This window comes from Cryobacterium sp. Y57 (assembly GCF_002929505.1).
GTDB lineage: Bacteria > Actinomycetota > Actinomycetes > Actinomycetales > Microbacteriaceae > Cryobacterium.
The window spans coordinates 1-57,671 of record NZ_PJJL01000059.1 but is presented as its reverse complement, the minus strand read 5'-3'; the positions used below and the strand labels follow the sequence as shown (position 1 = coordinate 57,671).

Annotated in this window: 43 protein-coding genes and 2 pseudogenes (1 of these 45 running past the window's edge); 26 read left to right on the top strand and 19 right to left on the bottom strand. The window is 61.1% G+C overall.

Features of this window, described 5'->3' with window-relative positions; translation table 11 throughout:
• Positions 1-1,981, bottom strand: partial view of a hypothetical protein gene (locus CXY72_RS05605; RefSeq protein ID WP_233197667.1) — the 5' portion only. Its footprint begins 56 nt before the window's first position; the window shows 1,981 of its 2,037 coding nt (coding positions 1-1,981); the start codon lies at positions 1,979-1,981; its stop codon lies beyond the left edge, outside the window.
• Positions 1,982-2,219: 238 nt separating this feature from the next.
• Between CXY72_RS05605 and CXY72_RS05600 the strand changes: the two genes are divergently transcribed.
• The 5 genes from CXY72_RS05600 to CXY72_RS05580 all read left to right on the top strand — a co-directional run bounded on the left by CXY72_RS05600 (position 2,220) and on the right by CXY72_RS05580 (position 13,576).
• On the top strand, positions 2,220-2,708 hold the full coding sequence (locus tag CXY72_RS05600; RefSeq protein WP_104126710.1) for a hypothetical protein: 489 nt from the start codon (positions 2,220-2,222) through the stop codon (positions 2,706-2,708).
• A gap of 50 nt (positions 2,709-2,758) precedes the next feature.
• Entirely contained in the window at positions 2,759-3,835 is a 1,077-nt protein-coding gene (locus CXY72_RS05595; RefSeq protein WP_104126709.1) for a TM2 domain-containing protein, read from the top strand.
• Between the two features lie 1,449 nt (positions 3,836-5,284).
• Complete coding sequence (locus CXY72_RS05590) at positions 5,285-7,645, top strand: hypothetical protein (protein WP_158252493.1); 2,361 nt, start codon at positions 5,285-5,287, stop codon at positions 7,643-7,645.
• A complete protein-coding gene (locus CXY72_RS05585) occupies positions 7,609-12,630 on the top strand; it encodes a DEAD/DEAH box helicase (protein WP_146071077.1) in 5,022 nt (1,673 codons plus the stop codon). The genes CXY72_RS05590 and CXY72_RS05585 overlap by 37 nt, the downstream gene beginning before the upstream one ends.
• Positions 12,631-12,847: 217 nt before the next feature.
• Positions 12,848-13,576, top strand: coding sequence for a hypothetical protein (locus CXY72_RS05580; RefSeq protein WP_146071076.1), 729 nt, complete (start codon positions 12,848-12,850; stop codon positions 13,574-13,576).
• A 413-nt stretch (positions 13,577-13,989) separates the two neighbouring features.
• Here CXY72_RS05580 and CXY72_RS05575 read toward each other — a convergent pair whose 3' ends face one another.
• From CXY72_RS05575 to CXY72_RS05555, 5 genes are all read right to left on the bottom strand, one after another.
• A complete protein-coding gene (locus CXY72_RS05575; RefSeq protein ID WP_104126705.1) occupies positions 13,990-15,291 on the bottom strand; it encodes an SAVED domain-containing protein in 1,302 nt (433 codons plus the stop codon).
• A gap of 131 nt (positions 15,292-15,422) precedes the next feature.
• Entirely contained in the window at positions 15,423-16,229 is an 807-nt protein-coding gene (locus CXY72_RS05570) for a DUF6602 domain-containing protein (RefSeq protein WP_104126704.1), read from the bottom strand.
• Positions 16,222-16,710 carry a Mov34/MPN/PAD-1 family protein gene (locus CXY72_RS05565; RefSeq protein WP_104126703.1) on the bottom strand — a complete coding sequence of 163 codons (489 nt, stop codon included), beginning with the start codon at positions 16,708-16,710 and terminating at the stop codon, positions 16,222-16,224. The genes CXY72_RS05570 and CXY72_RS05565 overlap by 8 nt, the downstream gene beginning before the upstream one ends.
• Positions 16,707-17,984, bottom strand: coding sequence for a ThiF family adenylyltransferase (locus CXY72_RS05560; RefSeq protein ID WP_158252492.1), 1,278 nt, complete (start codon positions 17,982-17,984; stop codon positions 16,707-16,709). Before CXY72_RS05560 ends, CXY72_RS05565 begins: the two co-directional genes overlap by 4 nt.
• Before the next feature lie 128 nt (positions 17,985-18,112).
• Positions 18,113-19,090: a nucleotidyltransferase gene (locus tag CXY72_RS05555; RefSeq protein ID WP_104126701.1), complete on the bottom strand. Its 978-nt coding sequence runs from the start codon at positions 19,088-19,090 to the stop codon at positions 18,113-18,115.
• 298 nt (positions 19,091-19,388) lie between these two features.
• On the opposite strand from CXY72_RS05555, the gene CXY72_RS05550 reads away from it, so the two are divergent.
• The 4 genes from CXY72_RS05550 to CXY72_RS05530 all read left to right on the top strand — a co-directional run bounded on the left by CXY72_RS05550 (position 19,389) and on the right by CXY72_RS05530 (position 25,206).
• Complete coding sequence (locus CXY72_RS05550) at positions 19,389-20,036, top strand: hypothetical protein (RefSeq protein WP_146071074.1); 648 nt, start codon at positions 19,389-19,391, stop codon at positions 20,034-20,036.
• Positions 20,037-20,329: 293 nt separating this feature from the next.
• The gene (locus CXY72_RS05545) at positions 20,330-21,226 is read left to right on the top strand and encodes a DUF4238 domain-containing protein (protein WP_146071073.1); all 897 of its coding nucleotides are present in this window, start codon (positions 20,330-20,332) and stop codon (positions 21,224-21,226) included.
• A gap of 1,404 nt (positions 21,227-22,630) precedes the next feature.
• A complete protein-coding gene (locus CXY72_RS05535) occupies positions 22,631-23,869 on the top strand; it encodes a hypothetical protein (RefSeq protein ID WP_158252491.1) in 1,239 nt (412 codons plus the stop codon).
• Positions 23,870-24,081: 212 nt separating this feature from the next.
• A complete protein-coding gene (locus CXY72_RS05530) occupies positions 24,082-25,206 on the top strand; it encodes a reverse transcriptase family protein (RefSeq protein WP_104126696.1) in 1,125 nt (374 codons plus the stop codon).
• 1,004 nt (positions 25,207-26,210) lie between these two features.
• Here the strand turns inward: CXY72_RS05530 and CXY72_RS05520 are convergent.
• The 8 genes and pseudogenes from CXY72_RS05520 to CXY72_RS05485 form a co-directional block, all read right to left on the bottom strand.
• Positions 26,211-27,731: a tripartite tricarboxylate transporter permease gene (locus CXY72_RS05520; RefSeq protein WP_104126694.1), complete on the bottom strand. Its 1,521-nt coding sequence runs from the start codon at positions 27,729-27,731 to the stop codon at positions 26,211-26,213.
• 1 nt (position 27,732) lies between these two features.
• On the bottom strand, positions 27,733-28,260 hold the full coding sequence (locus CXY72_RS05515; RefSeq protein WP_104126693.1) for a tripartite tricarboxylate transporter TctB family protein: 528 nt from the start codon (positions 28,258-28,260) through the stop codon (positions 27,733-27,735).
• Positions 28,257-29,249 (bottom strand): tripartite tricarboxylate transporter substrate binding protein, encoded by a 993-nt coding sequence (locus CXY72_RS05510; protein WP_199183965.1) that lies wholly within the window; start codon positions 29,247-29,249, stop codon positions 28,257-28,259. The genes CXY72_RS05515 and CXY72_RS05510 overlap by 4 nt, the downstream gene beginning before the upstream one ends.
• Before the next feature lie 156 nt (positions 29,250-29,405).
• A pseudogene (locus CXY72_RS05505) lies at positions 29,406-30,601 on the bottom strand (acetyl-CoA C-acyltransferase).
• On the bottom strand, positions 30,601-31,377 hold the full coding sequence (gene fabG / locus CXY72_RS05500) for a 3-oxoacyl-ACP reductase FabG (protein WP_104126692.1): 777 nt from the start codon (positions 31,375-31,377) through the stop codon (positions 30,601-30,603). The pseudogene CXY72_RS05505 and the gene fabG overlap by 1 nt, the downstream one beginning before the upstream one ends.
• Positions 31,378-31,424: 47 nt before the next feature.
• Positions 31,425-32,633: an acyl-CoA dehydrogenase family protein gene (locus CXY72_RS05495; protein ID WP_104126691.1), complete on the bottom strand. Its 1,209-nt coding sequence runs from the start codon at positions 32,631-32,633 to the stop codon at positions 31,425-31,427.
• A complete protein-coding gene (locus CXY72_RS05490) occupies positions 32,630-33,070 on the bottom strand; it encodes a thioesterase family protein (RefSeq protein WP_158252490.1) in 441 nt (146 codons plus the stop codon). The genes CXY72_RS05495 and CXY72_RS05490 overlap by 4 nt, the downstream gene beginning before the upstream one ends.
• Positions 33,063-34,271, bottom strand: coding sequence for a CaiB/BaiF CoA-transferase family protein (locus tag CXY72_RS05485; protein ID WP_104126689.1), 1,209 nt, complete (start codon positions 34,269-34,271; stop codon positions 33,063-33,065). Before CXY72_RS05485 ends, CXY72_RS05490 begins: the two co-directional genes overlap by 8 nt.
• 149 nt (positions 34,272-34,420) lie before the next feature.
• Between CXY72_RS05485 and CXY72_RS05480 the strand changes: the two genes are divergently transcribed.
• The 7 genes from CXY72_RS05480 (at position 34,421) to CXY72_RS05450 (ending at position 41,206) form a co-directional block, all read left to right on the top strand.
• Positions 34,421-35,347: a LysR substrate-binding domain-containing protein gene (locus CXY72_RS05480; RefSeq protein ID WP_104126688.1), complete on the top strand. Its 927-nt coding sequence runs from the start codon at positions 34,421-34,423 to the stop codon at positions 35,345-35,347.
• A gap of 107 nt (positions 35,348-35,454) precedes the next feature.
• Positions 35,455-36,621 (top strand): acyl-CoA dehydrogenase family protein, encoded by a 1,167-nt coding sequence (locus tag CXY72_RS05475; protein WP_104126728.1) that lies wholly within the window; start codon positions 35,455-35,457, stop codon positions 36,619-36,621.
• A gap of 9 nt (positions 36,622-36,630) precedes the next feature.
• Complete coding sequence (locus tag CXY72_RS05470) at positions 36,631-37,623, top strand: tripartite tricarboxylate transporter substrate binding protein (protein WP_158252489.1); 993 nt, start codon at positions 36,631-36,633, stop codon at positions 37,621-37,623.
• A 3-nt stretch (positions 37,624-37,626) separates the two neighbouring features.
• Positions 37,627-38,079 (top strand): MaoC family dehydratase, encoded by a 453-nt coding sequence (locus CXY72_RS05465; protein WP_104126686.1) that lies wholly within the window; start codon positions 37,627-37,629, stop codon positions 38,077-38,079.
• 175 nt (positions 38,080-38,254) lie between these two features.
• Positions 38,255-39,619: an MFS transporter gene (locus tag CXY72_RS05460; protein WP_158252488.1), complete on the top strand. Its 1,365-nt coding sequence runs from the start codon at positions 38,255-38,257 to the stop codon at positions 39,617-39,619.
• A 74-nt stretch (positions 39,620-39,693) separates the two neighbouring features.
• Complete coding sequence (locus CXY72_RS05455; protein ID WP_104126685.1) at positions 39,694-40,446, top strand: SDR family NAD(P)-dependent oxidoreductase; 753 nt, start codon at positions 39,694-39,696, stop codon at positions 40,444-40,446.
• Positions 40,436-41,206, top strand: coding sequence for an SDR family NAD(P)-dependent oxidoreductase (locus tag CXY72_RS05450; RefSeq protein ID WP_104126684.1), 771 nt, complete (start codon positions 40,436-40,438; stop codon positions 41,204-41,206). Before CXY72_RS05455 ends, CXY72_RS05450 begins: the two co-directional genes overlap by 11 nt.
• A 20-nt stretch (positions 41,207-41,226) precedes the next feature.
• On the opposite strand, the gene CXY72_RS05445 is transcribed toward CXY72_RS05450, so the two are convergent.
• Positions 41,227-43,098, bottom strand: coding sequence for a helix-turn-helix domain-containing protein (locus CXY72_RS05445; RefSeq protein WP_104126683.1), 1,872 nt, complete (start codon positions 43,096-43,098; stop codon positions 41,227-41,229).
• 194 nt (positions 43,099-43,292) lie between these two features.
• On the opposite strand from CXY72_RS05445, the gene CXY72_RS05440 reads away from it, so the two are divergent.
• The 4 genes from CXY72_RS05440 (at position 43,293) to CXY72_RS05420 (ending at position 48,685) form a co-directional block, all read left to right on the top strand.
• Entirely contained in the window at positions 43,293-44,486 is a 1,194-nt protein-coding gene (locus CXY72_RS05440; RefSeq protein WP_370446214.1) for an alcohol dehydrogenase catalytic domain-containing protein, read from the top strand.
• The gene (locus CXY72_RS05435) at positions 44,483-45,982 is read left to right on the top strand and encodes an NAD(P)/FAD-dependent oxidoreductase (RefSeq protein ID WP_104126682.1); all 1,500 of its coding nucleotides are present in this window, start codon (positions 44,483-44,485) and stop codon (positions 45,980-45,982) included. The genes CXY72_RS05440 and CXY72_RS05435 overlap by 4 nt, the downstream gene beginning before the upstream one ends.
• A complete protein-coding gene (locus CXY72_RS05430) occupies positions 45,979-46,968 on the top strand; it encodes an alpha/beta hydrolase (RefSeq protein ID WP_104126681.1) in 990 nt (329 codons plus the stop codon). The genes CXY72_RS05435 and CXY72_RS05430 overlap by 4 nt, the downstream gene beginning before the upstream one ends.
• A gap of 211 nt (positions 46,969-47,179) precedes the next feature.
• Positions 47,180-48,685, top strand: a complete 1,506-nt coding sequence (locus CXY72_RS05420) for an NAD-dependent succinate-semialdehyde dehydrogenase (protein ID WP_104126680.1) — start codon at positions 47,180-47,182, stop codon at positions 48,683-48,685.
• 231 nt (positions 48,686-48,916) lie between these two features.
• Here the strand turns inward: CXY72_RS05420 and CXY72_RS05415 are convergent, their stop codons facing one another.
• The 4 genes and pseudogenes from CXY72_RS05415 to CXY72_RS20595 form a co-directional block, all read right to left on the bottom strand.
• Positions 48,917-49,561, bottom strand: coding sequence for a TetR/AcrR family transcriptional regulator (locus CXY72_RS05415; protein ID WP_233197668.1), 645 nt, complete (start codon positions 49,559-49,561; stop codon positions 48,917-48,919).
• A 103-nt stretch (positions 49,562-49,664) separates the two neighbouring features.
• Positions 49,665-49,826: a hypothetical protein gene (locus tag CXY72_RS20605; protein WP_370446216.1), complete on the bottom strand. Its 162-nt coding sequence runs from the start codon at positions 49,824-49,826 to the stop codon at positions 49,665-49,667.
• Positions 49,757-50,170: a zinc-binding dehydrogenase gene (locus CXY72_RS20600; RefSeq protein ID WP_370446215.1), complete on the bottom strand. Its 414-nt coding sequence runs from the start codon at positions 50,168-50,170 to the stop codon at positions 49,757-49,759. The genes CXY72_RS20605 and CXY72_RS20600 overlap by 70 nt, the downstream gene beginning before the upstream one ends.
• Before the next feature lie 235 nt (positions 50,171-50,405).
• Positions 50,406-50,573: pseudogene (locus tag CXY72_RS20595) on the bottom strand (alcohol dehydrogenase catalytic domain-containing protein); the annotation flags it as partial.
• A gap of 215 nt (positions 50,574-50,788) precedes the next feature.
• On the opposite strand from CXY72_RS20595, the gene CXY72_RS05405 reads away from it, so the two are divergent.
• The 6 genes from CXY72_RS05405 to CXY72_RS19200 all read left to right on the top strand — a co-directional run bounded on the left by CXY72_RS05405 (position 50,789) and on the right by CXY72_RS19200 (position 57,595).
• Positions 50,789-51,631: an alpha/beta fold hydrolase gene (locus tag CXY72_RS05405; protein ID WP_158252486.1), complete on the top strand. Its 843-nt coding sequence runs from the start codon at positions 50,789-50,791 to the stop codon at positions 51,629-51,631.
• Between the two features lie 43 nt (positions 51,632-51,674).
• A complete protein-coding gene (locus tag CXY72_RS05400; RefSeq protein ID WP_199183964.1) occupies positions 51,675-53,204 on the top strand; it encodes an NAD(P)/FAD-dependent oxidoreductase in 1,530 nt (509 codons plus the stop codon).
• A 38-nt stretch (positions 53,205-53,242) separates the two neighbouring features.
• Positions 53,243-54,010 (top strand): SDR family NAD(P)-dependent oxidoreductase, encoded by a 768-nt coding sequence (locus CXY72_RS05395; protein WP_104126677.1) that lies wholly within the window; start codon positions 53,243-53,245, stop codon positions 54,008-54,010.
• Positions 54,007-54,900 (top strand): SDR family NAD(P)-dependent oxidoreductase, encoded by an 894-nt coding sequence (locus tag CXY72_RS05390; protein ID WP_104126676.1) that lies wholly within the window; start codon positions 54,007-54,009, stop codon positions 54,898-54,900. The genes CXY72_RS05395 and CXY72_RS05390 overlap by 4 nt, the downstream gene beginning before the upstream one ends.
• A 103-nt stretch (positions 54,901-55,003) precedes the next feature.
• Positions 55,004-55,978: a tripartite tricarboxylate transporter substrate binding protein gene (locus CXY72_RS05385; protein ID WP_158252485.1), complete on the top strand. Its 975-nt coding sequence runs from the start codon at positions 55,004-55,006 to the stop codon at positions 55,976-55,978.
• Positions 55,979-57,205: 1,227 nt separating this feature from the next.
• Positions 57,206-57,595 carry a hypothetical protein gene (locus CXY72_RS19200; protein WP_146071071.1) on the top strand — a complete coding sequence of 130 codons (390 nt, stop codon included), beginning with the start codon at positions 57,206-57,208 and terminating at the stop codon, positions 57,593-57,595.
• Positions 57,596-57,671 lie beyond the last annotated feature (76 nt).

The following is a 57,671-nucleotide window of genomic DNA, read 5'->3' as shown; positions in this document are numbered from 1 at the left end:
CACCGGCCATGAGCAAATCGGTGAGCTGATCGAGCTGCCCCAGCCGTTCGCGCGCACGCTTCTGTTCCCACCGTAGCGAGGTCAGAGCGTCGCCAAGCGCCACGAGTTGTTTCAGGGCGACCTGACGCACCGGCCAGGCCCGCCATCGGCGATGGCCTGGGGGCAACGCCGCAATGTCGGCGGCGAGCACCGCATCGAGCAGACCATTCGGGTCGGCCTGCTCGATACGCAAAATACGGGCCGGAAAGAGCACGACCGAGGTGCCCTCCGCGTCGACCATTGCGGCCGGCCGGGGCGAGGTACAGAACACCACGTCACCGGGCTCGGTCACCCGCCCGGCCAGGTATTTTGCGGCGAACCGAAGGCGATCAATGCGTCGGTGGCCGAGCTGGGCGGTCGCGGCCACTTCGGCCGGGCCGATCAAACGGATGCCGTCGGCATCCGTTACACCCGCGATCACGTCATCGATCACATCCTCTGCGGCGATGCGATTGCCCGGGATATAGCGCAGGTGCCCGGCGGAGAGCAGCTCGTGCACGGTCGAGGTCGTGGCCTGTTCGCTCGCGGCTTCGACTGCCAGGTCGGCATGGAGCAGTGCCGCGAGCCGGTCGATGGACACGGCGAGCGCCGCGGCGGGCTGATCGCGTGCCGGGATTACGGTGCTCACCCCCGCCACGAGTGAGCGGCGACTGGCGAGCAGGCTGCGGGTGAGCACGAGTCGGGCAAAGCGAAAGGCGTGGGCGCGCACCATGCGCTGGCTGCCGAGCGAGGCGGCGAGGTCGCTCACGAGTGCGTCGATGGCAGCCTCATTGAGAGGCGTCGCAACGAGGTCGGCCACCATGGCGTAGCGGTCGGCGAGGGCGACCGCGGTATGGGCGCCGCCGAGCACCCAGAGCGCCTGCAACTGTTGCGGTTTGCCGGTCAGCAGCCCGGCGGGCAGGCGCACGATGGCGCGCACTCGACCAGAGCGCAGTAAAGTGGAGCGCAGTTGCTCGGCGTCGCGGCTGATGCCGATGTCGCTGAGCACCGATGCAGGTGCCAGAACTACGGCCAGCTGTTCGTCGGTCATCTGCAGCACGCTTTGCTCGATATCGGAGAGAATCTGCTCCGGCGTCATCGTGGGCCGGGCGGCCGAGGGATACTGCGCCACGTGCACGGCGGCGCCGGTGACGCTGAAGGCGCCAGACGGCAGAACCTGCAGCTCGGTGCGCACGATACCGTGCACCATTAGGCGGCGGCGCTGCAGCCGGGCGGTGGGGCTGTCGACGTTCGCTGTCATCACCGGAACCTCGCCCTGGTGAATAGCAATGAGCAGGTCGCTCGCGCTGCCCGTGGGGTCGACGAGCACCGAATCAGCGGGCTGGGTGAGGCGCAGCGCGGCGACGGTCTCGGTCATGAGGTCAAGGGCTGCACGGCTAAGCGTGAGGTCACCCTCGCCGGCGAGGTTGCGCTTGAAACGGTCGGTGAGCATCCGTTCGAAGGCGGGCGCCGGGCCGAAGGCGGCCTCGACCAGGGAATCGACGTAAGCCACCAGGACGGGCAGTGTGTCGCCGAGGGCTTCGATCTCGCGGAGCAGCAGGTCGTCGTCGGGGTCATACTCGTCGGCCAGGTCGACCAGCTCGGCTGCGGTAAGTGTATTGAGAGCGTGATCGCTCGCGGCGCGCAGGGCCAGCAGGGCCGTGACGCCACGAAACGTCTGTTCGTCGAACTCGTCTAAACCGCGCGAAGGGTCGGGCACGGCGTAGGCGGCGGCATCCGCTGTGGCCTCGCGGTTGTTGCCGCGGCCCGTGCGTTCGAGCCAACTACCCACCTGGTCGGCGTCGAAGAGGTCGACACCGCGCTGGCGGCTGACCGGGGCCGGAAAGGGAGTATCGGTGCCGGCCGAGCGGCTGCGCCAGACCGAGACGACTGGACGCTGCACCTGGGCAAGGCCCGCGATGTCGGACATGGTCATCAGCAGGCTGGTGTCGGTGGTCATCATGCTGCGCTCCCCTCGTTGATGACCTCAGGCTACGGCCAACCCTCATTGTTGTGCAACATCCATTACTGATAACCCCCCTTATCAATTTCAGAGTCGTTTTGTTTGTAGCGAACCAATAGTTTGGTGTCGTGCCCGCCGCAGTCGGTCGGTACCGGCGGGTGAGGAACGGTCGTTGTCATTGGGGGGAATGACCGCCCCTCACCCGCTCACAGTGCAGACCAGCTAGAGGAGCCACGTCATGGAACCAGAATCCGCCGACATCACGGCCGAACAATTCGCACCGCCGCCGCCGCCACAGGGGCCCTCGTTCAACAAACGCGACCTGACGATCGGTCTCGTCAGCCTGGCCATTGGCCTCATCGTCGGCGTCGGCGGCACGCTAACCGCTGCGTCGTTGGGTGGAGGGACCGGCTCTTTCTTGGCGTCAACCGCCATCGGCGATTCCACCCAGACCTGCGACGTCGTCGACAACGTGTGGATCACCGTGGGTGACGAGGGCCAAAGCATCTCGATGCAGAGCGAAGGCGAAGAGTCTTCCGGTGCTGATTACATCGACGTGCTCTGCGTTCTCGACCAACTCGAGGTACCGGACAGCGTCAACACCCGCATCGGCAGCACGCGCGCACTCGACGGCCGGCAGACGGCGACCTGGGACGATTTCGACGCCTCCTGGGGCTATCACCCGGATAGCGGTCTCGACATCGTGGTCGAACTTTCCCAGCAGTAGCCCTGCCGGTCCACTTCACGCACCCACCACAACAAACAGAGGATAACAAAATGCCCACGACTAACCACAACGCGCCCCCGGCCGGAGTGCCGACATCCCAGCAGGAGCAGTTTTTGCAGCCAGCACCCGCCGCTGTACCGGCTACCGACGCGCGACTGATCGGCCCCGCGGTCTCACCGAAGTCCTTTGTGGCTACCTGGCTTTTCGCCTGGCTGCTCGGCATCTTCGGCGTGGACCGCTTCTACCTCGGCAAGGTCGGCTCAGGCATCGCGAAACTGGTGACGTTCGGCGGCTTAGGAATCTGGTGGCTGGTCGATCTCATCCTCGTTCTCGCCAAGGGCCGCGACAAGCAGGGACTTCGGCTTGCCGGGTACGACCAGTACAAGAAGATCGCCTGGATCATCACCGGCGCGGTAACCGTTCTGTCGATGATCGTCTCGGGAATCAACGCGAGCAATGCACCGAGTGATGCCCCAGCGGCCGTGGCTCCGGTCGCCGATTCGGCGGCCGAACCGGCCGTGGAGGAGCCCGCCGTTGAAGAGCCGGTCGTTGAAGCGGCACCGGTCGACACCGTGCAGACCTGGGCCGACGACGCCTTCGGCACCTTCGCGGTCATCACCCAGACCGGCGCCGGCGACAACCTCATCACTCTGCCGGCCGGCGCCACTGCCGGAATCGTCGCTGCAACCCACGACGGTACGAGAAACTTCTCAATTTCCGTTCTCGACGCGAATAACGCCTCCACGGGGCAACTGCTCGTGAACACGATCGGCGCCTACAGCGGTACGACCGAGTACGGCTTCAGTTCGTTCGGTGAAGACACGACCCTGCAGATCACGGCCGACGGAAACTGGAGCCTGACCATCGCACCCATCTCTACGGCACCCGCGCTCGTCGCATCCGGTGCCGGCGACGGCGTCTATCTCTTCGACGGCTCCGCCGGCAAGCTCACAGCTACGCACGACGGCTCGAGAAACTTCTCGATCGTTGAGGAGACCGACGAGGCGTTCAACATGGGGCTGCTCGTCAACGAAATCGGCGCCTACTCGGGAACGGTGCCGCTCAGCTCAGGCCCTTCGGCAATCGTCGTGAGCGCCGACGGTAACTGGACGCTGCTCGCCGAATAAGAGCACGGGGGGCCAGGTTCTTCGGGCCTGTCCCCCGCTTCTCGTGTATTTATAACCGGAATATCTGGGTCACCCCATCGATTCCGCCATCGCCCACAAAATCAATTCGGCGTCGACGAAAACGAACCGGAACCGAGCGCCAGCCGTTCGCCGCCAAGATCGTCGACGGCGGAGTTAAAACCTTCGGGTGACCAGTAATTCCGAAAGCACTCGCCGCGAACCCTGCTGCCGGTTCACGGTCGGCACTCAGGCTGCGCCAGAGCGATTTCGGCAGCTCCGCATTCCGAGCGCCAGATCTTAAACCTCTGCTGCATCTTTCATGGTCGCGAGGGAATTCTTTCGTATAGAAAGAATAATGTTTGCACCACGCATTATGGGGGTTTATGGTCGCTACTTGACCTAGAAAAATGGAGATAGTTAGATGTGGGTTATTCAATGTCAAAGATGATTTGTATCTTATGAATGTCGCAGTTTCGACGTCAACCCTGGGGGGACCGTATGGAAGAGCTTAGACAACTTCAGGAACGGGAAGGGCAGTGGCGAGAACGCCTTGTCGGCACCGCCTTGGTAATGGAAGCCAATGTCGACCACAATCAAGCGTTAGAATCCTTCCGCTGGCTGGGGAACAGATACCGCAATTGTGACACCCGCGGCGAGCGAAAGGATCTCCTGGCACTGTTTCGAGCGAGCTTCCTCATCGGACTCACGGCAGTGGGCGGACGCGACTATGACGAAGGAACCCTCTGGCCACACGTCAGCACGGCATTCGGCGTGACTTTGACTCAAGGTGACGTCGACCTCGTCTCGGCAAGATACAAAGACATACTCAACGACTATGGTCTCCGCCGATTCACTACCCCGATGGCCAACATTGGTGAGATCCTCATGCACGCAGGGGTGCCGATCGGGAGTCTCGAAGGATTTCTTCGTTTGCTGGTCAAACAAGATCGACGGGGTTCCGGAACTAGCGGCGCCCTGTTCGCTGCATGGGCACAGTCCCAAAACCGGCAATCTGCTTCTATGGTCGGGCTCGACGCACCAACGTGGCGCTTCCTTCGCGAAGGAGGCGAAATCGCAGAGGATTTCGTTGACCGCTGTCTCGCCGCGTTTGATGCGGCAACAACCGGAACCGTACCTCAAGATTTTGGGCTCGACCGCCATGTTGTAGACGAGATTGGGCGCCTTGTGGGGACTGGGGCCCTCGTCCGCCCAGTTGCTCGCGGGACGAGGTCTCGCGACATTTCATACATCCCAACTCTTACCTGGGATGGTGCGGCACGCGGAGTCGCGATCGTGCTGCCCGCACTGGAAGTGATTCTCGAGGAAACCGTGCGCTGGACTTTGACTTCGGAAGGTCAATCTGCGTCGTATTCCGCGCAGCCCCCCTGGCCGGGAGTCGCCGCGACGACGATTGTTCATTCGCTTCCTCGTCCGACAAAGGCCGTGTCGGTGCGAGCGCGACCCGGCGAGCAGGAATGGGATGTGGTCGTTGTCGATCCAGACGATCCCATGCTGATATTCGACGCATCCAACGGTGCGATCATCCCCGCGCGCAACTCGCTGCCGCGTGACCGCGTTGTCATCGGTGTGCCACGAATCGAAGGCCAAGACCCTGAGGGGCTCTTGGAGTTCGACAGCGCAGGTGCGACAATCACCCGTCACGAGTCGCCATTTGGTTGGGAGTCCTGGTCGTTCGCCACAGTCGACCTCACACACGTCAACCGGGTTCGTCGTGGGGAAGACCGATGGCGTTTCGTTTCGACATCGACACGACCTCAGGTGACCTACCCTGCGACGCTTTGTGGCTCCGCGACGGTCGACGGACTGCCCATCTTCACCGATCTGCCACTAGTTACCGTCCCCGCCGCGGATGCGGCGAGCGCCCAATCTCTCGCCTGGTCCATTTCTCTGACCGAGGAGGTGACGGGTCGGGTGTTGTGGAAGGAGGAAGTCAGTCCTAAGAGTGATCCACAGAATATTGCGCTCTGGCCTGAACGAAGTGCTCCGTTGCTGGGCAAGTACGTGATTGTTGTGCGCGGTGCACTCGGACGGGGTATCACCCGTCGAGTCTCGATCGCTGAGGGTTGGAAAGCGACAATTGAACCGTCTTTCAGATATTTGACGCCCGAGGCGAACGGGATGGAGGCCGGATCGGTGACGTTGGTCAGCGCGGGTGAGACCGTCCAAATCGTGACGCTTGATCGCAGCACCGCCTCAGCACACACGACACTGCAGGACCGGACGGGAACACTTGAGGCAACAGTTCGCTTGCCACACATGAGCATCGCAGTTTCGCACGGTGAATCATTGCCGGTCGTCACGTTGCGACCACAGTCCATCGATGTCGAATCCCTAGACAACACGCAACTGCGAGTTCTTGTTCCTGTCGGGTTGCGCGCGACGCTGGGATTAGTTGCCGCAGGCCGTGTCGAGCAAACGATTGACGGTGGCATCTCTAGCCCGCGCGGTTACGTCAACTTCAATCTCGGACAGTTTGCCGACACAGGACGTTCCGTCCGCTCAGCGCTGTTACAGCTACGCATCGGTGATCGTTCCCTTCCCGTGGGGACCCTTCGGCCACGGAAACTGGCGGACGAGATCCACTTCGATGCGGAGGCACACGTTCTAAATATCTCGCCAGGGGCATCTGCTGGGCTTACAGCGGCCATCTATCCCAAGTATTCTCCTTGGGAAGCGCCCACGGTGGTGAGCTTCGCTACCGGTGCCAATTCAGTTGATCTCCCGCGGGCGGCCACCGACGTTGGTGAAGCAACCATCTTGTTCCGCATTGACGACCCATGGTCTCCATCGCCGTGGCCCGCCTACCCACACCGAAACGACCCAAACCTATTCGCGCTGCCTCTGCTTCCTCTCCGCGATGCAGATGGCTCTCCGGAAGTTGGATTCGCACGCTGGCTCGCAGGACTGGGTGACATACCCACCACATCAAGCGCCCTCCCCTTAGCCGCCAAAATCCTGTCACTTCTCGGAACCTTTGAGTGCACACGCCCATACAAGAAGCTCAGATCCGCACTGTCGGCTTTGTTCGAGGCTCATCCGGCACTCTTCATCGATACCGTGATGCACGCCCCGCTTGCGCCCTCTGTACTCATGCGGTTGGTCGTAGACAGTAATCTCGCTGCCAAGGGCAGCGAGATTCCGCCGCCGGTTCCCGGCAGCTGGCCGCTGAACTCGTTCCTGGGACTAATCGGCGATTACGAAGGCACGCAGAAGGATTCGGACCCCGAGTTCATCAGGAACTTGGAGAATTTTGCCGGCAGCACCGCTCTTACCGTGCTTGATACCGGCATTGATCCGGACGCGCGAATCGGTCGATTCGATGACAACACTCGTATTCTTCACACGTTCCCAGAAGACCGCTTGGAACAGATCTGGGCAGCCGCGAGCGCCATCCCAGGTCGCCTGTTGCAGAAGGACACTCGATTGATCGCAGCCCGCCAGCTGTTCGATGCCCGTAATTCCCGCACACTTCGTGACCTCGCGGATTCGTCGGCAAGTATTTTGACTCGAACGACCACCGCAATTCACGGGGTATTCGGACCGGAAGGAGTGCTACCCGTTGAAGCTCGAATCGGTAGTGATGGCTGGCGGAACCTCCCTGCGCTTTCTATGGCTTTTGCCATCGTGGCCCGCTTGGCAGCGCGAGATCTGGGTAGCACGCGTGGAATCTTTGCGTCAATCTGCGGCCCGTATGCGCAACTGGCTGAGGCAGCGCCCGCCTTCGTGGAACAAGACCTTGTTATCGCTGAATTGTGGATCATGAACTGGAGAAACGAATGGACGCGATAGATCCGATTGCCGTCAGTGCAAATATTGCCGAGGACTATCGTCGGTACCTGTCATCACTCATCTCACCTCAGGATCCAAGGCTCGCTGACGGCCTTCGAAAAGCGATAGCGGCAGCCGCAACCGACGGGCTCACCAAAGGCCCATTCCTAGAAATCACCCCTCCGTATGCGACCGGTGCCACCGTCCGCGAGCTCATTGACCAGGGTGTTCTGACCGAACGGTTCTCCCGATTTGGTTCCTCAGCCTTCCCATTGGACAGGCCGGTCTATAAGCATCAAGAAACCGCGATCCGACAGATCACAACAGGCAGCAACGCTATCGTCGCCACGGGAACCGGTTCCGGTAAGACTGAGAGCTTCCTGATTCCAATACTGAACCATTTGCAGGTCCAAGAGACCGCCGGCGGTCTTACGGCCGGTGTTCGCGCGCTCTTACTTTATCCGATGAACGCGCTGGCGAATGACCAACTGAAGCGCCTACGCGAGATGCTGGCGGACACCCCGGAGATCACATTCGGGAGGTATACCGGGGAGACACTCGAAGACGCGGGCCGGGCTGAAAAGAAGTTCAAGGCCCTGAACCCGGGAGTAAAGAGGCTTCCCAATGAGCTTCTGAGTCGTGAAGAAATGCGTGCCACCCCGCCCCATCTTCTGCTCACCAACTACGCCATGCTTGAATATCTGCTGCTAAGACCCAAGGACATGGATCTCTTCGAGAGCGGTGATGACACGTGGAAGTTCCTCGTTGTCGACGAGGCGCACGTCTACGACGGCGCTACCGGAGCAGAAGTCGCTTTCCTCATTCGACGACTACGGGAGCGCGTTAGCTCGTCGGCTCAGATTCAATACATTGCCACCAGCGCCGCGGTGGGGAACGACTTGGACCGCGCTGCTCACTTCGCTGCGACCCTCTTCGGATCACCCTTTTCTGGACCGACTGACGTCATCACGGCTACACGCCTTCCCTGGGGTGCCAAGCAAACATGGGGTCGTCTGACCACTTCTGATCTCTCTAACCGTTTCAGCGATGAAGACTTGATCGATGCAGGACAACTCCGCGGTTCTACCGCCACGACGCTCCACGACACCCTAGCCGGCGACACCACCCTTACTGAGGCTGTGCGGCTCGCCTCCGAGAAGCCGAGAACATTGAACGAGGTCCTAAATCGGGTCGGCGCAGATGCCGATATCACCGTCGCGGGGCTGAGAGACCTTGTATCGATGGCCGCCCGGTCGGTCGACACTAACGGCGTGCCATTGCTCTCAGCCAAGTACCACCTCTTCGCTCGGGCAACAGAAGGTGCTTTCACCTGCCTTTCACCCGCTGGGCCCCACGTCAGCTTGGCCCGTCAGGAGCGGTGCATCGAATGCTCCTGGTCGGTCTTTGAAATCGCTGCGTGTCAGAAATGCGGCGGCACATACTTCGCTGGAACTATCAAGAATGACGGTGGGCGCCGATACTTCACTCCCAAAACATCACTGACTGAGTCACTCCTCTGGCTTTCCATCGACCTATCAGATGGCACGTTGACGGAGGGACCTTTAGAAGACGAAGACGATGTCGTTCTGGACAACGACACTGTGGCTGCAGCTCAATCTGAATGCATCACTCTGTGCGGTAAATGCGGTCTGCTCGACCCCAACGGTGCTTCATCCTGCACTAACCCCGCCTGCGACAATGGGGCAATGACCCGCGTGCTGCGCGTGAACCATGCTGGAGCCGTGGTCAAGAAGTGCTTGCAGTGTGGTGCACAGGGCGAGCGCACTATTCGCCGGTTCGAGAGCGGTAACGACGCTTCCGTGAGTGTGCTGACGACCAGCCTCTATCAGGCAATGCCAGCCGCCTCAATCGATGATCAAGGCGACCGCCCGGGAGGCGGGCGAAAACTGCTGGTCTTTAGCGACAGCAGGCAACAGGCAGCATACTTCGCCCCTTACTTGGAACGAACATACGGGCGTTTAACCCAACGCCGCCTCCTTTTTGGGGCGGTGGGTCGCACCTACTTTGAAGGAGTTCACGGGGCTGCATCCGATATCGCCAGGGTCACGCGCCGGCTAGCCGACGATGCAGCGTTCTTTGCGGCAACGGACACGCCGCTCAGCAGGCAAACCGAAGTAGAGACCTGGTTACAACGAGAACTGGCCGGTCTCGACGAGCGAATCTCGCTCGAGGGCGTCGGACTCGTCGCCTGGTCTATGAAACCACCAACCGACATGTCCTTTCTTGCACCACTGCGGTCCCTCGGCTTCTCGGATGAAGAAGCCATCGACCTGTTGCAGGAACTCGTTCGAACTCTCCGCACCCAAGGGGCACTCAGCGCACAACCCAACGTGAATCTCAAAGACGAAGCATTTGAACCGCGGCTCGGACCAATCTATGTGCGAGGTATCGGTTCAGATAGTAAAAGAAAGGTGCTGAGCTGGGCGCCGACGTCAACCCGAAACCGAAGATCCGACTACCTGCGCAAGGTTTTCGAGGCTCGCGCCTTGGATATCAATCGCTTAGATTCGATCCTCTCGGGTATCTGGAGAATGCTTGAGCGCCGCGATGGCCCACTCTCGCATTGGCTGAGTACCAGCCCTCAAGGCGCCTTAGGCATGGTTTATCAGCTCAATATTCAATCGGTGCAGGGTGCGACCCTCGATACGAAATCGAAACTGTTCAAGTGCAACCAATGCACTCGTATAACCCATCGTTCAGTGGTTGGGGTGTGCTCCGCCTATCGATGCGACGGGACCCTTGAGGCGTGGGCTCTTCCGGAAGAAACATCAGACGACAGTCACTACCGCGCACTGTATCGAAGCCTCAAGCCAATTCCACTCAAAGCGATGGAACATACTGCACAATGGTCAAGCGACAGAGCCGCCGAAATTCAGCAGGATTTCATTCTGGGCAAAACAAATGTGCTCTCCTGCTCCACAACGTTTGAACTCGGCGTCGACGTTGGAGATTTGCAGTCGGTGATGCTGAAGAATGTGCCACCGACTGTCGGAAATTATGTTCAACGCGCCGGCCGTGCAGGCCGCCGCACGGATAGCGCTGCCCTTGTCGTGACCTTCGCTCAGCGCCGGTCTCACGACCTCACCAGCTATGCAGACCCCGCCATGATTATTGCAGGAACGGTCCGGCCTCCCGTCGTTCCAATCGACAACCCCCGCATCGCTCAACGCCACCTGTTTTCAATCGCTTTTGCGGCGTTCTTCCGCCAGCAATTCGTCTACTCCGGCTCAGTCTTTCCAAGCGTCGAGAGCTTCTTCGAACGGAATGACGCGGGAGTAACCCCGGCTTCGCTCATGGAACCATGGCTCCGGTCCAAACCGAACGCGGTCGTTAAGGCAGTCGCTGAGGTCATCGATTCAGCTATCGCCGGGGCTAACGAGCTGCAATGGGCCGAGTGGACTCAGGAACTCTTCGACCTCCTCACCCTGGTTAGCGGCGACCACTCGGAGGAGATGGCGCTTTACCAAGCTGCTATCGACGCCGCTTACGCAGACAAGCACGGCGGCTACGGCGACAAACTCGACCGCACCAGGAAAACTCTCCAGAAGATGAATCTGCTCGGGTTCCTAGCCAATCGAAACCTACTGCCAAAGTACGGTTTCCCCGTTGACACAGTGGGCATGCGCACGAACGCAAGCGGCACAGAAGTCGCCACCCAGCTGGATCTCACCCGCGACCTCTCCCAAGCCATCTTTGAGTACGCCCCAGGCGCAACGCTCGTGGCCGGTGGTTATTTATGGCGATCCGTCGGCGTAGCGCGGCGGGCCGGCAAAGAAAACCAAAGCAAACATTTCAGGATTTGTCAGTCCTGCGACCGATACTCGGAAACTCTGGAACGGGATGAACTACCCTGCGCGGAATGCGGTGCCGCACCAACAGGAATGCCCAACAAATACATAGAACCTCGATTTGGCTTCCTCGGGGACGGGGGCATTCAGCGACCGGGCGACAGCCCGCCGCGAGTGAGCTGGCGCGGTGAAACACGGTTGGCATCCGACGGAACCGTCGCCGACACTCTGACGGGCTCCTTCCCCGGGGGTGACGTAACCTCGACGACCCTGGAAAGAGCTTTTATGGTCAGAATCAACACCGGCATTACCGACAGCGGCTTTTATCTCTGCAACTTCTGCGGATACGGCATCGACGCCAGCGGTACTTGGCCGCCAAGCCACAGCAACCCGATGAATGCCAAAACCTGCACGGGAGGTTATTCGAAACAGTCCCTGGCGCACAAATTTCAGACCGATGTCGCCCGATTTGAATTTCCCTTCAGTTGGGGAGGTACCGCGGACGCCCCGTTTGTCGCCCGGTCCGTCATGTACGCTCTCCTCAATGGCGCGGCTAACGCACTACAAATCTCGCCCAGCAACATTGATGCAACCATCACGCAACTGTCTTCGAGCAAGGCCACAATCAACATCGTCGATACGGTGCCAGGAGGTGCCGGGTATGCGAAGCTAATTGCAAAATCAATCGTTCAAGTACTGACCACGGCCCTCGACATTGTTACTCGATGCGAATGTGGCGAGGAAACAAGTTGCTATATGTGTCTGCGCAGCTATTCAAACCAACGTTTCCACGATGACCTGTCACGTGGGCTCGCAAAAACCTTCCTAGAGCGAGTGCTGCTGAGCTCATCCGAAGCCTCAGGTGAGTCGGACGCGTCCGAACTTGATGCTTCGACTTCGGATGACTTCAATAGCTGGGACGAGGCGATCCTCTTGGGCAAGGAAGACATCGGGGACCTGGCAATTCTGCTCCAACGACTCGACCTGCCCGTCCCAGTTGTTGGTGCAGATATCGGACCCGAAAATCAATGGACGACCGAGTTGTCGTGGCCCGGCACCAAGACATGCGTTGTGACTGACCTTGACTCCGAACGAGACTCATGGCTCGCTGAACAGGGGTGGCAAACGTTTCGTGCCGGAGCCGGCGACGACCTCGAGAACCTCGCCACTGCCCTCGCGACCTCTGTACTTCCATAATGTGCGGGCCACGTGCACGTTGAAATTTGTTTATGCCGACCGAAAATAGGGCCAGTTTCAGCCAAAATTGGGGCCGGGGTCATCTTGAGGAAAGCGCGGGTGTACTCGGCGGCCAGCTGAATGTCCGAAGGATGATCATCAATATCAATGCCGATGCACTTAGCTCGCAGGACGAGAAACGGGGCCGTGCCGCAAGGCGAATAGGAGTTGTGATGAAATGACAGGTGCAGACAGCACACTTTCCAACGGTCAAAGATTTCTCGATGCATTCAATGGCATCGAGCGAATACTCCGGTCCCGAAATGGCGCGGACGGCAGACCAGGTTTCGTCGAACTCGTCCGAACGTCGAAAGACCTCGTTCCACGGCAACGAAACTTGCTCCGAGATTACGCGGACTTGCGAAACGCAATCGTCCACACGTCGAGTCTCAACGGTCAGCTTATTGCTGACCCTCGTGACGACGCCGTTCGCACAATCGAAGGGCAAATGGAGCTCATTGAGCGGCCGCCCAAAGTATTGGATGCACTCCACCTTCTCCCGCCACATGTCTTCCAGGCCTCGGACAGCATTATCGCTTTCCTGAACATTGTGAAACCTCCGACGTATTTCTCACAAGCTCCCGTAGCCGCGTCGGATAGGCGGATCGAGTTGGTGACGACGAATGCCGTGGCGCGATGGATTGCCGAATCGTGGGAATCGCCCCACGGCGTCATCTTGGAAGAGTCCTCGATTGCCCAGATCCTCGAATTCAAGGAGCCAAGCGACCGGGTAGAGATCCGCGCCCGAGATTTAAAAGTTGTCGAGGCATGGCGAATTTTCAGTGGGGAAGCGGGAGATCCGCCCGCGGCAATCTTGATCACCCATAGTGGTAGGGACACAGAGACACCTTTAGGCCTTTGTGTTCCCGCCGATTTACCAGCGATGCTGAACGCGCTCAAAGTCTGAGCTGGCATTCCAGAACGTGGCAGAAATCACGGATGCCTTCTGCCATCGCTTCCCACGAACCGCCGATGTCATATGAGTAGTTATCGGCGCTTGCGCTGCAGGGGTTGGGTTGCTGATTGGGTGAAGCGCGCGAACCAAATCCGACGTCCGAAAAGATGGCTCCTGTTCTTGAGCAGGGGCTGTCAACGCCGCGGCGCGATCCTTGGATGTACTACCGCCTCACGTAGACCGGCCTCAGACGCGGCGGTTTGGGGAGGTTGGCCGTCGCCACCGGCCAGACCATAACCGACATTATGGTGTGGCTTATCGCGCTGTCGAAGAGCCTGAAAGCGGCTAGTACCGCGCCGTTGGAGACAGAACCCTCCGCCGACCAAGACCGCCGTTGAGCGAGATTTCACCGCCGATGAGCTCATCTATGCAGCGGGGAGAAGCACTTCCGTAATGGCGCCCGCTGCTCCCGACGGTCGGATCCGAAGCGTGGGCACATAAATCGGCCGGAAGTCCGCCGCTTCATCATCGAAGACGTCATCCCATTCATACACAACCGTGGTGAGCGTGTTCGACAGTCGTCCGAGAAGTACAGCAATGGGGAATGGACACCTCAGCAGCAGGTGAACTTCTGCGTTGGAGTGAGCGCCGGAAAGCTCGCGCATCTGGGCCATGATCGATGCTGCAAGATCGCCAGCCTGTCCCGGATTCAGGAGCGTTTCTCGTGAATTTGGCTCAATGTGAACCCAGGCGTGGAATGAGCTTTGATGCTCTTCGAGGAACCGCTCGAATGCCGCCGGACTGGGTTGCGACAGCAGGTCGACATAGACCGCAACTCGCGGCCGGTTTGTATTCGGAGGCTTGACCGGATTCACCACGGCGGGCCGGGTTGCGAGGGCCAGACCGTTCTGGATGCTCTCGCTCGTGCTTTTCCAGGACTCATCCCGCTGATCGATGATTTCAATCTCACCGACTCGCGATGAGGGCAGAGCTGCACCGATTGAGTACGCAATTGACAAGTGTGCTCCGCCGCGAATTTGGACGCTAGGTGCGCCGGCTCTCACTACTGCGTCCGGCAGGAAAGCGAGCGTGTCCTGCAAATCGCGAAGTCCCTGAGGGCTGGGCAACTTCTCGTGTAACGAACGCCTCAGTCGAATGTCGAGTTGACCGCCCGTGCGGTCCAGTGACTGGGCCATGTTACGAGTTTGAACGGACAGGCTGAATCTGCCCTGCGTAGCGACGAGGGTGCGATGTAGAGCCATCCGATGCCAGAGGAGCTTCTTCGCCAAGGTAAGAAGGCCTTCGCGGTTTGACGTTTGCTGGTCAACACCCTTTAGCGTCCCGGCCTGCTTGGCGAGCAACCGATCCGGCGCGGCGTAGTCGATCTGATCGTTCACGAGGAGATCGTTGGCGATCGCCAGTGCGAATGCAGAGTCTTTCTTGTGGAGTTCGATGAGAAGCGGAGATTCGGTGAACTTCACGACCTCGCTGTTCGCGACGTCCTCCGTGACGATCAGCACCGCTCCGGAGAGACCGTCTGCGATTGCCTGTTTCAGGCGCTCGATGGTGTCCCCGGGAGGCAGGTCGTCTTGGTCCCGCCAGACAGGTATCCCCGCTGCTCGAAGAATCCACGCCAGTTCTGTCGTAATCAGCGTGCCGTCGCACTGCCGGTAAGAGAGGAACACGGGGTCCGACGGATTGAGTTCAGTTGCTTCGAGCTGAGTCATTGGATGTCCTATCTGCTCGCTGTTTCATCTCAGCCGGTTCGGAGCAGAGCTGAACTGAGTTGCGGTGTGTTGTTGATGGTCCGCGCAACGGCCCTCCAGGTACTGGAGGTGGGCGGTGAAGGACTGCGGCGTCAGCCATGGTCTATGTCTGTATAGTCGGAGACCGTGATCGATTTTAGTGACTCCTCGTAGACGTTCAGGTCAACTGCAAGTGCGGTGCCCGTGGCTTGCAGGCGGCGAAACAGCCTCATTGCGAATGAGATCAGTTGAACGCCGGGTTCGCTGAACGTCAGTCCTGGGGTGAGCAGTTCGCTCGTGGTTAATGCAGGAACGTAGTCGAATGCCACGTCGTTGAGTGCCAGCCCGAGGTCCAGGTGTCGGTCTCCGCTGTGCTTCGTGATGTTGCTGCGACCCGCGTCGGACGCCACGCCGTCTTTCCATGACGTCCGGAGGGCGACGATGCCTCCGATGATTGGACGGTCAGCTGGCGCGGGACCTGTCTGGGTGCCGTAGATGTCAACGATGGAAGCGGAGGTTCGGTGAAGGGTTCGGACGCTTTCGATCTTCTGGGCTGCGTATTTGAGGTAATTGGCGTTGATCTCCTGTTTCACCTCGAGTGCCGCGTACATGCTCTCGACTGGAACGTAGCGGTTGCCAGCTGCTTCGAACCAAAGAGGTGAGTATTGGCGGTCGTAGATGGCTAGGTCGATCTGTTCGCTCCGGCCGCCCTGGGCGTCGAGGGCGAAGATCGGGCCGACCTCGTATCGGCCCGGCAGGAAGGATCTAAGCATTTTGACCCAGTTTGCTTCGGAGGCATCGCCGATCGCCGTTGGATGAGTGGTGAACTCCAGCGGTACCTCAAGCTCAGCGGACATGGCCTTCTGGCGCTGCAGAAACGCGCGCTTGAGATCAAATTTGGTGTCAGCCTTCTTACTCACTTTTGGTCCTCTCGACGGTGATCGTTTTCTGCGTTCGGATCATTACCCGGTCACCACTGCGCCCCGCCCAGGCAATGTGGGCAGTGCTTGCGAAGCCGTCTGTCGCAAGCACCACAAATGCGAGCGGCGCGGACGTGGCAGCAGCACTGGCACCGAAAGTCTCGATGTCTGTTCCGCTCGGAGGCGCGAGTGCCGGGTGGGTGTGCCACGCGCCGACATACCCTTCCAGAGGGTTGGACGTCATTCGCAAGTGGTGCTTCAGTACCTTGGTGGCCTTCTTCGCGTCAATATCAAACCGGTTGGTCCTGGGGTTCGGCGTGCCGAGTTGAATCCACGCACGAACGACCACGTTTTCCCCGTCTCGCCATCCAATCAAAAGACCACCGGTTTCATAGGGCAGGGCGGTTGTTGCTGCGTTACTGAGCGCCTTTATGACGTCTGCGGAGATATCCACCTTCGCCTCAGCGCGGAGGTCAGTCATTGTTGCTCGCGGCACTCGGAGTTCGCGTTCCCAGCGTCGTCGACAAGCATTGCTGTCGCGATCCGGCAGGCCATGGCTGCGACTTCCATGACGGCGAATGGGGGCGTAGCCGAGACGGGATCTCCGCACCCTGATTCGACACCGTCTGAAGCGGCCGGCGCCATTTCCTGTGGGATGAACCGCGCCTCTATCGCACACGGCAGTACCTCGATGACTTTCGACCGACCTTGATTCGCCAGGTAGACGGAAAGGATCGACTTGCCGGAGACCCGTCCCGCTTCGGCAAGGAGCTGGGTGACGACCTCGTTGGCCGTCGCGTCGATGACCAGGTCTGAAGATTCGACAAGTTGCATCGCGGATGCGAGGGAGTCTACCCTGGCGGCCAGAGCTATGGCCGACGCGCCCAGGGTCTCTGCCATCGCCTCCGCCTTCGGTTTGCCCACGAGAGAGACGCTGGCGGCGTGGCGGACGAGGTTGCCTGGTCTAAGTTGGTCCCCATCGACGAGAAGAAGACGGCCCATGCCCGATCGGAAAAGACCTTCTGCGATGAAGGAGCCGATAGCGCCGACGCCGACGATGGTTACAGATTTCTCGCGAAGCTGCGAGCTCTGGAACCCAGCGCGAAGAGCCATCGTTTCTGGACTTCGTGACGCACAGCTCACCGATCTGAACTGGAGCTCTTGGCTCGAGCCTCCCGGAACGGGGACGAGGCCCAGCACTCCTCTTTGGCCATCGCGGGTGTACCGCAGGAGCAAGACATCTGCTCGACGCTCGCGTAGAGCTCCCTCGATGTCGGCGGAGTCCTTCAGATCTGCAGAGAGCTCCACCCACGATCGTGGCGGTGTCGCGACCTCACCGATGTCAACCGACCACCCGTAGAGGTGCTTATGGCTTTTCGGCCGCCTCCGTGGCGGCCACGAGGATCCTGATTGAACGAGGGTCGAAGGCCGTACTCGGTCGAACCGAAGCCAGTAGTTACCGTCCTCGGGCAGCTCATCGTGTACGAGAAGCGTGAAGCGTGTATTCGGTGTCCAGTACCTCTCGAGGTCAAGGTCGGGAAAGTCGCCGACCCAGCCGGCCGCGTCCTTCTCAAGCCAGCCGCGTATCTGGTCGAGTAAGGCGCCGTGGGCGAACCAGGGGAAGGCTCCTGGGCTGGTCTGTGAGTAGAGGCATAGCGAGCCGTCGGCGTTCTGGTGCCATGAGAGCGGCTTGTCATCTTCGATGAAGACCCGCGGCGGATGAGCCGGGTACGGGCAGCTGATTTCGACCCGCACACGCCAAATTTTGCTCCGGGTGGCAATCTCGCCCATCCACGAGTCTTGGTCGGTCTGTACGAAGCCGTGCGCCTCGAGCTCGTAAATGAGGTCATCGTGAGCAGATCGGAAGAACTCATCGACTTCCATCACGCGAACTTCTGATTTCCTCCCGCCACGGTACGGTCACCCGCCACTAGCCGCGACTTGGTGGTGCCGTCAAGGTTGCAGTCAGACGGAAGTGGATACACGACCTCGCCGTCGGAGTTCTCCCCGAGTAGCCGATGGAATGTCGCCTCAGCTGCACATCGCGCAGCGGTCCGTGCGCCCTCCGCGTCCGCTGCTGCTGCCCGGAATGCGTCCGCGGCGGTCGCCCATTCTTCGTCGGTCGCTCTAAACTCCAGGAGCTCGCCCGGGCGCGTCGGATCGGGGATCTCTGCCCCGTCGTGGACCTTCGCGTCGACGACCTGAGAAATCCCGTGGAGTGCACTGATGTAGAAGTCCCGTATGGTGTCGCCAGAGACGAGGCCGCGGGCGCACGCCGTGTACAGCGCCATCTCCACGAATAACCCACCAGGGTGATCGCCGATCAGGGTCCGCCGGGTCTGTCGGATGAGTTTCACACACGGGACATAAAGCTCCCCCATCTCAGCGTTCATCTGAGACGAAAGCTCAGTCAAGTTGTCGGGGTTCGTTTCCTGCCAACCAGAGCCCGGATCCTCGCTATCGGGAATCTCCCAGAACTCGCCCGTTGGCCGTGCAGGGACCGCGTCAACATGGAGGCCATTCCACGACGGGATTTCCACGCTCAATGACCGCGCCTGACGTGTGACGCTGTTGTCACCGTATTCGTCCGTGAGCACGCGAAAAAATTTGTCCAGTGCCTTCGTGCCTGGTACACCGTCCGGAATGCTCTCGAGCCGACAGAAGACGTCGACGTCCTTGATCCTCCGGATCGAGACCTGTCGCTTATAGGAGCCTATGAGGATTGAGTTGATACCCCATTCGCTCAGCAGCGGGTCCCGCGCCAGAACCTCACGGACCTCTAGGTGAGCTCGGCTGGCCGCATCCTTGTCGGCCTGCTGAGGTTCAACCGCGCTTTGTGCGGCTTCGAATCCGGTGGTCATTAATACTCCCTTGTTGACTGCACTGAACAATACGGCAGGGCACCGACATCACGAGGAATCTGGAAGTCGCGAATCAGCAGTCTGCGCCATGCTCGCAGTCTCCTCTTCTAAACGCACCACGTATCGATACTTTGGGGTGAGGCGATTGTTCGCGATACCTTCGACTCTGTGATGATCAGATCTGGCCTGCGTTGCCCGCGTTTCGGCGAGCAGCAGTGAGTATGCCGGGCGTAGCTCTTCGCGCAACAAAGGGTGGGGCCGATCGCAAGGGGACCAGATAGTGCATCACGTTGAAGGAGTGGCATTAAATGCCGCGGCCATGGCAGTCGAGTGGTCGGTAGTTGGCTGGGTCGTTACGGCCGTTCTAGCAACGGCGGCGATCATCGCCACGGTCATAGTGACTCGCCGTTTCGGCACGAGGAGGGCTGCCCTGACCTGGTTTTCCGAATCCACGCCTCTCATCTCACGTGTCGCCGAAGGATCGCAGTTGGAAGTCATGTACCGCGACATTCCGGTTCTCGATCCCGTCCTAATCACCGTCGTCTTCGTGAACTCCGGGCCGCGCGACATCACCTCGGACATGTTCGATGCCGGACGTCCGATTTCAGTCGGTATCGCGGCTCAGTTCTACGGCGTGACCAAGATTGAGGGCGGTGCGAAGATCGACGTTCCCGCGGTCGGCACGGAGCCAACCAGCGCGACTATTCGTGTCAATCCGCTCTTGTTAAAGAGGCGGCAATCTTGGTCGTTCAGCGTCGTCGTGTCGGGAGTCCCGGCCGTCACTCTGGATACCCCTCTGATTGACACGGATGTGAAAGAGATCGTGCCCCGTGACTGGCAGGGAACTATCTGGTCAACGTTCGCAGAAGTCTTCACGGGCATGGGTAGTCCGATAGCAGAAGTCGCTGCACTTCTGGTACCAGGACGGCGGACGAACCAAGGCTGACGCACGACTCGTAGTTCTGCATGAGGCTTGACTTGGCGCCGAAGTGCCTCCGGCATGCGCGCTCGCGGATCCGCCCGCGATCGTGGTCCGCTTACAGTCGTACGAAGTCCATCCGGTCAGCAACCCCGGAATCGCCGATTCCCTAGAAGTCGCCCCGCGCTTCCGGATTTCTTCCGACTTCACCGACACCTCGCCAGGTGAGATTTCCGAGCGGCACCAACGGTCCGCCGGGCATCGAGAGTCGCAGGTAAGTGTGAATAGGAGAGATTCCGCCGCGCCTGGATACTGACACTGTGTCTATTCCAAAAAAACATCACTTTGTACCGCAGATGCTTCTGCGCAACTTCACCGGTTCCGGAGGAAGCCTGCGCGTCTTCGCCATCGACCGAGATGCGACTTACACTTCCAAGACCCTCAGACTCGGTCATGTCAGAGGCGGACACGCGCGGCTACGTCCCGACGGGAGCCCTGATCGAGAGTTCTTCGAACATTGGATGTCCGACCTCGAAGGCGCCGCGGCGAACGAGATTGCCGCACTCGTGTCGTCGTCCCAACGAACGATCGACCTCGACGACTACCCCACACTGCCCTGGCTCGCGAGTCTGCAGCACAACCGCAGCCGTGCGCTGATGGGCTACCTCAAGTCGCGGCTCGAGGCGGAGGGGATGACCGGAACTGAACTCGAGATTCAAACAGCAATTCTCGACGTCACCGCGCGGCAAGTTCTCGGGGCGTGGGAAGCATCCAAGGAGGCGAATGGCGACCCGAAGGATCGCTGGGACTCGATGGTGGGAATCCTCACGCGCCTTCGCTGTGACGTCATGCGGTACGAAGAACCCCGGCTACTCATATCCGATGGGTTTGCGGCCCAGTACGGTGTCGCGCCGAAGCACGCCGACAAGTACGACTCCACAGGAAAGAACTGGGCAAAGCACGGAATCGGCGTACCCCAGCATCAAGCCGCTGCCTTCACGATCCCGCTCACGACGCAGGTGGCGCTCCACTTTCATGACGGGCGCCAACGCAAATACCTCTCCGCACAGCAGATAAACCAGCGAACAATTTACGCGGCTCGCTCGTTCGTTGCGATGCCGAGCGACTGGACACTCCCGCACGACCCCCTCGGCGACGTTGCGGGTTGGATCCAAACGCAGCGGTTTGTGAGATCAATGATTGCGAAAAATGCGTGAGTTGGCCTGGCGTCAGAGGAAACCCATCGCGTTCTTGGCGATACCGTCGAGCAACGACTCACCCTGTTTCGTGGTGACTCAAGTTCGATCGCGCTCAGGACCACCGTCTCATGGCGGAGGGTATGGCCGCGGCTGCGACCATGGAGCGGGCAATCCGGAGAAGACCCAGTCGAAGAGCTGTACCTGGGACTGCCCCGTCCACCACGATGCGACCATCGCTCCCGAGTTCCCCTCGGTCGTGTCAGCGACGGTGAAGAAGTAGGCCAAATGCGACGACAGTTTCAACCGTCGCTGACAGGTCGTCGAAGAACTCCAATTCAACCTGCGATGCGTTCGGCTCTCGACCGCATGCCGCCGCTAGTGGGAGGGAGTTACAAGGGAGACACCCCGTCCCCGAAGGTACGGACGAGGATGGTCCTGGCTAGTTCTTGCTGGAGCCTCATGGCTCGATCTGTTCAGTAGTACTTCTCCGGCTTGCTGTCGTGGCCACGAGTGGTTGGGGTCGGCGAGCTGTTGCGATACAAACTGAAGCCAGGGGCACGAGCACGAGGTCTGCATCACTCTGGACCGTGAGGTTCACCAAGACCTCCGCCGTCCCTCAGACGCCACGGCGGGGTTTGGCCCGGGGGGAGGCGGCTGCGTGCTGCCGAACGACCTCGACGTGCTTGCGGAGCGTGAACTTCATGAGGACTATCAAGTAGCCCGTCGCCGCGGCTGGCTCTTGATCGCCGCCTGAAAATGAGACAGCCCCGGCCGTGAAGGATTCACGGGTCAGGGCTGTATCGGGTCGGCCAGCCCACCATCTTGTCTCCCATGGAAAGGATCTTTCAAACCCAGGTCAGAGGCAGATATCGCCCTTCAGCGAAGTTGGAACATGTTGATCGCCGGTCTTGCCCATCCGCCAACGTGCTGCAATTGCCCGCCCAGGGATCTGCAAGATCCGCCAGTGCATCTGCAACCTGACAGTCGCCGGCCGGCCACCACTTGGCGGGTTTCGGACCTGCTGACATATCCGTCTTTATCGGTCGGATGGGAACGAAGGGGACGGGCAGCCACGGCTCCAGGCAGTTGCGGAGGGCGTCAGATGAAGCGTCATTGATGTCGCGGGAAACGCTTGAGTGGAATGTCATCTCCTCGCAAGTTTTGGGCTTGGTCGGTCAGCACCTGTGTGGTGAGCAGAGCGATGGCTGATTCCGCCGGAACGGGCTCAGCATCCGACACCATGGGCGCGGCGGACCCGGCAGCCCGGGCAGCAATAGGCTCAACCCAGATTTTCTCGAAGCATTTCACATTGTCGTCCAAGACGCGGCATGATCAAGACACAAAAGCTGTTCGGCAGAGCCCGAAAATTTGCACCTTAGATCAAATCTGTTCGGACCGCCCTGAAGCCTTGGAGCCCCAAAGATGACTGTACGCAGCACGACAGATTTGCTATCCGAGACATCGCGCGGTCGATCGTGGATGGGCAACTTCCTCGAATCAGATCGGGAAGCGGCCAAACTTTTACTTGATTCACTTTCCTTGGTCAAAGTTAGCGAAGCAAGGCCGGATCTATCGCGACTAATTTCGAACCGAATCAAAGACCTCGGCACACCGGTGTGGCTTTTGCCAGTCATGGCTAAGGAAGACATCGAGCACCATTTGAGGTCGCGGGACATGCCGATAGCGCCTCTTGTCCCTTTCGCTACGTTCGAGATTGGTGACGTAGGTTCGGTCATGCCCGGGAGTGAAGGATGGATCGGAAATCTAATCCGCACACTGGTCCGAGAATCGAACGGCGAGATGCCATTTGTGGGCGGCCCACACGCAACCAAGAAGCAGCTGAGGGATGAGCGCGTAAAAACCATCCTCCTCATCACGGACATCGTTGGGAGCGGTAAACAGGTGCTCGACTTCATCGACATCTTGCTCGCCAACAAAACGCTCAAGAGCTGGAAGTCATTTCAGTGGGTTCGCTTCGAAGTTGTGTCATATGTGGCCGCGCCTCAGGCCGAGCTGAAACTAGGACCTAAGCAGGTCGACCTCCACTTCGTCGTGCGTGAACCTACTATCGAGACCCGCCCCTGGACAGGCGCGCAAAAACGATCTGTGATCGCCCTGTGTAAGAAGTACGTGACGGAAGGTGTAGAGCCGCTTGGGTACGGCAGAAATGGAGGCCTGTTTGCTTTCCAAGAGAGTATTCCAAACACTCTCCCTTTCATCCTTTGGAGACCCGAGACCGAAGGCTGGCATGCCTTCTTCGACGATCGGGCTATGTCGATGGAGTTGGAAACAGAAGTATCGTCTCGACGCGTCGCCGTGAGACATCAACCTGCGGTCGCAAAGGCGGCGAACCAGCCACGACTGGGCGAGGCCCTAAGCCGTCAAATGACGCGTCGTGGCCGCGAAGTCCTATTGGCTCTCGCTCAATTGCTAACACCTGGCGGGTCGGAAGCCACCATCGAAGTCGCGCTCGATCTATCGAGTGTTGAGGCGAAGTCCCTGCTCAACTACATGGAAAAGAGTGGATGGATCGATGGCCATCTTGCCGTCACGTCGCTCGGGCGACGAGAGCTGGACTTGGGTAAGCGAAACACTAGGTCCGTGCTGCCACGCTCGCCCGCCAAGGACCACGGCGTCTACTATCCTTGGGGACACAGGTGAGAGGAAAGTTTTTTAGTCTAGAGATGAAGTCGTGACGTTGTCATGACTCGGTCGGTGAAAGCTCGATGATCCGCATTCGGATCGGGGTCATAGCAAACTATGACTTTCGGACTAGCTGTCGCAACGCGTGTACCTGCGGACAAACCGCCCCTACGGGGACTTCAGGCTCCCTTTGCCCGCACATCCCTACGGGATAGAAGAACTCAAAGTAGATGACGAAGCTTTCCTCTCACCTTTACCTCGCCAACGGGACTCAATTGGGTCGAGACGCTGAGGTTCTCCGTCGTGCCTCAATTGCGAATGCCGCCATGGTCAAGTCCGGGGTCAGGCCAATTTTGACATTGCGCCATTTCGCTCGGGACAGCGAGTTGTCCTACGACTATCTTCGGAAGGTCGTCCGACGTGGGGTTGACGACTACGAAACCATCAAGCGAAAAAAGGACGATGGTTCGTTTCGCTTTATCTCGTCGCCTAGACCAGATTTGATGCATGCACAGCGATGGCTCTTAGAGCACGTGTTGGGCAATTTGGATCTACACGAGGCGGCGTTTGCATATCGTAAGGGCGTCTCGATCGTTCACTGTGCGGAAGTGCATGTCGGCGCCAAGTGGCTTGTCAAGATGGACCTACATAACTTCTTTGGAGAGATTTCCGAGTCGCGTGTTTACTCCGTTTTTCGGAACCTCAACCTTTCGCCCTTGCTCTCCTTTGAAATCGCACGAATTTGCACGCGTGTGCCTTCGGAAGCCGAAATGACTGGGAAAGTTCGACTCTTTTCGGCGTATTCGCAGCACGCTGAAGGCGTGCTCCCTCAGGGTGCCCCAACGAGCGGCGCAATTGCGAACGCAGTCGCAACAGCTCTCGACGTGAAGCTTGACGCGATTGCTAGTCGTCGAGGTTTTGTATACACGCGCTACTCGGACGATCTAACTATGTCCACGCACGAAAAAATCTCTCGAGATGACGCGAGCAAGCTGATAGCTGACTTCGCTCGCGCGATCCATGGAGCGGGTTTTCGTGTTCACTCGAACAAAACGCGAGTCATCACTCCTGGTGCACGGAAAGTAGTGTTGGGACTCCTAGTTGGCGACCGGAATGTCCGATTGCTTCCCGAGTTCAAACGTCAGGTTTTGAATCACATCAGAGGGGTGCGGAACAACGGGCTGGTAGCTCACGCCGCACATCGACGGTTCCGGTCCTCGCTGTCGATGGTCAATTATCTAGACGGATGTTTGGCATTCGCTCATGGCGTTGATCGTGAATGGGCAGCTGCCGCAACGTCAAGCTGGCGCGAAGCGCTGACGAACGATGGATTCCTCGATTCGGCCGGCGTCTGAATACTCTGCCCAAGGCGGCCGGTTTGTGCAGGTAATGGAAGTTTCCTGATCGGTTCTGAATGACCATGGCACGATGGCTCACTGCGTCGCGAATCCAACGCCAAACACCGGGAAACTACACAGAGATACTGGATGTGACTCTGGTGCGGGGTGACTCAAAATTACACTGACGCCTTTCGAGGTTGTCTTTGAGTGGATCTGTCCGCCGCACCAGAGCCGCTAATGCCGCTTGATCGGGGCGACATGACTTGATAGGAGCCTGGCAACCAGTCTCACCTCTGTGCTGTCTGCCCTCCCGACCCAACGGTGATTTCTGAATAGACCGCCCGGCGTTGCAACGACCCTCAGAAACCGCCGCGTTCTTGGCCCTATTTTCAGTCGGCGTTAACAGGTGATAGCGCCAACTGAAAGTAAGGCCAGTATCGCCGCAGAAATGGCCCTATTTTCGGTCGGCGTCAACAGACGGCTATTCACGAAGTACGTCTAGCCGGGCGCAATGCTCTCGTGCGGTACCCGTTCCGGGCGCGCTGTTCCAGATCGCGCCTCTTGAGCGCGAGGACGTGCGTCTTTAGCTCGATTGGTCGCAGTAGTGACTGCTACTCGTCAAAAGCCCGGGACTCGATGGTAAGGACCATCTGGGATTGCCGAAGACCCCTGCCCGCACACTCCGACCGCAAGCGCGCGACGGTCTCCCGAAACCAGGTAATCGACCCAGTCCACGCCAACCGCTTAGCGATCTCGCGCTGCGACACGCCCTCATTCACATGAAGGCGACGAACCAAAGCCCACTCTTCCACCGTAATCACCCATCAATCGTGCTCGGATGGCTCAGTTTTCACCGTCGATTCTGACTCGATTTCTAACCGGCGCTGACATCCTTAACCGGCTGACCACCGACACCCCACATCACCACAGCCGCTCGCCGAGCGCGACAAGCTGGAAGCCGTTCTAAGAGGCGACTGACCCTCGTCCTCGACACCGGAAGCGAGGTGAGCTGCCTCCAACTACTTCGCATCCACACTCACGCGCGACAGAGTCTGTGCAGCCTTGACCCGACGCCGTCGGCTGATGAACGAGTAGGTCAGAGACACCGCAAGCGCGCCGAAGATCGTCGCCGAGATCGGATCAGTCACAAAGATACCGAAGCTGCCGTCGGATATGAGCATCGACTGCCGAAACGACCGTTCCAGGATCGGTCCGAGAATGAAGGCCAGTACGAGCGGCCCGGGGTCGAAACCGGTCTTAATCATAATCCAGCCAAAAACACCGAAGATCAGCACCACCCACATGTCGAACGGGTTGTTATTGATCGAGTACACGCCCACCATGACCACCATGAGCGCGAAGGTCGCAAGGATGCCGGTTCTCACCCGCAGCATCTGAATAAAGATACCGATCAGTGGGATATTGAGAATCACGAGCATCACGTTGCCGATGTACATCGACGCAATGACGCCCCAGAAAATGTCCGGCCGATCTTCGATCAGCGACGGGCCGGGTGTGATCCCCTGCAGCAGCAATGCCCCGTAGAGCATTGCGAGCACCACGTTGGACGGGATACCGAGAATCAGCAACGGTATGAAAGCGGATGTCGACGACGCGTTGTTCGCTGTCTCTGGACCGGCAACCCCCTCAATCGCTCCTTTGCCAAACCGTGACGGGTCTTTCGCTCGGCGCTTCTCGAGCGCGTAGGAAGCGAGGGATGAAATAACCCCACCCCCTCCGGGCAGCACGCCGATCACGAAGCCGAGCAGTGAACCGCGTGCGATGGCGCCGGAGGAGTCCCGAAAATCCTTGCGTGACGGCCAGATGTTCTTGATCTTCGTCGTGATCGCCTGCGCCTTTTCGGTGCGTTCGAGGCTGTGCAAGAGCTGGCCGACGCCGAACAGGCCCATCGCGATCGCCACGAAGTCGAAGCCGCCGAGCAGGGAGGGAATCCCGAAGGTGAAGCGGGCCGTGCCCGTGATCGGGTCCTGACCCACGGTCGAGAGCAGCAGGCCGATCGCTGCCATGCACAGGCTCTTCATCGTGGACCCCGTGCCGAGGGACGTCACCAGAAAGAGCCCGAGTACCATGATCGCGACATAGGAGGCGGGGCCCACTGCGACGGCGACCTGCGCCAGCAAGGGCGCGAGAAATGTCAGCCCGATGATGGCGACGGTGCCGCCGATGAAGCTGCCGATCGCACTGATTCCGAGCGCGGGGCCCGCGCGGCCCTGCTTGGTCATCTGATACCCATCGAAGGTGGTCACCACGGATGCCGCCTCCCCCGGAATGCGCAGCAGCACCGAGGTGATCGTTCCGCCATACATCGAACCGTAGTAGATGCCCGCGAGCATGATCACGGCACTCGTGGCGTCCATCGTGTAGGTGATGGGCAGCAACAGCGCGATTGTGGCCGTCGGGCCGAGGCCCGGAAGCACGCCGATGGCGGTGCCGATGACCACACCCACAAAGACGAAAAGCAAGTTCATGGGCTCGAAGGCAACGGAGAATCCGAGACCCAGGTTGTTGAAGGCGTCCATGTTACATTCCGATCAGTCGGGTGATGGTGCCCGCGACGATGTCGTCGGGGAAAGGAACACCGAGCAGAACCGCGAAGCCCACATAAAAAACGGCGGTGCCGCCACCGGCGAGCGTGAGGGCGAGCCGCCAGGATTCCTCGCCGAACACCCGCAGCCAAAGAAGAAGAAGCAAGAAGGCGGGCACAACGAAGCCGAGCGCCGTGAAGAGAAGGATGAAGACCACGAGGCTCAGCACGCCGCCCACGAGCAGTGTCGTCCGCCGCGTCCACTTCTCGTAGGCCTCAATATCGGGAATGACGGTGAGTATGGCCGCCGCGATCGAGACCGCGATTGAGACCACCAAGGGCCAGAGCCCCGGCCCGGGGTTGGTGAGTTCGCCCAGTCCGAGACGCCAGGATCCGATCACGGCGGCGAACCCGGTAGCCAGCAGCACAACAGGGACGAGTCGGAAGCGGCCCTGGTACCGGCCAGCCGTTGCGAACGGAGCAGGCTCGGCGACTTGGACGGCCTCGAGGGTGTCCTCGCTCATTCTTGTCCAAGGATGGGTTCGTAGAGTCTCTGCATGTCAGCGAAGACCTCATCGAGGGCTGCTGCGCCGCTGAACTCCGCCGGAACGAACATCTCGCCGATCTGGTCGATGACAGTCGCGTCTTCCGAGCAGGTCTTGAGTTCGGACTCAAGGGTGGACACGATGGGATCTGGCATGCCCTTCGGTCCCATAACTCCAAAAACGGACACCGCGTTGACCAGCTCAGTGAATCCCAGCTCGGCCAGGGTAGGCACGTCCGGGTACCAGTCCGCCCGTTCGGGGCTGCTCACCGCGAGCGGCACGAAAGACCCCTTGTCGATGCGCGATTGTACGTCTTGGTGGTCGGTGATGAAAAGCGCATCCACGTGACCCCCGAGCAGGCTGGTGGTCATCTCCGCGTTGCCCACGGCGGGAACGGCAATCACCTCAATGTCGTATTCCTCATATAGCCGCTGCAGCTCGATTGCCGCAGAGGTGGTCGCGCCCGGAACGGCAACACTGAGCTTGCCAGGGTTCTTGTCAGCCGCTGCAAAGAAATCATCGGCGCTCTCATAGGGAGAATCTTCACCGACAACCAACACGGTCGGCATCTGCGCCATCACACCAACCGAGGTGAAGTCTTTGATGCTGTAGTTGAGCTCGTTAATCATGGGATTCATCACCAGCGGGCCGTTCGTACCGAGCGTGAGTGTGTAGCCGTCAGGTTTGGCGCTCGATACGTCCTGCATGGCCAGTCCACCGCTACCGCCCGGCTGGTTCTCGACGACAAATGTCTGCCCGAGCCCCGCCTCGAGGCAGGAGGCGAAGGCGAGGGCCGTCACTGTGGACGGCCCTCCCGCCGCAAACGGCACCACGAAGGTAACGGGTTTCGACGGGTATCCGCCTTCGGCCTCCTGCGCCCCGGCAGAGCCGGAGGCGCTACAGCCCACGAGGCCCATCATGGCCAGTCCGGCGAGCGCGGGTAGGAATACAACAGTGTTCTTCTTCAAAGCTGACCTCATTGTCATCTGTTTGGTGCCTCATGGCGGAGTAATTAGCGCAGTGATTCGCGTCAGCCCATTTCACTCTTGCAGAATCATGAATCCATTTCCAATACTATTTTGGGGTCGAATTGATACCCGTGGCATATAAAAGTGTGTCTAGGTTTAGACCCGTTCGAGCAACATCGCCGTTCCCTGGCCGAGCCCCACGCACATCGTGGCCAGCCCCCTGCGGGCGCCCTCGCGTTCCATGCGGCCCATCAGGGTGATGGCGATCCGTGAGCCCGATGAGCCGAGTGGATGCCCGAGGGCGATCGCCCCGCCATCACGGTTCACGACCTGCGGGTCGAGCCCGAGGCGCCGAATACAGGCCAGCGCCTGCACAGCAAAGGCCTCGTTGAGCTCGATCGCTCCCAGATCATTGACAGACCATCCCACGTGCTCGAGCACCTTACGGGTGGCCGGCACTGGTCCGATTCCCATGATCTGCGGCGGCACCCCTGCCGATGCTCCGTGCACGATTCGGGCGCGTGGCGTGAGACCCAGCCGTTCAACGGCACTCCCACTCGCCACGATCACGGCAGAGGCTCCGTCATTGAGCGAGCTCGAATTGCCCGCCGTCACGATTCCGTCCGGCCGCACGACCGAGCGCAGGCCCGCGAGGGTCTCGAGACTCGTGTCCCGACGCGGCCCCTCATCGTGCTCCACGAGACCCTTCTTCGTCGTCACCGGAACGATCTCGGCCGCAAAACGGCCGCCATCGATGGCCGCGGCGGCCCGCTCGTGGGAGCCAAGGGCAAAAGCATCCGCTTCTTCGCGGGTGATGCCATCGACACGGGCGAGCTCCTCGGCCGTTTCCGGCATCGAGAGAGTGGTCGTCGAGGCAAATTTCGGGTTCACGAATCGGGCACCGATGCTCGTGTCAGCGATCTCGCCCGGTCGTCCGAAGGCCTTGTCCGGCTTGGCCAGCACCCACGGCGCCCGCGACATCGATTCCACCCCGCCGGCCACGACCACGTCGGCGGCTCCGCTCTTGACCATCTGCGAGGCGAGGATGATGGCACTCAGGCCCGAGGCGCACAGGCGGTTGACGGTGAGCCCGGGGATCTCGTCGGGATAACCGGCGAGCAGGCTCGCCATGCGCGCCACGTTGCGGCTGTCTTNACGTTGCGGCTGTCTTCGCCGGATTGGTTGGTGTTGCCGAGAATTACCTCATCGATCGCAGCGGGGTCGATGCCGGTGCGGTGCACAAGCTCGCCGAGCGCAAGAGCCGCAAGATCGTCCGAGCGGATGCTTGACAGGGCTCCGCCGTAGCGGCCGACGGGGGTGCGCACCCCTCCCACCAAAAAAGCCTCGGCCATCAGCGCGCTCCCCCATTGATGTAAAGCGTTTGGCCGGAGACATAGGAGGAATCGTCGCTCGCGAAGAATGCGATAGCGGCTGCGACCTCGTGCGGTGCCCCGACCCGGCCGAGCGGCGTGCGCTCGGCGACCGCTTTCTGGTGTTCCTCCGCGGTGCTGCCGACCCGCTTGGCGGTGGCCGCGGTCATGGCCGTGGCGATGTACCCCGGTGCGACCGCGTTGACGGTGATGTTGAACGGCCCGAGTTCGAGGGCGAGCGTAGCCGTCAGCCCCTGAATCCCTGCTTTGGCCGCCGCGTAGTTCGCCTGTCCCCGGTTTCCGAGCGCCGAGCGGCTGCTGAGACTCACGATCCGGCCGTAGCGGGCGGGAACCATAAATTTCTGCGCGGCCTGAGCGCAGAGGAAGGCACTCGTGAGGTTGGTGACGAGCACCGAATCCCAGTCGGCGCGCCCCATCTTGAACAGCAAGTTGTCGCGGGTTATGCCGGCATTGTTCACAAGAATGTCGAGTCGACCGGCGCGGGCGAAGACCTGGCTGAAGGCTTTTGCTACCCGGTCTTCGTCGGTGACGTCGCACACGAGACCACTAGCCGACCCGCCCGCCGCGACAACGGCCTCGGCTTGGGAGATCTGCTGGGCCGTTTCGGCCGCGCGCTCTCCATTCAGATCAAGGATGGCCACGTGCGCGCCTTCCGTTGCGAAGCGCAGTGCCGTCGCCGCCCCGATACCCTGCGCGCCGCCGGTAATGACCGCGACCCTGTCGGTGAGCCTATTCATGAAATCTCCCTGCCTGGTCTGTTGTGGGACGCTCGCGGGCCGGAGGCTCATGCGAACGCCGAAATTCCGGTGATGTCGCGGCCGATCAGCAACGATTGGATCGAGTCCGTGCCCTCGTAGGTGTGCACGACCTCCATGTCGGTGAGGTGCCGAGCCACGTGGTTTTCGAGCAGCAGGCCGTTGCCGCCGAGCATGTCACGGGCCTCCTGACAGATCCACCGCCCCTTCTGGGCCGTGTGCATTTTGGCGAGGGAAGCCATGGCCCCGGTCATCTTGCCTTGGTCAGCGAGCGTGGCCAGCCGGAAGCAGAGGAGTTGCATTGCAGTGAGCTCGGCGAGCATATTGGCAAGTTTGTTCTGCACAAGCTGAAAGCTCCCGATGGGCTTGCCGAACTGAACGCGGTCGCGGGCGTATGCAACGGCGGCCTCGTACGCGGCGATGCCGTGTCCCAGAGCCTCCCACGAGGCCCCGCCACGGGTGGAATTGAGCACCCGTACGGCGTCCGCGAAGGAGTGGCCGTTCACGAGCTTATTTTCGGCGGGAATGCGCAGATTCGTGATCGTGATGTCCGGCTGCAGGATGGCCCTTTTGCCGACCTTGCCCGTGATGACGGAGGCTTCGTAACCGTCGGGGAAGGAGCCGTCGCTGTTCTTCTCCATGACGAAGGCCTTGACCTTGGCGTCGGATTCGTCGCGCGCCCAGATCACCACGACGTCAGCGAAACTCGCATTTCCGATCCAGCGCTTGGCTCCGTTGAGTACGTAGTGCGCTCCCTCGAGTCGCGCACTCGTTTCGAGCGCTACCGAATCGGATCCGTGGTTGGGCTCGGTGAGTCCGAACGCGCCCACGAGGTCGAGCGCCGCGAGCCCGGGTAGCCAGCGCTGCTTCTGCTCCTCACTACCGAGCATGTTGATCGTGCCCATGGTGAGACCGGACTGGACCCCGATGAAGGTGTTGATCGACCCGTCAGCGCGGGACATTTCGAGGGACACCATTCCGGCGCCCAGGCGGCTCAGCCCGGGGCATCCGTAGCCCTCGATCGTGCCGCCCACGATCCCGAGTCTGGCGATCTTCGGAACCAGCTCGAAGGGGAACGCGGCGCGATCCCAATAGTCGTTGATGATGGGGAGCACTTCCGCGTCGGCGAAGGCCCGCACCTTGAGGCGGATGGCGCGCTCCTCATCACTGAGGAAGTCGTCGACCAGATAGTAGTCACTATTTATGACTGTGTCAGTGTTGATGGCGGTGTCGGTCATGCTGTGCCTTTCTGTTGCTGCCTCTGCGGCATTGCATCGGCGATAAACCAGCGGTCGAGCGAACTGCGCTCCTCGGCGTCGAGCAGTCGAGCCGTCCCGTGCACTGGGTGCACGGGAACCATCACGGTCGAGGCATCCAGTACCGGGTGGCCGGCCTGACTGCCTGAATAGTGCAGGGTGTACGACGTGGATCCCACCCGGGAGACCCACACGTCGATCTCGACGGCGGGGCCGAACTCGATCGGGCGGCGAAAGCTGAGCTGCAGCGCGGCCACGACCGTCGGGGAGTCGACGTGGTCGTAGCCCGTGAGCGCCTGCGCCCGCCACGCCAGCCTGGCTTCCTCGAGCAGGGTGGCGACACGCGCGTTATTGACGTGGCCATTGAGATCCTGGTCGCTCCACCGCACCGCAACCCGGGCACGGAATGGCTCAGTCAACGAGCTGCGCCTCGCGTGTGGCAAGCCACGAGCGTACGAGGGCGGAACTCTCGTTGAGTTTCGGCGGAGCTAGATCGTAGGTCACCGGGGTCTGGGAGAATTTCACCGGATGCCGCACCGTGGGAATGCGGCGATCCCCGGTTCCCGCCAGCACGACCGGCTCAAGGCCGAGCTTTTCGGCGAGCTCGATGCCGCCCTTCACGTCCTGGATCGGTGCACACGGCAGGCCCAGCTCGGAGAGAAACTCAAACCACTCCGCGGCCGAGCGCCGGGCGAGCTGACGCTGCAGGATCTCCCGCAGCGGGCCACGATGCGCGTTGCGGGCCTGGGGCGAGTTGAAGCGGGCATCCGTCGCCGCCTCCGTGATGTCGAGCGCCGCGCACAGCTTCGTGAATTGGGGATTGTTGCCCGCTGCAATGATGAGCATTCCGTCGCCAGTCGGCATCGGCTCATAGGGGTAGAGGCTCGGGTGCTCATTGCCCATGCGGGTAGGAATGACCCCGCCCGTGACGTAGGCGGCAGACTGGTTGACCATCCCGGAGAGCGCGGAAGAGAGCAGGTTGAGTTCCACGCGCTGCCCACTGCCGGTGAGGTCCTTGTGGTGCAGGGCACCCAGGATGCCCATACCCGCGTGCAATCCGGTGATCACGTCGAACATTGCGAGCCCCGCGCGGTAAGGCTCGGTGTTCTGGCCGCCGGTGAGGCTCATCATGCCGGACACGGCCTGCACGAGCAGGTCGTAGCCGGGAAGCCCGGCCCCCGTTCCGGTGCCGAATCCGGTGATCGAGGCGTAGATTACCTCGGGGTTCCGTGTCACAACCGAGTCGTAGTCAAGGAAGAACCGGTCGAGGCCACCCGGTTTGAAGTTCTCCACCAGCACGTCGGCCCGCGCTGCGAGCTCGTGGGCCACCGCGCGGTCGGCCGCGTCGTTCAGGTCGAGCGCGATCGAGTGCTTGTTGCGGTTGACCGAAAGGTAAAACGTTGCCTCGTCGTCGCGCACCGGCGGGATCCACCCACGGGTGTCATCGCCCTCCAGACTCTCCACTTTAATGACGGTGGCACCCATGTCGGCGAGCAGCATGGTGCAGTACGGGCCGGCAAGAACGCGGCTGAAGTCTGCCACAATGATTCCGCTCAGTGGCCCGCTTCCCGGTCGACCGAAAATCCTGTGCAGCCTCGTTGCTGCGCCAGATTCATCCATTGAATGACTCCCTGTTCGTCTGTCGTGCCTCCACTGTCGCAAATGGAATTCCTCCCTGTCCAATATCAATTACGCCCTCGATTGATACTCTCAGGGCAATAGTGCATAAATCGTTGACAGTTTCATGCGCCTATCGCAATAGTTGACGCATGGAAATCCAGCAAATTCGTGCGTTCCTGGCCGTGGCCGAGGAACTTCACTTCGGCCGCGCTGCCGCAAAACTCTTCATGGCGCAGCCCCCACTGAGCCGGGCTATCCAGAACCTGGAGCGCGAGCTCGGAACCCTGCTCTTCGCCCGCAGCACCCGTTCGGTGCGTCTCACGCCGGCGGGCGAAGCGCTCGTGCAGCCAGCCACAGACATCCTCGACGGCGTGCGTCGGGCGGGGGTCGCGGTGTCGTCGGCGGGAAACGGCGAGACCGGCCGGGTGCGAGTGGCCTTCGCTGGAGCATCATCACACGTCATGGTGGGTACACTCGCCAAACTCGTGCGCGCGACCCACCCGGGAATCGACTTCGAGCTCTACAGCTCTAACTTCGCCACCCCCGCGCTCGACAAGGTGATCAACCAGGAGATGGAGATCGGACTGGGGCGGTGGAACTTCATCCCGGCCGGCATCGAACATCGGGTGATCGCCTACGAGAACCTCGTGATCGCGATCCACTCCAGCCATCCGCTCGCCGATCGACAGTCCGTTTCCATGAAAGATCTCGTCGGCGAACACTTCGTAACGTTGCCGCAGGACCCCGGCGCGATCCTGCGCGACTACCTCATGCGACTGGCCAGCACGGCCGGCTTCGTGCCCTCCATCGTGCAGGTGGCTCCCGACACGTGGACGCTCGTCTCGCTCGTCGCGGCCGAGATCGGCGTTGCACTCACCGTCTCCACGGTGGCCGAAAACGTGCACTACCCCGGCGTTGTTTTTCTGCCCCTCGATGACGAAATGGCGCCCATCCTCTTGCAGCTCGTGTGGCGCGCCGACAATGACAGCCCGGCACTGCGCGAGGTCCTGCGACTCTCTGAAGAGGTACTCCCCACTCCACCCGTGATTCCCACCACCGAGATTCATGCTGAATAGAAATAATTCCGCCCCCGATTTGGTATTGGATCGAAAATAGATTTACTGGCACAGTCGAGAGCGTGGCGCTGGTCACCCAGCGCGCAAATTCGGCAAAGGAGCCACTCATGCCCGCGACCACCTCGGATATCCTGAATCTCGACGGGCTGCTGAGCGCAGCCGAACTCGAACTGCGTGACACGGTTCGGACCTTCGTACGGGAGAGAATCAGGCCGTATATCAAGGACTGGTACGAATCGGCGCACTTCCCGCTCGAGATCGTGGAACAGATGGGCGCCTTCGGGCTGCTCGGCATGCACCTCACCGGCTACGGCTGCCCCGGCCGGTCGAGCGTGGAATATGGCCTGGCCGCCATGGAACTCGAAGCCGGCGACTCCGGCCTGCGCACCTTCGTGAGCGTGCAAGGTTCGCTCGCCATGAGCAGCATCCACAAGTGGGGCTCCGAGGAGCAGAAGAACCAATACCTGCCCGAGATGGCGGCCGGCCGGCTGATCGGATGCTTCGGACTCACCGAACCGACCGCAGGTTCCGACCCGTCGAGCATGGCAACGACCGCCCGCCGGGATCACACCGGGGGCTGGATCCTCGAGGGATCCAAGCGGTGGATCGGCCTCGCATCCGTTGCCCAGATCGCGATCATTTGGGCCATGACCGACGAGGGCGTGCGCGGTTTCATCGTGCCCACCGACACACCTGGCTTCACTGCGACGCCGATCGAGGCGAAACTATCGATGCGGGCCTCCATCCAGTGCGACATCCTGCTCGACGACGTTCGGCTTCCCGACAACGCGCTACTGCCGGGAGCGCGCGGCCTGAGCGGACCGTTCGCGTGCCTGAATGAGGCCCGCTATGGCATCATCTGGGGTGCGATGGGCGCCGCGCGGGACAGCTACGAGGTGGCCCTGGCGTATTCCCTCGAACGCATGCAGTTCGACAAGCCCCTCGCGGCGTACCAGATCACTCAGGTCAAGCTCGTGAACATGCTCCTCGAGATCCAGAAAGGCACGTTGCTCGCCATCCACACCGGTCGTCTGAAGGACGCCGACGTGCTCGAGCCCGTGCAGATTTCGCTCGGCAAGCTGAACAATGTGCGGGAGGCCCTCAAGATTTGCCGTGAGGCCCGATCTATTCTCGGCGGTAACGGCATCACCCTGGATTATTCGCCATTACGGCACGCGAACAACCTTGAGTCCGTGCGCACTTATGAGGGAACCGACGAAGTGCACACCCTCATCCTCGGCAGCCACGTCACCGGCATTCCGGCCTTCCGGTAGACGGTTATCGTGCACAAGTCCCACAGAAATCTTCTGCTGCCCTCTGCGGCCGTCGCTCTCGCCGTCAATCTCGCCGTCGCTCTCGCCGGCTGCCAGGCCGGCGCGACGGGCGGCGGCGAAACCTACCCGTCACAGCCGGTTACGGTACTCATACCGTACGCGGCTGGCGGCCCGTCCGATCTCACCGCCCGGTCGATTTCGTCCTGCCTCGGCGACGGTTTCGGCGAGACCTTCGTGGTGCAGAACAAGGCGGGAGGCAGCGGGGCGGTCGCCATGCAGGAACTCGCGAGTGCGAAGCCCGACGGCTACACCCTCGGCCTGGGCACTGCGGGGACGCTCGTAATGACCCCGATGGTGAACTCCCTGGCCTATTCTCTTGACGACTTCACCCCGATCGGCGTGATGGCCGAGAACCCCACACTCATCGTCGTCGGTGACGATTCCCCCTACGAGAACGCGGAAGCGTTCTTCGCGGCGGCCGAGAAACGTCCGGGCACCCTCACGATGGGCGTACCCGGAGCAACGAGCCCGGCCGCGATCGAACTCAAGCGCCTCAAAGACCAATACGACGTCGAGGTCGTGGCCGTGCCCGCAACGGGAAATGCCGAGATGACTACGAACCTGCTCGGGGGTCACGTCGATGCGCTCTTCATCAACGATCACCCCGACGTTATCTCCCGCATCGATGAGGGCTCATTTCGGGCCCTGGCCGCGACGACGCCCGAACGGCTACCGTGGCTGCCGGAGTTGCCGACGCTTGCGGAACTCGGCTTCACCGATCTCGTGGATGCGACATCCGTCTTTGGACTGTTCGGCCCTCACGATCTGCCGACACCCGTGGCGAACGCGCTCGAAGGCGCACTCGAGGCGTGTCTGACCGACCCCACGGTGCTCGAGCAGCTCGGGGAGAACCTCGTGCCCGCCAAGTTTCAGGGCGGCACAGCCCTCGGCGAGAGTCTGGCCGAGATACAGGCCCTGTACCGGCCGATCCTGGGGGGCTGAGTCGTGCGCGAAATCCAGGGCCTCACCGAGCTAGCGGCACTCGTGGGTGAGGAGCTCGGCGTGAGCGAGTGGCACACTGTGACGCAAGATCAGGTGAAGGCCTTCGCCGATTCGACGGGCGACCAGCAGTGGATCCACGTTGACCCTGTTGCGGCTGCGGCCGGACCATTCGGCCGGACCGTGGCCCACGGGTACCTGACGCTATCGATGATCCCGTACCTGACCAAGCAGGTGTACCGGGTCAACGGGCTGCTTATGGTCGTGAACTACGGGCTGAACAAGGTCAGATTTCCGAGCGCAGTACCCGTGGGCTCGCGCGTGCGCGACCGGCTGACACTCGTGTCGGTGACGGCATCGGAGCGAGGTCACCAGGCCGTCGTCCGCCACCACATCGAGATTGATGGTGCGGACCGCCCCGCCTGCGTCGCCGAAACGGTGTCACTGCTGGTCGAATAGCCAGCCGATTCCGGCACCCCCGCCAAACGAGAGCACCGAAACCACGTAATTCTTCGGTGGTTGATCATACATAAGGAACCCAAATGTATGTGTATCCATCCATGGTTTTACGTGTCTGCAGCCGGGAGGCTGGCTGAGAGTGATCGTCATCACCGAAAAGCAAGGAGGCTTTACGATGACCCAAGCCCTGAGTCAGTCGCCAGTCAACACCCCGCAGAAAACCCCGAAATCACGGATAAAGCGCGTGGTCGCCGCATCCATGGCCGGCACAGTCGCCGAGTGGTATGAGTTCTTTATTTACGGTACGGCCGCGACTTTGGTCTTCGGTTCCCTGTTTTTTCCTAAAACGGGGAATCCATTGGACGGGATCATTGCGGCCTTTGCCACGTACGCGGTCGGCTTCCTCGCCCGGCCTCTCGGAGGCATGGTTTTCGGTCATTTTGGTGACAGGTATGGACGCAAGAAGCTGCTGCAGTTCAGCCTCCTCTTGGTCGGCGCAGCGACGTTCCTCATGGGCTGCCTGCCTGGGTTTCAGGAGATCGGCTACTGGGCGCCCGCACTGCTGGTGCTCTTGCGGTTTCTTCAAGGTTTCGCCGTTGGCGGTGAGTGGGGCGGCGCCGTGCTGTTGGTCAGCGAGCACAGTCCGCAAAATCAGCGCGGATTCTGGGCCAGCTTCCCCCAGGCTGCCGCACCGGTCGGCAACGTGCTGGCGACCGTCGTCATGCTCGGGCTTTCCTGGACCTTGGACCAGTCCTCGTTCATGGCATGGGGCTGGCGGATCGCATTCTGGCTCTCGGCACTGATCATCTTTGTGGGTTACATGATTCGCCGTACGGTCGAAGATGCACCGGTTTTTATCGAAGCGATGCGCAAGCAGCGGGAAGCCCAGCGCGAAGCAGCAACCCTGCGGGAAGTCCTGCGCACTTACCCTGCCCAGATCACCAAGGCGCTGATCATGCGCATCGGGGAAAATTCCTCTTACTACCTCATGATCGTCTTCGCTATCACGTACCTGACCGTCCACGTCAAGGTTGAATACTCGACTGTCCTGTTGGTGCTGTTCGTGGCCAACGTCGTCCAATTCTTCGCCATGCTCGGAGGCGGATGGCTCTCGGACAAGATCGGTCGCAAACGCACCATCGGTATCGGGTACGCGGGCCTATTGGTCTGGGCATTGACGTTCTTTCCGGCCTTGGACAGCGGCAATTTCTGGGCCATCCTCGCCAGCACTACCTTTGGGCTGACCGTCCAGGCCGCCGCGTATGCACCGCAGGCAGCCCTGATGTCCGAGATCTTCCCGACACGCATGCGTTACTCGGGATCCTCATTTACCTACCAGATCGCCACCATCTTCGCGGGCTCCGTGGCCCCGATGATCGCCACACTGCTGCTGAACCAGTTCAACAACACTCTTCCGATCGTTATCTACGTCGTCGGGATCCTCATCATTTCTACCGTGGCATTGTCCATGCTCAAAGAAACACGTGGACTGGATCTCTCCTCCCTCGACCGGATACACGAAAACGAATTGGCCCGCTAACCTACCGCACCGCAGGCCGTGGACCCGCTGCTACAGCGGGTCCACGCCCATTTTCAAGAGAGATTCCGACCGCCATGAATACGAACGAACAGGTTACGGAGCGCACCCTCGCCATGGGATTGAACAGCCCCGTGGCGGTAGTTACCGGAGGGAACGGATCGATCGGCCGCGCCGTTGCCGAACTCTTCCTCGGCAAGGGGATGCGCGTCGTCTCGGCCGATCGCCAGCCCCCACCGCAAGATGCAACGCCATCCGGCAATGACTTGCAGATGCACTACGAAGCCGACGATAGAGAAGGGGCGCAGAAACTGGTCGAGGCGCTGCCTGATGACGCGGCGATTCAGCACCTTGTCCTGGCCGCTGGGATCTATCCAGAACGTGAGTTCGCCCGCATCAGCGAGGTTGAATGGCAGGACTGCCTCGACATCAATCTCACCGCCGTCTACCGCCTGCTCATTGCGACGCTGCCCCGGCTGGCTCCGGATGCCTCCATCGTTTTGATCAGTTCCATCGCTGGACTGCGGGGAAGCAAGGGCCATGCCCATTATGCGGCGAGTAAAGCCGGACTGCTTGGGCTTATGCGATCCGTGATGTGGGAGCTCGGCGGGCAGCGGCGCATCAACACTGTATCTCCGGGCATCATTGAAAACCGTATGACACAGTCGCTCCGCGACAGCGCAGGCACGACGATTCTCACCAGCACGCCGCTGGGCCGATACGGAACTCCGGCAGAAGTGGCCGCAGTCATCGACTTTCTGTGCAGCCCCGGCGCCTCCTTCGTCCACGGCGAGAACATCAGCGTCAATGGTGGGTTCTATGTCAACTGAGAATCGGCCGGCCCCCTTGAGGGCTGTGGTGACCGGCGGAAGGTCCGGCATCGGCCAGGCCTGTACCGACGCACTGCTGGACCAAGGGTATCGGGTAGCAGTTTTGGACATCTCCAATGACACCGCCTCCCAGATCGACTCCGACACACAGGCGCAGTTGCTCAATCTGCGCTGCGATGTCCGCGATCGCCAGGCCGTCTTCGAGGCATTCGCCGCAGTACAAGACCAATGGGGAGGATGCGACGTGCTAATTAATTCGGCCGGAATCGCACGCCCCGGCCCGAGCGAGACACTCCTGCCGGAGGACTGGAACGTTATGGTCGACGTCCACCTGACGGGCGCCATGTGGGCATGCCAGGCGGCTTTTCCTGCCCTGGCCGCCAGCGACCGGGCGGCCATCGTTAACATTTCCTCGGTGGCTGGGCGCATGGGAATGCCCCACAGGGCGAGCTACAACGCGGTTAAGGCCGGCATCGAGGGCCTTACCCGATCACTGGCGGTCGAGTGGGCCCCGCACGGAATCCGGTGCAACGCCGTCGCCCCTGGATATGTCGATACCTCCTTCACTCAGCTTCTGGAGGAATCAGGCCAATTAGACAAGGCTCCGATTGTGAGTCGCACGCCGCTACACCGGTTTGCGCACCCAACCGAAATTGCTGAGAGCATCCTATTCCTGGCTTCCTCGGCGGCGTCGTTCGTCACGGGCCACACCCTCGTTGTCGATGGAGGATTAACGATCGACGGCGCTTGGTACGAATAGCCCTTGACGCGCAGCGGCCGTTAGTGTTTTGCCGGGGAACCGTCCAGGAGCCTGGCGACTACCAACAGGACGTGGTGGTCGAGGGCCCGGCGCCCATTGTTCCAGTCTGGTCCCAGCAAGGATTCGATGCGTTCAAGGCGTTGGCGGACCGTATTGGGGTGCACCACCAGCTCCTGGGCCGTTCGGGCAATATTGCGCCCCTCGTCGAGATAGCACAATGCCGTATCGCACAGCTGCGTCCCATTCGACCGGTCGTAGTCAAGTAAAGGACCCAGGCTTCCGCGCAGGGCACTTTGAGTGACCTGTGAATCCGCGTTGGCGAGGAAAATGCCAATGGTTCCCAGAGACTGCCACCCTACGACGTTGCCGGCTTGGGGTAGTGAACGTGCCGCCGTCAGCACGCGTTCGGCCAGGGCGAATCCTGCTCCGATTTCGCTGAGCGCGGCAAGGGGCTCTGAGTGGGCCATGCGCACGCCGCCCCAACGCCGGGCTCCGGGCTTGCCGAGAAAATCGGCGATCCATGCAAAAACCTGCTCCGGAGCACCCAAATACAAGCGGTCATCGAAGTGGCCCCGCAGCAGCTGTTCTCCGAGGTCCACCTCCAAAGCTTCCTCAAAGTCCGTCAACGACCGCAGCGCTCCGTCAACGATGGCGACCCGGAACGGTGAGCCGTCCTCAAGGCCGTAGGCAGCAGCCGATGTTGCTGTGTGCTGCCGCAACCCTTCCGCCGGCGGGCTGATCAGCGTGGCCAGAAGTTCCACACGCTGGCGCTGCCGGTTGTGCCGCGACGCGTCGGAATGTGAAATGAACGTTCCCAGAACCAGCGCAGCGCGCCGGAGAATCGCTTCGTCGTCGGCCGCGGTTTCACCCTCAACGAGCACGCCGCCCAGCGCTTCCCCCTCGATGACTGAGGCCATGACCACCACAGTGGTCCCGTCCTCCAGCGTTGCGGTAACGGGAGCGTTGGTGTGCCGGGACGCGGGGATCAGGGCCCGTGCCGCGTGGAGCTTTTCGCCTCCCACATCACCGGCATCGACGCGGACGGTTAGATCGAGCAGCCGTGCCGGGCGGCCGAGGATCTGGCTGATCCGGGCGGCCAGTCCGGGCAGGCCCTCCGAGGAACTCAGGGCTGCAAAAAGCTCATCGTCTGTGGCCGCCAACCGTTTGAGCCTGGCGATTGAGCTCTCCTTGTCCCGGTTCGCGGTCTCGAGCGATCCCATCGACTCGGTCAGTTCGGCCAGGCGTTCCAGGTTGTCCAGGGCGACGGCGGCCTGGTTAGCCAGGGCCTCCACGGCAAAGATTTGTTCCTCGCTGAACTCATGGGCCCAACGATCTGCCACCATGAGCGCCCCAATGATGTCCCCGCCGATGCGCATAGGCGCGCCCAGCAGCGCTTTGACCCCCTCTTTGGCAACCGCATCGTCAATCTGTTCCAGATGTGCAAGTGAGACAGCCTGCGAATAATCTGAAACCTGGATGGGGCCATCGGCCCGTGCCACGTTGCCAAGGACGCCGGTGCCAAAGGGCATGCGGATGTCCCGGTAGGCCTGGGTCCACACGCCGTCAGTCTCCGTAATTCGCGTTTCCCGCTTTTCTGGATCATTGAGGCTGATGTAGGCCATGTCCGTACCGACGATGGCCCGGGTACGGGTGACGATTTCACGAAGCACATTTCCACCCTCGCGCAGGGACGAGATAGCAGCGGCAGTCTCGGACAAGGCCAGCGTGAGCATCCGCTGCCCGCGTGCGTTGGAGGCCAGTGCGTGCACGGACCGCAGGCTCTCGCGCAGCCGTTGCCCCTGGGCATCTGCCGGGAGAAGGTCCAACCCCGAAAGGAAATCGGAGGACGCCGGGTCCAATGCCTGCTGCAAGAGGCCAGCCAGCAAGTGCATGAAACCCTCCTTGGAATTATCCACATAAAACCGGTTTCAGTATGTCATGAACCTCCATGGCTGCCCGAAGGCTCTCCTGCGAGACTGAACCAGAAACGTTCGCTACATCACACTGATTACCAAAAAGGACAGCAGATGACTCAGCAACTCGACCCTCGGACCGCTGGCAGTGCCACCTGCAGGCAGGGGACGACATGATGAGCTCTCCACTGACAGATCTCCAGGGCGTGACGGTCGCAGCGGCCCCGACCGCAATGACAATCCGCGGTGCCGTCTTGAATTCCACCGGGGCGCAGCCCCCCTATGCGCAGAGTCGGCCCATCACCGTGGACGAACTGACCCTCAGCGGACCAGCACGCGGCGAAGTGCTGGTGCGGATCGAGGCAGCCGGACTGTGCCACTCAGACCTGTCAGTGGTCAACGGTTCACGTCCGCGGCCGCTGCCGATGCTGCTGGGCCACGAGGCAGCAGGAATCGTCGAAGCGGTGGGCCCGGACGTTGACTCCAACCTCATCGGCCAGCGGGTGGTTATGACCTTCCTGCCACGGTGCGGCCAGTGCGAGGCCTGCCTGACCAACGGAAAGCTGCCCTGCTCCGCGGGCAGCAAGAGTAACGAACAGGGAATCCTGCTCAGCGGTTCTTCCCACCTGACGCGCGGCGGCGAAACGGTGGCCCATCACTTGGGCGTCTCCGGCTTCGCCACCCATGCGGTGGTCGATCACCGATCCGTGGTGCCCGTCGGGGCTGACGTGCCGCCAGCGGTCGCTGCACTTCTGGGTTGCGCCGTACTCACCGGGGGCGGGGCCCTTCTCAACGCTGGACGCATCACTGCCGAGTCCACCGTCGCAATCGTCGGCCTTGGCGGAGTGGGCATGGCCGGACTCCTGGCTGCCCTTGCCACTGGCTGCCGACGCGTCATTGCCGTCGACGCCCAGGCCTCCAAGCTTGACCTTGCCCTGCAGTGGGGAGCGAGCGAGGCCTACACCCCGGAGGAAGCCTTGGAACGCTCCGTGGTCGTTGACGTCGTGCTTGAAGCGGCGGGCCATCCCCGCGCCTTTGAAACCGCCTACCAACTGCTGGGCTTAGGCGGAACGCTGGTGACCGTCGGCCTTCCAGCACCAGGTGCCATGTCCTCAATCGAACCGTTGCGACTGACGGCAAAGGCACAATCGATCGTGGGGAGCTACCTCGGATCAGCCGTACCGAAGCGCGACATCCCCGTTTTTGAACAACTATGGCGCGAAGGAAAACTGCCGCTCGAACGGCTTGTCTCCCGGGGGATCAGCCTCGACGACATAAACGAGGGCATGGACGCCCTCGCCTCCGGCAGCGGGATCCGGCAGGTCATCAACTTTGGGACAACGCACGAAGAACGGAAGAACCGATGAGCATCCAGACAACCGACCACGACGTAGTGATCCTCGGCGCAGGGTTCGGCGGCCTGGGCATGGGCGCCCAGCTGAAAGAGGCTGGTATCGAGAACTTCGCCATCTTCGACAAGGGCCCCGGCCTGGGCGGAGTCTGGCGCGAAAACAGCTACCCGGGTGCCGCCTGTGACACCGAAGCCCATCTCTACTGTTACAGCTTCTTCCCCCACTTACGAGTAAGCCGGATGTACGCGGACCGCAACGAGCTGATGGGCTACCTGGAGCGTTTAGCCACCCGATACACACTGGGCCCGCACCTGAATTTCAACACCGAAGTCACCTCCGCCGTATGGGATGGGGCAAACGCGCTCTGGCGCCTGCAGGTTAATGGCTCAGGTGAACACACCGCCCGCGTTTTCATCCCCGCCTGGGGACAGCTGAACACTCCGTTTGTTCCTGCATTTCCCGGCCTGGCCGATTTCCAAGGCGCCGCATTCCACTCTGCGCGTTGGGACCACACTGTCGACTTGACCGGGAAGAAAATTATCAGCATCGGCTCGGCAGCCAGTGCCGTCCAGTACGTGCCCGAGGTGGCCAAGGTCGCCGGATCGCTTGAAGTTTTCCAGCGCAGTGCCAATTGGATCATGCCCCGCAACCAAGTGATCTTCAGCAAAGAACAGCTTGATTCCTTCGAAGAAAATCCGGACACCTTTGAGCAAAGCCGCCGCAACCTGCACGATTTCCGGGAGAACGGGTTCGAACGCACACGCCGTGCCACCGACGCCCAGCGCGCCGGCGTCGCCCAGGCCGTGGCCCATCTCGAGGCGCAGGTGCCGGACCCAGAACTGCGACGCAAACTGACCCCTGACTACGAGTTCGGATGCAAGCGGATCCTCCGCACCGACGACTACTACCCGACCCTGATGGGTGAGAACGTCGAACTAGTCACCCAGGGCATCGATGCCATCGTTCCAGAAGGCATCCGCACCCGTGACGGGCAGATCCATAAAGCGGACGTCATCATTTTCGGCACCGGATTCAGCAGCCAGGCCTTCCAAGGCGATCTGCAGGTCATCGGTGCCTCCGGCGAGGACCTGAAAGAACGCTGGGCTGACGGCGCGGAGGCCCATCTGGGTATGAGCGTCGACGGCTTCCCGAACATGTTCATGATCTACGGGCCGAACACCAACCTGAACCACAATTCGATCATCACCATGCTGGAAATCCAGCAGGCATACATCCTTAAAATCTTGGTGCACCTGCTTACCGCCCCGCAGGCCTCAGTGGAAGTGCGCGGAAGGGTCCTGACCTCGTACAACGCAAGCCTGCAGAACGAGATGGAAGGATCCGCTTTTTCCGCCGACTGCTCCAGCTGGTACAAGAACGCCGCGGGCAAGGTCATCAACAACTGGTCCGGAACAGTGGAGGAATACCGTAGCCTCGCTGGGCACTGGAACCCGGGCGACTACATGCTCTCCGGCGCCGTGCTGCCAGTTCAGGAAACGGCGGGAGTATGAACTCGAAACTCTTGCCGGCGGTCCCGCTGGACGACGTAGCTGTCGACGCAGTGGACCTGATCCGGGCGTTCCGCGACGCCGGAGCGGTCAGTTTTCAAGACCAGCCCCTGGACCAGTCACGGGCTGCCTACGAGGCGGGCTGTGCCGCAAACGGAGTTCCATTAAAAGCCCTGGAACGGGTCGAGGACCTTCACTGCGAGGTCAACGGCGGGTCCATCCTGCTGCGGCACTACCGTCCCGAAGGTAACGATTCGGAGACCGCACGTGCTGTCGTGGTGTACCTCCATGGTGGCGGGTGGGTGATCGGCTCGGTGGAAACGCACGACCGCCTCTGCCGCTACCTGGCCGCGGTCAGCGGACTTGACGTTGTATCCGTCGACTACCGGCTGGCTCCTGAGTACCCGTTCCCGACCCCGCTAGAGGACTGCATAGCAGCCCTGACCTTTGTCAGTGTCCGGGCCGGAGAATATGGCTGGGATCCGCACCGGATCATCGTGGCCGGCGACAGCGCCGGCGGCAACCTTGCCACCGTCTTGGCTTCGGACCCGGGCTGCACCGTAAGCGGAAGCACCATCATCGGCCAGCTGCTCCTCTATCCTGTGGCGAACCTGCTGCACGAGTCGGATTCCTACGCGCGTATCACCGACGGTTTTCCCCTGACCGCAGGCTCAATGCGATGGTTTCGAAGCCTGTACCTGGCAGATCCGCAATTTGCACGCGACCTCCGCGTTTCGCCTGGACTTCGTCAACCCGCCGAACTGGCCGAACACGGCGCTCCGCCAGCATTCGTAGTGACCGTCGGACTAGACCCCCTGGCCGACGAAGGAGTCGAATACGCAGGTCTGCTGGCCCGCGCCGGAGCACCAGTGGAGCACCACCATCTGCCGCGCCACTCCCATGGACTGTTCACCGCAGCCGGAGTAATTCCCACCGGTGCAAGACTGTTGAACCGGGCCGCCAACTGGCTGGTCGAGCTCACCGGCTAGGGGGAGAAGACTAGCTAGCTGGTCTCCCCTACCTCCCCCTCCACGGTCCGCCACTACCTGGACAGCGGCGCCAAGTTCATCCTGGTCAGGGCCGACATCGCGCTTTTAATACGGGGCTTCGAAGCCTCGCTGTCGAATACATACAGGCCGGCGACGGCGAAAACCCCCGCCAGCTACTGAACCCCCCAGCCGTAACATTGAAGGACTTCCCATGACCGTTTCACCCGCCGACTCGTCTGACATTTCTGCAGCCCGGGAGGCTGCACTCATAGCCTCCGTGCCTACCGGCCTGCTCATCGACGGGCAGTGGAGGAACGCGTCCGACGGCGGCACGTTCAACGTATACGACCCCGCTACCGGGGAGGTACTCGCCACTCTCGCCTCCGCTACCAGCGAGGACGCTCTTGCAGCGCTCGACGCCGCGGATAAGGCCCAGTTCGGCTGGGCCCGGACGGCGCCGCGTGAACGCGCCGAGATTCTCCGCCGCGCTTTCGACCTGGTGACTGAACGGGCCGAGGACTTCGCCCTGCTGATGACCCTGGAAATGGGCAAACCGTTGGCCGAAGCCCGCGGCGAGGTCACCTACGGTGCCGAATTCCTGCGCTGGTTCTCCGAAGAGGCAGTCCGGGACTACGGCCGGTACCTCACCACCCCAGAGGGCAAGAACAAAATCCTGGTCCAACACAAACCGGTCGGCCCGTGCCTGCTGATCACGCCCTGGAACTTCCCGCTCGCGATGGCCACCCGGAAAGTGGCCCCCGCCGTAGCCGCGGGCTGCACCATGATCCTCAAACCGGCGAAATTGACGCCGCTGACCTCCCAGCTGTTCGCACAGACCATGCTCGAGGCCGGCCTGCCAGCGGGGGTCTTGAACGTGGTGTCTTCCTCCAGCGCCGCGGGTATCTCCGGTCCTTTGCTGACTGACCCGAGGCTCCGGAAGGTTTCGTTCACCGGATCCACCCCGGTGGGCAAGCGGCTGATGGCCGACGCCGCACACAACGTGTTGCGGACCTCGATGGAGCTGGGCGGGAACGCCCCGTTCATCGTGTTCGAGGACGCGGACCTGGACAAGGCGGTCGAGGGGGCCATGGCGGCGAAGATGCGGAACATGGGCGAAGCCTGCACCGCCGCGAACCGGTTCCTGGTCCAGGAATCCGTCGCCGCCGAATTCACCACAAAGTTCGCCGTCGCGATGGGCGCTCTGGCGATCGGCCGTGGCACCGAACCGGCCGCCCAGGTAGGTCCGCTCATCGATGCCGGCGCCCGGGACGACGTTCACGCCTTGGTGCGCTCCGCCATCGACGCCGGAGCCACCGCCGTGACCGGCGGTTCCCCCGTTGACGGTCCCGGCTACTTCTACCCGCCGACCGTCTTGGCCAACGTACCCAATGACGCGGCGATCCTCCGCCAGGAGATCTTCGGGCCAGTCGCCCCGGTCACCTTGTTCTCCACTGAAGGTGACGCCATCCGTCTCGCCAACGCCAGCGAATATGGCCTCGCCTCCTATCTTTACAGCCGTGACTTCAGCAGGCTCCTGCGCGTGGCCGAGCAGATCGAATTCGGCATGGTCGGCTTTAACGCCGGCGTCATCTCCAACGCAGCCGCCCCCTTCGGCGGCGTCAAACAATCCGGGCTCGGCCGCGAAGGCGGATCCGAAGGCATCGCCGAATACACCACCACCCAATACATCGGCATCGCCGACCCGTACGCGGGCTAACCTGAAGTTGGGATGGCGAGCCCTACTCTATGACTCCAGACCTAGCTCGGCTCCTCGTCACCGCTGGAGCGTGATCAACAAAGCGAACCCAGGCTCACCGGCTCGTTGCTGCCGCGCATTGAAGTGTCACTTGAACCTCGCTATCGTTCAACCGGCGCGTTGCAAGTCGGGTCCGCGAGACGGTAAGAACGGCAAAAGCATGCAGGGCTGCGCTGTCCTGGTTGGTGTGCCTCAGAGCCGGAAGAGCGGCTCGATTTGCACCTGCAGCCGCTTCTGGAGCCTATCCCAGAGGTTCCGGGGTGCGAATTCGCGCACCGGCGTGCGCAGGACCTCGTGGGTGTAGGTGCCGTTGCAGTTCTGCGCGACGATCCGGGTATCAACTTGGGCTACCAGGTGGCCGGCCTTCCGCGCGCTGTCGAGGACGGCCGCGGTCAGTGCGATGATCCTGTCGCCCTGCGTGATGCTCTGGGCGCCCAGCTGACTTCCGGCTTTGAAGCCGTACTGCAGGTAGCTGGTCACGTTCTCCGGATCGGTCGTGTAGAACCTAGCCCGGGCCCGGTAGATTGCGTAGATCCGCTCGATGTAGTCCCAAGCGGAGGTCGCGTCGGCGGCCAGTTCCTTGTCCACATCTTCGATGCCCTGGATCTCTAGGTCCACGCGTTTGCCGATCACCAGAAGCAGCAGCTCGTGCTTGTTGGTGACATAGCGGAACAGTGTTGCTTCCCCGACCCCGGCGAGTTCAGCGATTTCCTTCGTCGTCGCGTGCTCGTAGCCGCGTTCGTTGAAGATCTGCTCCGCTGCGGCGCGAATGTTTCGATAGCGCTCGATCCGCGCTTTCTCCCGCAATCCCAGGGGTGCATCAGGCGGTGTTTCCACCGAAGCCAATGATCTCATCTGCATTAACGTCCCTATCAGCGCATGGATATCAGAGTAGCCATTCTTTGGCCACTGAACTACGAATTCCTAATACACATATCGCCTAATTAAACATCACGATCTGGCGAATGGCCTTGCCGTCCACGAGTTCATCCATCGCCTCATTAATCTTGTCCAGGGTAATCACCGATGATGTCAGCTTTTTGACCGGCAGTCTTCCTTCGCGCCACATCTGCGCGTAGACCGAGATATCACGGCTGGGCACCGCCGATCTAAGATAGGACCCGACGACGGTTCGGGTCTCCGCGGTAAATTCCTTAGGGGGTCGATCGACGACATCGCGCCGGGCGCCGGCAGGCCGACCGTCACGGTGGTTCCGCCGGCGGCCGTAGAGCGGACCGCGGTTTCGAAGGTCCGCGGATGGCCGGCTGCCTCGATGACGACATGGGCATGGATGCCAAGCTCCTCTGCTTCTCCCGAAGAATAAGCTCCCGTGGCCCCCAAGTTTCGTGCCAAGGTCAGTTTCTCCGGGTTTGCGTTGATACCAATGATGCGCGCCGGCGCTGACCATGTTGACGATACGGCGACTGCGGTCGGCGGGGCAGCCATGCCCACTCCCCCGAGCCCGATAGTCATAATGTCCTGTCCGTCCTGGGGCTTGCCTGCCTTGAGGACGGCGCCGCCGCCGGTCAGCCCGGCACAGCCAAGGACCGTCGCGACGGCGGGAGGGAGTCGCTGTCGACCGGGACGACCGAGCGCCGGTTGAGCCGGCGTGGGTTGCGTACCCGGAGACGCCGAGGTGGTGGAGGACTGCCCGCCGTTGCGGGTGAGCCGGTTGCGAACCGACGGCAACGATGATGCCGGCGGCCTCGTGGCCCAGCAGCATGGGCTCCGGCCGGGGACGGTCCCCGTTTACGACCGGCAAGTCGGCATGGCAGACGCCCGCCGCCTCCATTTTGATCAGGACCTTCTGTGGTCTGGGCTCGGCGAGATCGAGTTCCCAGACAGCCATCGGCCGCGACTCGGCACAGGGACGGACGAAACCGACGGTCTCAAGAACCGCACCGGTGATCTTCATGTCGACTCTTTCAAAGGGTTGTGCTTCATATCACTCATATGCTTTTATGAGAGTGTAATCCGCACGGAGTGCACTTTCGATATTTGTCTCGGCTGGAGCGGATCCTAAGACCATGAACGCCGGCTAGCCACATATCGAAGGGATTGGTTTTGAAGATTCATCCAGATGCGAACGAGGGTCTAGTCAGGGTCGGCGGGTTCACCGTACCTTTCCATGACACAGTTGCGCCCTATGATGCCCGGGCCACTGTCGTCCTGATTCATGGAACGGGCGGAAACGCCAAGACCCACTTCCACACCCTGTTTCCGATGCTCGCCGCCAAGTACCGTGTGCTCGCCGTCGACCTCCAGACTCCCCGTGAAGGTCTCAGTCTTGGGACGTTCTCAAGGCAGGTCGCGGGCGTTATCGAGCATTGCGTCCCCGCCCGGTCGGTCCACGTCGTCGGGTATTCACTGGGCGCCCTGGTCGCTGCTGACCTGGCCGCCTCGAACCCTCACACCTTGGCAAGCCTGACTCTGGTCGCGGGCTGGACCAAGGCCGATTCCCAGCAGAGGCTCCGGAACCGGATTTGGATGCGGCTCTTCGAAACGGATCAGGACCTCCTACGGGAATTTGTCACCTGGACCGCCTACGGCCATCCCTTCCTTGCAGGCCGCTCTGAAGCCGATGTCCGAGCCCTCGTCGAAGCCCGCGTCTTCCCGGACGGAATCGCCGAACAGATGAAGCTCAATGCCAACGCCGACCTCTGCGGCAAGCTGGCGAGCATTACCGCCCCGACACTGGTCGTCGCCGGCGCCCATGACCAGATGGTCCCGACCCGCCAGACCAAGTTGCTCTTCGGAGGCATTCCCAATGCCCGCTACGCCGTCATCGACAGCGGGCATGCCATCCCGCAGGAACGCCCCGCCCAGCTTTTCCAGATCATCAACGAGTTCGTGACGGATCCCGGATCCGTCCCTGCCGGTGAAATCCGGGAGCGCATCTTTGTCTAGTTCATCGATACCAGCACATAACAAGACACAATTTGGAGGAATAGTGGCAAGCACTCCACTGGGATATCCGGCACCCGACTCGCCGGTCGACGTCATCATCATTGGGGCCGGCTTCGGCGGTCTCGGCATGGGTACGCAGCTCGCACGCGAAGGCAAGAGCTCGTTCATCGTTCTGGAACGCGCGGAGGAAGTCGGAGGCACCTGGCGCGACAATCACTATCCCGGCGCTGCCTGCGACGTGCCTTCGCACCTATACTCGTTTTCATTCCGTCCCAACCCGGAGTGGTCGCGGATGTTCGCCCCGCAGGAGGAGATCCTCGACTATCTTCGACACGTTGCCCGGGATGAGAATTTTCACGAACGGATTGTTTTCGGCGCCGAGGTGACGAGCGCACGCTGGGATGACGCGGCCGCATTGTGGAACGTCGCCACCCCCAAGGGCGACTTCTCGGCCAAGACCCTAGTAACCGCCGTCGGGCACCTGTCCGAACCAAAGCTGCCGAATATTGATGGATTATCTGACTTCTCGGGGAGTTTGTTCCACTCGGCCGAGTGGGCAGACGAAGTCGATCTGGTGGGCAAGCGGGTCGGCGTCATTGGCTCGGGAGCAACTGCCATCCAGGTCATGCCCGAGGTGGCGAAAATCGCGTCGGAGGTCGTTGTGTTCCAGCGCTCGGCACCTTACGTGACGCCGCGTCCGGACCGCGCCTACAGCGACCAGGAAAAGGGCCTCTTCCGCAAGATGCCCGAAAGCATTCAGGAACTGCGCGAAGAGATGTTCTGGTCCAACGAGGAGCGCTATGCCCAGCGTCGGGGCACACCTACCTTGGTTTCCGCCGCCACCCAGGTAGCTCTGGACCATCTACACCGGCAGATCCAGGATCCGGAACTGCGCCGGAAGCTGACCCCGGACTACATCATCGGTTGCAAGCGCGTTCTGAAATCCAACGACTACTACCCGGCGTTCGTCCAGGAGCACGTCCATCTGGAGACTGACGGCATCGAACGGGTCGAAGGCAACCGGGTCATTACGACGGACGGAGGGAGCCACGAGCTCGATGTGATCGTGGCCTGCACCGGCTTTGAAACCACAGACCTGCCTATCGCCTACCGTATCTTCGGCCGCAATGACCTGCCGTTGAGCGAACGCTGGTCCAACGGCATGCAGGCCTACGCCACGACGGCGGTGCACGGATTCCCGAACCTCTGGATCATAAACGGTCCCAACACCGGCCTGGGACACAACTCCGCGGTCTACATCGCGGAGGCACAGATCGATTACATCATGGCGGCGGTGAACTTCCGCGAGGCGGCCGACTTACCTGCCCTGGAGGTCGCCGAAGAGGCAGAGGAAGCCTTCATGGATCGCGTGGACCGTCTGGCGGAAGGCACCGTATGGCTCGAGGGCGGCTGCCGGAGCTGGTACGTGGACCACCGCAACGGCCGACTGACCACGCTGTGGCCGGAACCGGCCTACACTTTCCGCCAAGTCAACGCGCATTTCGAACCCGAGCCGTATTTGACGAGATCTGAAGACGAAACCGTTGAACAGGTTTTGACCGCGGCTCGCTAGTGCACATCGTTAACGATCCAAGAACGGAAAGCATAATCATGAACGAGCAGCACTACAGAACAACCGTCATCACCGGTGCGGGCGGTGGCATTGGCCGCGGCATCGTGGAGTCGTTCCTAACCAGCGGAGACAGGGTCATCGCGGTGGACGCGTCAGAGACCGCACTAGCCGACCTTGAAGCGACGCTGGATCCACAACAGGATGGATCGATCCTGACAATGTGCTGCGACGTCACCGAACCCCAGGACTGGAAGCGGATCGCCGAGGCCGTCGAAGCCTCACCCGCAGCGCAGGCCGTTCTGGTCAACAACGCCGGCATCTCCCCAAAACGAGACGGCCAGAAGATCCCAGGGGACGAAATATCATTCGATGAATGGAACGCGGTCATGGCCGTGAACCTCACCGGGCCATTTTTGGGCATCCAGGCGCTGGCACCTCACATGAAGACCACTCGATTCGGCCGGATCATTAACATGTCTTCGCTTGCAGGCCGCGACGGCGGCAGACTGGGCGGTGTCCACTACGCGGCCACCAAGACGGGTCTGCTGGGCATTACCCGCTCCTTCGCCCGGGAACTCGCGCCGTTCGGCATCACCGTCAACGCCATCGCCCCCGGACGGATCGGAGTAGGCCTGGTTTCGTCGGTGTCAGATGAGGTCAACCAAAACTATCTGACCCGTATCCCGGTCGGGCGTCTGGGCTATGCCAGCGACGTCGCTCAAGCCGTCCAGTACCTGGCAGCACCCGGCAATGGCTTCGTCACCGGAATTACGGTTGACGTCAACGGCGGATCGTATATGGGATGAACGGGCCCTCTCACGTCTTCAAAATTCCGGGCCGCCCGGGGTCCTCCGGCGCCAGATCGGGCCGCGCTTCCCTACGCGGAAAAGTCGTTCTGATAACCGGAGGCGCCGGCGGCATTGGCGCGGCCACGGCCGAGCGACTGGCTGCCGCGGGAGCGCTTGTGTCGCTCGTCGACCGCGACCAGCAGGCCCTCGAACAAGTCGTGTCTAGGCTCGGCGGGAATCACCTGGCCACGGCAGCGGACGTCACGGACTATACCTCGCTGGAACTCGCGGTGCAGCGAACAGTCGAACACTTCAGCCGGCTGGACATCGTCTTTGCCTGTGCCGGTGTGGGCAGCGCCTCCACTGTCTCCGCCTCCCGTACCGAGGACCTGCTGCGGATCGTGGATGTCAACCTCGGCGGAGTCATCAGGACCGTCAAGGCCACCCTCGAAGAGGTCTCGAAGCACGGCGGCTACTTCCTGCTCATGAGTTCGGCGGCCGCGCTGAAGAACGTGCCGCGCGCAAACGCCTATGCCGCCTCGAAGGCGGGCGTGGAGGCCTTCGGCGGGGCACTGCGGCTGGAAGTCGCCCATAAAGGCGTGAACGTCGGCGTCGCACATCCCACCTGGGTGCGAACGAACATGATTTCGGGTGCATCCACACGGGCCGGGGAGAGCCGCTCCCTGCCATGGCCCTTCAGCATCGTTTCCAGCACGGATACCTGCGCCGATCTCCTAGTCAACGCGATGGCCACCCGCCGCCGTAAGGTTTTCATCCCGCGGAGCCTTGCTCTGATGGACCCGTTACGCTGGCTCTCGACCGGGCCCTTATGGGACAGCTTCATGAAGCCGCGGGCCGCGCTGAGCGTTTCCCGGCTGGAGTCCCACGCGTGCGTAACGGGTGAGTAAATTCACCACAACTAGTTGTGCCATTCGTCATAATCATGTACTACTGAGAGGGCACTCCGTGCGGATTGAACTCTCAACTTCACTTCGACCATCAGAGGATACCTTGAACAAGAATCGACTGCGCCATATCACGGCCGCTGCCGCTGTCGCCGGACTGGTCTTGACCGCCACCGGGTGCTCGGTATCCTCCCGGGCAGCCGAGGGCTACCCCACAAAGCCCGTCACCTTTCTCGTGCCCTACGCCGCTGGCGGCCCGTCTGACACCACGGCCCGCGCGTACAGTTCTTGCCTGGAAAAGCTCCTCGGCGGATCCTTCGTGGTGGAGAACCGGGACAGCGGCGCCGGCGCCGTAGCCATGCAGAAACTGGCCAGCGCGAAACCGGACGGACACACCGTGGGCCTGAGCACCAACGGGCCGCTGGTCCTGAACCCGATGTCCAATGAGTTGTCCTACTCCCAGGCGGACTTCCAAGCCATGGGCACGATGGCCGAGATCCCGACGCTAATCGCGGTACCCAAAGACTCCCCGTACAAGAGCCTCCAAGATCTGTTCGATGCCGCGAAGGCCAATCCCGGACAGATCTCCATTGGGGTCCCCGGCGCCACTAGTTCGTTGGCCATCGAGCTCAAGCGCCTCCAGAAGGACACCGGCATCGAGTTGGCGATGGTGCCTACATCGGGCAGCGCCGAGCTCATTACTAACCTGCTGGGCGGCCACATCGACGCCGGGTTCGTCAACGACCACGTCGACGTCGAAGCCCAGGTGAAGGACGGTGCAATTGTCCCGTTGGCCGCGGCGGGCGACGTGCGTTCCGAAGCCTTTCCCGACGTTCCGACCACGGATGAGGCCGGCTATGACGTCAAGACGACATCGGTCTACGGCCTCTTCGGACCTAAAGGCCTGCCCCAGGATGTCTCCGAGAAGCTCCAGAATGGTGTCGAAACCTGCAGCCAGGATAAGGACGTTATAGCCCAGATCGGCGATCGCTTCGTGCCGGATTCTTTCTTGGACGCAGCGGCGACCACAAAAGTTTTCCAGGACATGCGCGCCCGCTACGAGTCCCTTCTGGCAAAATAAGAACCGACGACCCAACCGTCGCATCCCGTTGAAGATTAGCGCTCTGCGACCCGTCGGCCTTCGACGCCCGCATGTAGTCAACAAGCATGCTGATCCGTGTCACTTATACGTTCGATTATGCGACAACCCAACCGAATCGCTCGAGAAACCAAAATTTGTCACACGACCAGCAACACAATTTAAATGTCGTAAATGATACCTACGTGAGCCATATGACAATGCGCATCCCTGCCTTGGCGAGGCTCTGGCAAGTCACAGAAACGATATTGCGGTGTCCCCACGCGATCGTAACGAAAGAAGGGCGCTAACGCCAACCCAAAACAGTGCCGATAGTGTCCACACTATCGGCCCCGTTATGGCCCGGTGGAAACAGTTGCGCCTTCTATCTCAATGCTCGATCCAATATTTGGTCAGTCCGCTCCGCAGGCCCAAGGACAAAATGGTCCCACCATTTTGGGCGACCGTTGGTCCGTTGGGATGTGACATGCCAAGCGTGGCAGCTGGAGCAGGGATGAATTCCAACGGGGAGCGAATCGCCTCCGCGGGATCGAACTTTGTGCAGCGCTCTGGCGGCGGCGCGGGGTGATGGGTACGGACGCTTAGAACAATCGGTGGTTGGCACAGCAGTGCAATCCATTCCTAGATGGGGTTGGGGCCTGCACTGCAATGGCCAGACAACGCCCGGCGTCGATGCCCGGCTGTCGAGATGAAGCTATCAGATCGGATGGCCGTAAGGCCAGCGCAGGTCCTTTCCGCGGGGCACCGATCCGCCGAGCCTCACGCACTGCTCAAGTTCAGAGGAAAGTGGAGGAAAAAGACCCAGGGTGCGGAGGAAAACGAAGTCTAAGATCTCGCGCGATCCGCGCCCTGCTGGCTTTTGTAAACAGCCCACCAAAGGGCCGTTCGCGAAACTGTTCACGAAACGGCCCCGTTGGAACAAAAAGAAATCGCTCCTGAGGATTCTCAGGAGCGATTTCTTGTTTAAGCGGTGTATGCGTGGGTTTGTGGTGGCGATTCGTCGACCGGGGCCGTGTTGCCGGTGGTTTTTCGTGTTTTGGGGCGCGTTGGATTGTTCGCAATGCGGGGAGGCTTGCCCTCTCGGGCGGTATTGGCGGCGTATGTGGCCGTTTAGGTTCTTCGCGGTGGTCCGCCGGTTTCGTCGGCTTGTGATCGTTTGGGTTTGGTGGGTCGGTCTACACCGGGTGGGTAGGTGTTCGTGTAGGGGTTGTGGAATTCGCGGTCGCGGCGTCGGACGAGCGCGATTGGGGGCTCACCGTTGACCTGCTTTTTCGCGTCGACTTTGATTTTGTCGCTGATGAAGGCGGCGATTTTGCGCAGGTTGAAGTTGGTGAGCAGCATTGTGACAATGATTTGGGCGGCGCCGAAGCCGCGCACGCGGCGGCGGCTGGCGGATTCGATCTGTTCGGTGCCGCCGCTCTTTACCTGGTTGTTGAGGGACTCGATGCTGTTTCGCGCGTGGGTGTGAAACTCGTCCCATTCCTTGGTTCCGTATTCGAATGCTTGGGCGGTGCGGCGGTTGTCGGCAGTGTCGAAGGACACGGAGTGTTGGGTGCAGATTTTGTCCTCGAAGTCCGGGAGATCTTCACGGTCGACTGACCTGCCGCGGATATCTCGGACAGCGGGCCCTCTTAAAATGAGGGATCACTGAAAGTAGAGATCAGCATGACCGCAG

What these genes read in the sequence shown, in the direction of transcription:
- CXY72_RS05390 (WP_104126676.1), top strand. Translation starts at nt 54,007, where the DNA reads ATGAACGGGCCCTCTCACGTCTTCAAAATTCCGGGCCGCCCGGGGTCC.
- CXY72_RS05480 (WP_104126688.1), top strand. Translation starts at nt 34,421, where the DNA reads ATGGAAATCCAGCAAATTCGTGCGTTCCTGGCCGTGGCCGAGGAACTT.
- CXY72_RS05495 (WP_104126691.1), bottom strand. Translation starts at nt 32,633, where the DNA reads ATGACCGACACCGCCATCAACACTGACACAGTCATAAATAGTGACTAC.
- CXY72_RS05420 (WP_104126680.1), top strand. Translation starts at nt 47,180, where the DNA reads ATGACCGTTTCACCCGCCGACTCGTCTGACATTTCTGCAGCCCGGGAG.
- CXY72_RS05575 (WP_104126705.1), bottom strand. Translation starts at nt 15,291, where the DNA reads ATGACTCAGCTCGAAGCAACTGAACTCAATCCGTCGGACCCCGTGTTC.
- CXY72_RS05595 (WP_104126709.1), top strand. Translation starts at nt 2,759, where the DNA reads ATGCCCACGACTAACCACAACGCGCCCCCGGCCGGAGTGCCGACATCC.
- CXY72_RS05600 (WP_104126710.1), top strand. Translation starts at nt 2,220, where the DNA reads ATGGAACCAGAATCCGCCGACATCACGGCCGAACAATTCGCACCGCCG.
- CXY72_RS05445 (WP_104126683.1), bottom strand. Translation starts at nt 43,098, where the DNA reads ATGCACTTGCTGGCTGGCCTCTTGCAGCAGGCATTGGACCCGGCGTCC.
- CXY72_RS05430 (WP_104126681.1), top strand. Translation starts at nt 45,979, where the DNA reads ATGAACTCGAAACTCTTGCCGGCGGTCCCGCTGGACGACGTAGCTGTC.
- CXY72_RS20600 (WP_370446215.1), bottom strand. Translation starts at nt 50,170, where the DNA reads ATGGCTGCCCCGCCGACCGCAGTCGCCGTATCGTCAACATGGTCAGCG.
- CXY72_RS05455 (WP_104126685.1), top strand. Translation starts at nt 39,694, where the DNA reads ATGAATACGAACGAACAGGTTACGGAGCGCACCCTCGCCATGGGATTG.
- CXY72_RS05520 (WP_104126694.1), bottom strand. Translation starts at nt 27,731, where the DNA reads ATGGACGCCTTCAACAACCTGGGTCTCGGATTCTCCGTTGCCTTCGAG.
- CXY72_RS05580 (WP_146071076.1), top strand. Translation starts at nt 12,848, where the DNA reads ATGACAGGTGCAGACAGCACACTTTCCAACGGTCAAAGATTTCTCGAT.
- CXY72_RS05515 (WP_104126693.1), bottom strand. Translation starts at nt 28,260, where the DNA reads ATGAGCGAGGACACCCTCGAGGCCGTCCAAGTCGCCGAGCCTGCTCCG.
- CXY72_RS05440 (WP_370446214.1), top strand. Translation starts at nt 43,293, where the DNA reads ATGATGAGCTCTCCACTGACAGATCTCCAGGGCGTGACGGTCGCAGCG.
- CXY72_RS05435 (WP_104126682.1), top strand. Translation starts at nt 44,483, where the DNA reads ATGAGCATCCAGACAACCGACCACGACGTAGTGATCCTCGGCGCAGGG.
- CXY72_RS05460 (WP_158252488.1), top strand. Translation starts at nt 38,255, where the DNA reads ATGACCCAAGCCCTGAGTCAGTCGCCAGTCAACACCCCGCAGAAAACC.
- CXY72_RS05475 (WP_104126728.1), top strand. Translation starts at nt 35,455, where the DNA reads ATGCCCGCGACCACCTCGGATATCCTGAATCTCGACGGGCTGCTGAGC.
- CXY72_RS05535 (WP_158252491.1), top strand. Translation starts at nt 22,631, where the DNA reads ATGACTGTACGCAGCACGACAGATTTGCTATCCGAGACATCGCGCGGT.
- CXY72_RS05485 (WP_104126689.1), bottom strand. Translation starts at nt 34,271, where the DNA reads ATGGATGAATCTGGCGCAGCAACGAGGCTGCACAGGATTTTCGGTCGA.
- CXY72_RS05555 (WP_104126701.1), bottom strand. Translation starts at nt 19,090, where the DNA reads ATGACCACCGGATTCGAAGCCGCACAAAGCGCGGTTGAACCTCAGCAG.
- fabG (WP_104126692.1), bottom strand. Translation starts at nt 31,377, where the DNA reads ATGAATAGGCTCACCGACAGGGTCGCGGTCATTACCGGCGGCGCGCAG.
- CXY72_RS05395 (WP_104126677.1), top strand. Translation starts at nt 53,243, where the DNA reads ATGAACGAGCAGCACTACAGAACAACCGTCATCACCGGTGCGGGCGGT.
- CXY72_RS05450 (WP_104126684.1), top strand. Translation starts at nt 40,436, where the DNA reads ATGTCAACTGAGAATCGGCCGGCCCCCTTGAGGGCTGTGGTGACCGGC.
- CXY72_RS05530 (WP_104126696.1), top strand. Translation starts at nt 24,082, where the DNA reads ATGACGAAGCTTTCCTCTCACCTTTACCTCGCCAACGGGACTCAATTG.
- CXY72_RS05565 (WP_104126703.1), bottom strand. Translation starts at nt 16,710, where the DNA reads ATGACTGACCTCCGCGCTGAGGCGAAGGTGGATATCTCCGCAGACGTC.